Raw genomic sequence first — 45,747 nt, 5'->3', positions numbered from 1 at the left:
TGACCGCAAATAGAAAGCCTCCACGTATGACCATCTGCCAATAGGCACTGAAACTGATGGTGCCCTGACCGTTTTCAAAATTTAGAACGTTGAAGACCAGCCCCAGCAACAACGCACCTGCCACCGTCGCAGGGATCGAACCCATCCCACCCGTCAACAAAGTGCCGCCCACCACGACGGACGCGATGGCCGACAATTCCCAGCCGATGCCCTCAAGGGGTTGTCCGGCTCCGAAGCCCGAGGCCAGAAAGACGCCGGCCAGCCCCGCACAGCCACCTGACAGCAGGTAGACGAAAGCCTTGGCGCGATTGACCTTCAGCCCCATTAGGTTCGAGGCATCCTCGCTGCCACCGATCGCCAAGACAGTCCGCCCGATAGTTGTTCTTTCCAACACTAGCCAAAGTGTCAGCGTCAGTCCGGCGACGATAACGATAGCCCATGGAAACAGGCCGAACGCCTGCCCCATGCCAAGTTTGGTGAAGTTCGACCCCCAATCGACCGAAATTGTCTGGGCGTCCGAAATCACCAATGCCCCGCCTTTGGCGGCCAACATGGTCGCCAGTGTGGCGATGAAGGGCGGGATTCGAAGGATGATTATGCAAAAGGCGTTGATCGCCCCGAAACCAACCCCGGCAAGAACGGCCCCCGGCAACGCAACCTGAATCCCGTATGGGCTGAGATAGGCCGCAACAACCGACGTAAAGGCCGCAACGGATCCTACCGACAGATCAATCCCGCCGGTCATGATCACGAAACACATGCCCAGTGCAATCGCGATGAACATCGCGTTGTAATTCAGGAAAGACGAGAAATTGTAGGCGCTGCCAAAGTTTTCATAGCGCATCAACCCGAACAGGATCAAAGCCAGCAGTGCGAGCCACACCGTCACCGAAGCCGAATTGCGCCGAAGGTACTTTCGCAGGTCAAAAGCCGTTTCATCCAACATCAATCAAGCCCTCCGGAACTGTTGGACCCAAACGGCCAGGATAATGATGGCGGCTTTGGCGATTAGTGCGACTTCGTCTTCTACCCCGTTAGCCAATAGTGTATATTTGACCAATTGGATGATGACAGCACCCAGTATGGCACCAAAGATCGGCGCCCGCCCGCCTTGCAAAAGAGCTCCGCCAACAACCGCGGCTGCGATGGCATCAAGCTCCATCAGATTGCCGTTGCGCGCGGCGTCCGAGGCCGAGTTGATCGCAACCACAATCAGACCGGCCAGCCCCGCAAGCACCGCGCAGACGACATAGGCCCCGATCTTGACCCTTCGTACGGGACCACCCGACAGATAGGCAGCGCGTTCATTGCCACCAATCGCCAGTAAGTAGCGGCCCCATGTGGTTCTAGTGATCACCCAGTACAGAACACAGGCAATGGCCAGCGCCAGCCAACCCTGGAACGGCAAGCCAAGCACCTTGCCGGTTCCAAGATAACTGAATGACGGGTTTGAAAATGTCTGCAGGTTCCCATTCGTCAAAACCTGGGCAATACCGCGACCAGAGATGAAGAGAATGAGCGTTGCCACAATGGGCTGCACGTTCAATATGGCAACCATTACGCCGTTGAACACTCCGCATAACCCCGCGACGAACAGCGGCAGGACAATGGCCAAAGTGACGCCCAGCATCGGATTGGCGGCGCCCAGATCCGACAGAAAGATCAGCGGGGCCAGCGCCCCCGCCAGTGCCATGACCGCACCAACCGACAGATCGATGCCACCCGTGGCGATTACCAGCGTCATGCCGATGGCCACGATGGCGATCGTGGCAACCTGGCTGATATTCACAAACAGGGTCTGCAGTTGCAGGAAATTGGGAGTGAAAAACGCGTTGAACACCAGCAGGGCGACCAATGCGGCGATACCGCCGTGAAAGCGGAAGGGCATCGACGCGACCCGTTGCGGCAACTTCATTGCGCGGTCCATGAACCAATTCCTTCTTCATGATGCGCAAGCGCGCCCACCAGTATGTTCTCGGTAATCCCGGGGTTGGTCAGTTCCTTGACCGAGCGCCCCTCGTGCATGACCACGATGCGGTCGGCGCCTTCTACCAATTCTTCGAATTCCGAACTGATGAGGACAACGCCAAACCCCTTCTCGACATAAGACCGAATGAACGATTGGATCTCTCGTTTGGCGCCGACATCCACGCCTCGGGTCGGCTCGTCGAGTATCAGGATGTCGGGCTGTGTCGCCAGCCAACGGGCAAGAAGCACCTTTTGCTGGTTGCCGCCGGACAACTCACGAATGGGTTGGTCCATATGCGCCGCCTTGATGCCCAGATCGTCGATGAAGGCATGAACGATCTCGCGCTCGCGGTCAAAGTCGATTTGACCACGACTGGCAAGTTTCGGCAGCAGGGCTAGCGTCATATTCTCGCGCACGGACATGTCAGGAATGATCCCTTCGGCCTTGCGATCTTCGGTTAGAAAACCAACCCCGGTTGCGATCGCGTCACCCGGTCCCGACGGTTGCCCGACCGCGCCGTGCAACTCGATCGCGCCGCTGCGGGCACCGTCCACTCCGAACAAGGCGCGCGCCGCCTCGGTCCGACCAGAGCCCAGCAACCCGCCCAGCCCAACGATCTCTCCGCGGTGGAGCGTGAGGTCGAAATGCGTCAGTCGCGGGCCTGTCGAAACAGAGTCAGCCCGCAAAACGATATCTCCTTTCTTGGCCTTGGCACCTGCAAAGTCGGTGAGGCCGTCTGCCGCGATCTCGTCCTTGTTGCGGCCAAGCATGTCCGCGATCATTTCCAGTTTGGTCGTGTCCTGGACGTTGCGCGTGCTGACGGTGCGGCCGTCTCGCATCGTTGTGACCCGATCGCAGATCTGGAACAGCTCATCGAGGAAATGCGAGACATAGAGAACGGACACGCCCTGTTTTTTCAACTCGCGCACCACACCGAACAAAACCTCTACCTCACTGGCATCCAGCGACGATGTGGGTTCGTCCATGATGACCAGCTTTGCGTCCAGCGAAACGGCCCGCGCGATCGCAACCAGCTGCTGGATCGCTGTCGAGAAGTTTCCCAGTGGCTCGGTCACGTCGATATCTATGCCAAAACGCCCAAGAACCTCGCGTGCGCGCCTGTTGCCCTCGCGCCAGTCAACCAGAAAGCCGAGGCGCTTGGGCTCGTAACCCATGATGATGTTCTCGGTCACTGACCGCAGCGGCACCAGGTTGAGCTCTTGATAGATCGTGGCAATTCCAGATTCCTGCGCTTCCCGCGGGGTGGAAATGCGGCTAGGCCCACGCGCCAAATGGACGTCCCCGGCATCCCGATCGTAAACTCCGGTCAGAACTTTGATCATCGTCGATTTGCCGGCACCGTTCTGGCCAATCAGCGCATGAACCTCGCCAGGTGCGATCTCCAGACTGGCCTGGCTCAGTGCCGGTACACCGGCAAAGGACTTTTCAATTCCCGACATCGAGACGAGCGCATTCATGAGATGTCTTCCTCCGATTGCTTGCAGGCGGCGCCGACCGCAGGCCAGCACCACCCACCAGGGAGAATCAATAGGCTTCGTCGATGTGATCGGCCGCATTGTCCTTGGTAAAGATGCGATCTTCGACTTTCACCCATTCCGGGATCGCCTCGCCAGCCGCGTATTTATTCATGACTTCACAAGCCAGAGGGCCGAAGAAGGGTGAGCTTTCCACCGTCACCCCCATCTTGCCATCGATAATAGCCTGAAGTGCATCGCGTGTCCCGTCGATCGAAACGATGGTCACGTCCTCGCCAGGCTTGCGGCCGGCCAGTTCCAGAGCCTGGATCGCACCGATTGCCATCTCGTCATTGTGGGCGTAGACCACGTTCACATCGGGGTGCGCCTGCAGCAGGGTTTCCATCACCTGACGACCCAGGTCGCGCGCAAAGTCACCGGTCTGAGAAGCCACGATCTCAAAGCGGTCATCCGTTGCAATCGCGTCGTCGAAACCTTTTTTGCGGTCATTTGCAGGTGAAGAACCAGTCGTGCCTTCCAACTGGACGATGACGCCATTGTCGCCGTCGAAATTCTCCATCAGCCACTGTGCGGCACGGTTGCCCTGATCAATGAAATCCGACCCAAGGAACGCCACAAAATGCTCGCCCGGCTTGGCAACGGCCGGATCAACCGAGCGGTCCACCAAAAAGGTCGGGATTCCCGCGGCACGGGCCTTCATAACGGCTGGGATCAACGGCTTTTCTTCCCGCGGGGGCAGGAACAGAACGTCGATGCCTTGGGCGATCATGCTGTCCACATCCGCAACCTGCTTTGCTGCAGATCCGGCTGCATCCGTCGCGATAAGGTCCCAGCCGCAGGCCTCGGCCGTGTCATGGAACGATTTTGTCTCGGCAATGCGCCACGGATTGTTCGACTCCATCTGCGCAAAGCCGACCTTGTAGCGATCCTTCTGCTCAAGCGGTGGCAGATCCTGCGCTATCGCAGTCGTGCCCAACAGCGCACCCGCGACAACCGTCGAGATCAAAAGAGTTCTGCGTTTCATTGTTATTCCTCCTCCATTGGTGCGGTCGCCTCCGTTTTGACCGCGAGTTTTAGGTCATGCCCAATTCATGTAAGTCGTCTGTTTCCTCAGATAGCCATCGAAGCCATACGCGCCGTCTTCGCCCCCAACCCCGGACAAACCCCAACCGGTGTGAAATCCCTGTACGGCCTCACCATTGGAGCGGTTCAGGTACAATTCGCCGAACTTCAAACGGCTCGGGGCCTCCATCAATCGCCGGTGCGATGCCGTAAAGAGATAGGCGGACAGCCCGAATGACGTGTCATTCGCAAAACTTATCGCCTGATCAAAATCATCGACTCGCATGGCTGTCGCCACGGGTCCAAAAACCTCCTCCTGCATCGCGGCATTGCCGTTGTCGGAGACCTCGAGAACCGTTGGGGACATCCAGTGCCCTTCGCGGTGCGCGCCGTCCGTCAAAGGCCCGCCTTCCAGATGGACCGTGGCACCTTCGGCGATGCTGCGCTGGATGATTTCGGCGACCTTGGTCATTTCGACCTTGCTGACTTTGGGCCCCAGGTCGCAGTCCTCCATCGGATTCCCGATCGACAAAGCACGGGCGGCAGACACGAATTTTTCAAGAAACTGATCCGCAATCCCGCGATGCAGATACATACGCTCGTTACAGGTGCAAATCTGGCCGCAATTGGCAAACCGGGCTGCAATGGCAGCCGAAACGGCGGCGTCAATATCCGCATCCTCCATCACGATGAATGGCGCCTTACCGCCAAGCTCGAGCCGGACAACCTTGATCCGGTCGGCCGCGGCGCGAAAAATCTCTTTCCCGGCGCGTGTGCTGCCGGTCATCGTTATTAGTGACGTATCGGGGTGTTCGACCAACCGCTTCCCTACCACCGGCCCCTTGCCTGTCAGAACATTCAGCACACCGGGCGGAAACCCAACTCTGTCAGCGAGCTCGGCGATAGCAAGACCGGAAAGCGGCGTGATTTCGTGCCCCAACAGAACAATGGTGTTGCCTGCGACCAGCGCAGGCCCGATTTTCCTGGCGGCCAATGCCAATGGATAGTTCCAGGCCGTCAACGCTACAACAACGCCATAAGGATGACGCCGGATCTGGATTTCCTCAGACTTGTTGTCCGATGCCACTATGTCACCTGAAATCCGCCGGGCCTCTTCAGCCGCATGGCAAAGAAAGGTAACGGCGGCATCCACTTCACCGCGGGCTTGCGAGATCGGCTTGCCTTGCTCGGCTGTGATCAGGGCAGCCAAACGACCGGCGTCCACCCTGATGGCCTCGGCGAGCTTCAGGACCAGCCGCGCTCGCTCGATTGCCGGGCGCGAGGACCAAGGGCCAAAAGCCCGATGGGCCGCCTCGACGGCCGCATCCGCATGAGCGGCGGCGCCATCTAGAACTCGCGCTACGATCTCTTCATTAGCAGGGTTTTCGACGCAAACCTCGGCCGCATCGAAGTCGGTAAAGCGGCCATCGATGAACATCGAGTGACGTACGATTTGACCCAACTCCCCCACTACAGACCGCAATTTCGCCTCCCGCACGTTCCCGGCCAGACCACAATGGCGACCGCACCGCTGATCAAAGCACTAATAGTATTAGTTCGTCAACACTAATATTAACTTGTTGTTGCTAATATTAGTTGCGCGCTGCCCGCTTAATCGATAAAAAGAACGCGCACAAAAAGGTTGAAAGATGAACGATCAAGCGAAAAATGCCGGGCAGCACAGGGGAGTGGGACGAGTCGCGGGCCGGCAGCGCGTAACGATGCACGACATTGCCCGCGTCGCCGGATGCTCGCAAACGACGGTGTCGCTGGTTCTAAACAACAATGATTCCGTCAAAATCTCCGAGGACACAAAACAACGAGTCCTAGATGCCGCCAACACGCTTGGATACGCCATGCCCTCTCAACTTAGGAAACCCCAGGACAGCGCGCGTCGACCCTCGGCACTAGACGGCACCATCGCTTTTGTTGTGGACGATCTAGCGTCGAGCCCCGAAATGGTAAACGCGTTCAACGGCGTGAAACAGGCCGTTCGGGACACCGGAAATCTTGTATTGCTGGCAGAAACCCAAAACGACCCCGAAGTAGAACCAAGAACGCTTAAGTTTTTCCTCGACCAACAGGTTGCAGGCATTATTTACGCGACCGTTTTCACCCGGCGGGTGGTCGTTCCGGAACTCCTAAGGCAGACGGCAACCCCGGTTCTACTGCTGAACTGCTTTTGCGACGACCTCTCCTTGCCTGCGGTGATTCCCGGCGAAGTCGCTGCTGGACATACGGCGACCAACGCCCTGATCAAGGCCGGGCACAAACGAATCGCCACCATCACCGGCGAGCCGTTCATGGAATGCGCCGCAGGACGAACGACAGGGTATAGAAACGCTTTGGCTTCCGCCGACATTCCATTTGACGAGGACTTGGTCATAGAAGGCAATTGGCTGCCTAGCGCCGGATATGCTGCCACGCGTGAATTGATGGATCTGTCCTCTCCGCCAACCGCAATTTTTTGTCAGAATGACCGCATGGCAATCGGCTGCTATGAGGCGCTCAAGGAACTTGGCCTGTCCATTCCCGAGGACATCTCGGTCATCGGATTTGACGACGATGAAACCGCGCGACACCTGTCGCCGCCCCTGACCTCAATGATCCTTCCCACCCGCGCAATGGGACGCTGGGTCGTGGAACAGCTATTCCACGGACCGACGGATGGTCAGAGGCACCCACTCGTCAAGCTTGAATGCGAACTGGTCGAGCGAGACTCGATCAGCGAACCCAAAAGCCGGATCTGAAGGTGAAATCATGACGGAAACCTTCGATCTCATCGTCATCGGCGGCGGCTCTGCCGGTGCCGCTGCTGCAGCGCGACTGGTCAACCAAGGCAAGTGCAGGGTTCTGGTGCTGGAGGCCGGGCATTCGCATCGCCATCCGTTGCTGGACATGCCACCGGGTATTTTCAAGATGATCAACGGGTCCAAGTTCATGACCTACCACCGGACCGAACCGCAAGACCACCTGGACGGCCGCGTGCATGACATTCCGCAGGCCAACGTACTGGGCGGCGGGTCGTCAGTGAATGCGCAGGTCTATATGCGCGGCCGCCCTTCTGACTATGACGCGTGGAACGACCTGCTACGACAGACCAACGACGGAGTCGGCTGGGGATGGGACGATGTGCTGCCCTATTTCCGCAGGATGGAAGACAACAACAGGCTTCACAATGACCTGCATGGCAGCGACGGTCCGGTGCAAGTCTCGGACCCGGGGCATATCGACGACATGTCACGTTGGTTCGTTCAGTCGGTGCAGGCCCTTGGCGAACCATTCAACACGGACTTCAACGGCGCAACGCAGCGCGGTGTCGGGTTCTATCAATTCACCAATCGTGCCGGAAAACGTAGCTCGTCAGCCTATGCTTTCCTCGCCCCACTTGAGACAAACCCAAACTTGACCATCCGGCTTGGCGCAAAGGTCAGAAAAGTCATCATCGAAAACGACAGGGCAGTCGGGGTGCAGTATCGCGACAAACGCGGATCCCACATCGTTCGGTGTGATGGTGAGGTTGTCCTTGCGGCGGGCGCTCTGGTCACGCCGAAAATCCTAATGCTGTCGGGTATCGGACCGGATGCACATCTTGCCGAACACAATATTCCCGTGGTCTGCTCAATGCCTGGGGTCGGCCAGAACTTGATCGACCACCCCGAAGTTCCAATCACCGCCTTTGCCAACGGTCCATACGGATATTTCAAACAAGGTGAAGGCTGGCGGATGCTGCGAAACGGCATCCAGTTCAAACTGTTCGGGAACGGCCCGGTGACTTCGGCCGGGGTCGAAGCAGGCGCCTTTGTCAATCCGTCGAACCCTGACGGAGAGCCGACAATTCAGGCTTTTTGCGTCCCCATCGTCTATCTGGATCGCGACGCGCTGGACGAAGTTCAAGATGACTTTGGCCTGACCATTACGACCGTCGTAGTCAAACCAAAATCACGCGGAGAGGTTCGGCTTCGCTCGGGCGATCCTCACGCGATGCCGGTGGTTTCGCCCAACCTTCTGAAGCATGAAGACGACATGCAGGAGATGATCCGGGGGCAGCGGTTCTTTCGCCAGGCATTCACGTCGGGCCCGCTTGCACAAAGAATCCGCGAAATCGTCATTCCGATAGCGGACGACGACGAGACGCTACGAGCACATTGCAAGAGGTTCGTAAAAACCAACTATCACCCTGCCGGCACAGCCAAAATGGGCCGGGACGGCGACGAAACGGCCGTTCTGGACGCCAGGATGCGCGTACGCGGGATCGAGAGCTTGCGGGTGTGCGACATGTCCGCCGTGCCCGATATAAACGCAGGCAACACAAACGCACCTGCCATGATGCTGGGCGAGCGATGCGCCGACCTGATCCTTGGCATCGGATCAGCCCGCGAGAAATTATCTTAGAGCCCATTTGAATTTAAAGGCAAACGCTTGAAGCTAAGCTTGTGTTCAAGTCTCTGGCTCAATGAAAAAAGCAGCACCCGGACGCATTCTAAGAATCAGATCGACCAGATCGCAGCGTTGATCCGAAAGTTCGGGTTCACAAACCCGGTTCTGGTTGATGGCGACGATGGCACTGTTGCTGGGCATGTCCGCTAAGTGACAGATAGCAGACCGAGCGTTGAAAAAAGCTAACGTCCGCCTTGCGGACTTTGCAGCCATCCGCATTCTTAATTCAAAGGACCGCAGTCAGCCCAAAGCGGACCTTCGCAACCAAGCTTTGCAAATTCCGAAATGCCAACCGAACAGACCTTTGTCCGAGGCTACACCCGATACCAGTTTTCAACTTCTCGGGCGGCTGCTTCGACTGTAAAGGTAGTCTCTACCTCTGCGATTGCGTACTTTACTTCGTCTGAGCTAGCACTGAGTTCTAAGACGTTCGCATCCAGATCATGGGCTGATCCGGCATTTGAATAAATCGTATCGACCCCAATTCTAATGGCGTTTCGATGTTGCAGTAGGTGCTCAAAAAACCGCAAATAAATCATCTCCTCGTACGGAGAATGACTGTCCGCTTCAGAGATCAAACCCAATTCTGCGGCCTTGGTACACGTCAAACGCCAAGCCAGTTCCATTGTCGATGGAGGCGCATCTCTGGCCTCATCAGGGTGTTTTGGGTTCGCAAACGTAGACCTTCGGATGGCTTCGAGATTGGCGCGCAAACTCTTTGTAGGAACAGGATAGATGAAGGTGGTTGCCTCGGATGCTAAGGCTGGTTCAACCTGATCCGGCTGCGCCTGGATGAACTCGGAAAACCTGTTTCCGATGATAGGGACTTCACCGACAATCATGTCAGTGGGATCGGTAGTCTCTGTCAGCCATCGCGCTAGGGCTCTCCGGCCCCACAATCCGGCTGCCTTTCGGATCAACGGATGAGTTCCATCTGAAACATCTGGGTACTTTGCGAGTATGTCTTCGGTCTGAAACGCCGCGAGTCCTGTATCCCACCGCATGATATGTACGCGTCGTCCCAATGAGACCGAAATGGATATTTGCTGGCGCAACAGAAATGACTTTCCAGACGCTGGTAATCCAGTGAAGAAAACCATACGGCAACGACGTGCAGCGTCGGCGAGGTGTTTTCCAATCTCAGTGTCCGCAAAACTGTCGATAGAAATTGCGAATCTCCTAGTTCGGTGTCGGCAATAGGCCGGCGCGGCGAGCGTTCACCACCTCCAAGATTGTTGCCCAAGAAATCCGGCGATTTCACAGACGAATTGTCAACCTAAATTGCCACAAAGTGAATTTTGCCTCTCAGTTATTCTCTTAACCACCTAATAACTCGCCGGTCTCAAAAATTGACCATTCCGCAGCACACGCTTCTTGACGAGCGTGCGTCCTTGACTCTTCACAGACTAGGAACGACAAGAGTGCATTGGTAAAAAATTACTCGCCGCCGCGATGCTGCCGGTTACGATAATCCAATGGCCTTCAGACTAATTGTAGCATGTGCCTCAGCATAGGAACGGGTTTCGCTGGGGTCTTCGCTATGAGCTCGTTCCTCGCAAGCATTCGCAACTGTCACTTGACATGCTCCAGTCATCTCGTGACCCATGAAAGAAGGCGCCGTATGAACAGCACATGGCTCATAAATTGCGTGCTTAATGACCGATAGATCAGGTCTCAGGTTCCGTTTCAATCAGTCGTTCATCGTGTTTACGCGCTGCATTCTTTGTTTGATCCCGACACTTTTGGTATTGCTCACAGGAACGAAGCTTCCTGCTCAAGTCGCCAGCAATGCCGACGGATCTGTTTGTGACGAAAGTTTCGATAACAAGAACGGATCCTGTCAAAGAACGGACGTACCAGAAAACGCATATTTGACCGGCAGTGCCTTTGGTCCAGTTTGGGAATGCAACCATGGATTCCAGCGTGTTGGAGATCTTTGTGAGGAAATAGCAGTTCCCAATAACGGATATCTTGCATCGACCGGAGATCGATGGGAGTGCAATCGGCTGTTCCAGCGTGTCGGAGAAAAATGCGAAGAATTGATTGCGCCTCAAAACGGGTACGTCGAAACCCGGTTTGGCGCGCAGGAGATACACTGTGACTGGGGGTTTCGCAAGGAAGATCAGGATTGTGTTGCGATTAGTGTCCCAAGCAACGGTCGTCTGAGCGACAAAAGAAGCTCAGAAGGATGGGTATGTCTCAGAGGTTATAGGGCAGCGGATAGCGGCTGTGAGCCTGTGGCAGTTCCGCAGCATGCGTACCTTGCACCTGAAACCTATTCCGGATGGAAATGTGAACGTGGTTTTCGCGCAAACCGGGACAGGTGCGTTGCGATCCTTGTGCCTTCAAACGCTCATTTGAATCGAAGAGGTGATGGTTGGGAATGCAATCGGCCGTTCACACGACAGAACGATACGTGCACCGAAAATGTGCCGCGACAATAGGTTAATGGAAATCAATCTCGCCCGACATATCCGGAAGGACCAAGCCGTGAACCACAACTCGATAGACGAAAACTTGGGCAAAATGCTCAAAGCCGAAAAGGCTCATCGCAGGTCCTACATAGTTAAGATGTTTATCGCGTTAGCGGTTTTTGTTGTGGCGATAGTTGTAGTGGTGTTTCTCTGATGCGTAAAAATGCCCCTCAAGTAACCCTTCCGGCTTCAAAGACGTCAGCTCGCGGTCTGGACCAAAGAGCATTTCAGGACCGCAGTGTTCGTAAAACGCAGAACGCTGACGTATCTGGTGTGATTGAAGAAGAGTTCGGGAAGTACTTGATTAAGGCTGGTATTCTGAGCGGTAACAGCGTTGCGCGCGCCTTCCCCAAGCCACCAGCTAAAACGCAGGCAATGATTGCTGATGCAGTTGGTGAAACACCGGCATTGGCCATTGAAGCCTTGAAAGAAATTCTCGAAGAACGAGACAGGACGCGTAGCGGTCAACGCCGATTTGAGGGAAACTCCGGCACCCTTGTTCCCAGTAAAAGAGAATACGTCGAGGCATTGCGCCAGATCAGGCTCACCCCTGCGCAGGTTACAATACTCAAAGCACTTACAATCGCAGGCAAGGAAGGTCTGACCATTGGTCACTTGTCTCAGGCAGCCGGTTACAAATCGCGCGAGGCGTCCATCAAAGTTTTCAAGAAAGTCGGACTATTGATCGCAGAATATCTGGAACTCGAACTTCCCGAAGCTGGATCGGCACAGAATGATGGCGCCGCGCAGGTTTTGGCATTTTCTCACATCGAAAGTGAAGATGAGCCAGCAATCTGGATTATGCATCAGGAACTGCGCGACGCTGTTCGTTCGGTTCTATGACGTACATTCCAGACCCAGCTCTTGTAGCGAACTTTGAACCGGAACAAATGCACGAAAGGTTGCTCACGTAGCTTATGTTGGAGAAAAGACCATATCCGCTCGACCTGATCTATGTACCTGTGAAACGGGCGAAAACGCTTGATCAACAAAAAGTTCTGACGTTGGCCGAAGATATCCTGAAGAACGGCCAGAAGACCCCGATACAGATACGCTCGGACAACAAGAGGTTCGTGCTGATTGAAGGCCTTCACCGACTAGAGGCCATTCGCGCCCTGGGTGGTGATACGGTCGAAGCCTATCTGGTACGCGCCAGACTACACTAAATGCCTATTGGAATTGGCGTTCGACAAAGCCTCGGAAAATGTCAGCAGACGTTGACTTCTTTCATCCCAAAGATGCAATCGTGCACAATGAAAGCTCTCATATAGAGTAATACGCTGGCAGTTTTCCAACTCAGAATGGTCACGCAAAACTTCGTTTAGCCGATAGAACGGTATGCGGCTGGCGAGGTGGTGAACATGGTGCACACCAATGTTGCCAGAGAACCACCGCAAGATGCCAGGCAAGGCATAGTGAGAACTACCATAGAACGCGGCGTTCTGAAGGTTCCAGCCCTCTTCCCGGTCCCAGGTCGTGTGTTCGAACTGGTGTTGAATGTAGAAAAGCCAAATACCAATCGATGATGCGACAATCACGGTTGGCAGGAAAACACACGCCACCACCTCAAAGCCTCCGGCCCATAAAATCAGAGCCAAGAACCCTGCAATTGCGGCGTTTGTTCCCATCGCACTTGCCCAATACAGCCAGCCCGACCGCATGAAGCCAACAGGTAAGCGGTATTGAATAAAGAACGTATAGATCGGCGCAATACCGAACAGGAAGACGGGGTTCCGGGTCAGACGATACGCGGCACGCCCGAACCAATTCCGTTTCAGGTATTCCTCAATGGTCAATGTAGGGATGTCACCCATACCACGCCGATCAAGGTTACCGGTTGAGGCATGGTGAATCGCATGGCTTTGCCGCCAAACGTCATAAGGTGTAACGGTAAGAGCACCCAGAACCCGGCCAGTCCAATTGCATGCGCTGCGGCTTCTAAAGAAAGATCCATGACCACAATCATGCATGATGATGAAGATACGGACCAGAAATGCGGCATTCAGGATGGCCAGCAATATTGCGATCCAGACGCTAAATGACAACGCAAACCACGCTAGGGCCCATAGCGCGAATAAGGGGAAAACAGTGATCGCAAGTTCAAAAACACTGCGCTTCGCATCGGGCACACGGTATTGCGCGAGCACCCGCGTCCAGTCTTTAGGTTGCAACTTACTTGGTCTCCGACGGCCTATTGTCGCCCATTGTTCAAACGGGCACCCTTATGGGGTGCCCGCAAAAGGTCAGGCGAGTGCCAGATTGGCGGCGCTTTCGCGTCCGTCACGGCCAGCCTCGACGTCAAAAGTAACCTTTTGGCCGTCTTTCAATTCGCTAAGGCCGGAACGTTCAACTGCTGAGATATGCACGAACACGTCGCGCTTGCCATCTTCAGGCTCGATAAAGCCAAAACCTTTGGTTGAGTTGAACCATTTTACTGTGCCATTTGCCATGGTGGAAGTCTCCTAATACGTGCCGCCCGCATCATTGCGGCGACTCGGCGTGGTCGGTCTGAATCGAAAGACTGAACGCCGAATTGGGGAGACAGCAGGTCGAAAAAGAAAAACGTAAGCCTCGTGTATATGGACTTCGACTACGCACGATACAAGCCTTGATGCTTTGGCGGACAACAGAGAATTTGAGCCTGTCTGGCTTAGAACTAGGCAAGTCGAGGTGAAACCGTTGCTCTTCGATCCAAACTTGAAGGTGGCTTGGGTCAGCGGCACAGAAGACTAACGATCATTTTTGGGATATTAACCTGCTGCATACGAGACAGCGATAAGCGTCCGTTTTGGTGCCTTAGCGAGACTTTGCAAAGTCCGCTTTCTGCGCATAGCCGCCGTCGATTGATCGCGCAGCATCGGTCACTATGGGCTCGTAGCGGTCATTCGCTGTACTCGGCATGAGCATCCGCTTTGCGGACAGAGTTGCCGTCCGCCTGGATAGCCCGATTGTCCGGTGATGAATGCTGATGATCAAAATGCAACAAAGCACCCATGTTTCCATGGGCGCTTTGGTTAATATGAAGGCTCTTACCGTGCCAGTTGGTAGCGCTTCATCGACATAGAAGATGCATCGATCATGCTCATAAACTTCTCAGCAGCCGGAGCAGAGGCAAAGCTGTCCATGGATGCTTGCGCTGCCTCCGCGCTTTCCCAATTGACGACAACCGCCCATTTGTCGTCTGCGAAGGCGGCTTGCCGGGAGATGAAGCCAGGCTGTTTACTGACGTACTCGTCCTCAATGGCCTTGTCGACCGGTTCGAACGCTTGAGCTGAAACACCCTCGGCAAGGTTCATTGTCACAATCTCGACTACACCAGTTTCTTGAGCCATAGCTGTGCCTCCTAGCATCATCGTGAGGGTGATCAGGAATGCTCTCATGTTCCCCCGATCAAAACTTGCCGTTGTCATGAGCCATTTCCGCAGGGATATCTGCGATCACGTCCCAATGCTCAACGATTTTGCCGTTTTCGACGCGGAACAGGTCATAGAAGGCCGTCGGCTTGTCGGCAAACGTGCCCTCAGAGGCGCTGAAGACAAAGTTGCCCTCGGCCACAACAATGTGGACATCCGAGTAAATCATCTGGATGCCTCGCTCGGCCATGCCAGCGAGTGCCGCACCCAAACCGTCCAGTCCGTCAGCAATGTTGCTGTTGTGCTGGATATAGGTCTCCGCGGACAGGAAATCCGTGATCCGGTCAACATCGCCATTTTTAAGGATCGTGTTCACAAAGTCGGTGACCAAAGCCTTGTTCTCGGACGTCTTTTCCAGATCGGTGATCTCAGTTGGACCATCGGTCTGAGTGTGCCCCGAAGGATTTGGCGGTGTAGTTGGGGTCAGGTTGTCCCAGTGTTCTGCAACCTTTCCGTCTTCGACGCGGAAAACATCGAAGCCCACCAGAGTTTCAGCACCGAACGCCTGAGCGTTGTTGTAGGTGGTGTGCAGGACAACCATGTTGCCTTCCGCGATCACCCGGTGGATATCCACCTCGATCCCGCTTTCTTTCAGACCAGGAATGAAGCCAAGGATCGGCGCAGCCCCCGTGGGGACGGCTGGGTTGTGCTGGATATAGTCCTTTGCCAGCAGCTGTTCGGCGGCAGTTGCGTCGAAGTGGACAAAAATGGCAGCTACGGCCTCCATTACGAGTTCTTTAGGTGTCATTGTTGTAGCCCTCTCTTGGTTTGATTTGACGACATTCACGCGGCGCAAGCCTGCACTGAGGTGATCGTGAATTCTGTGCCCCACGGATCGACCTTCTGGCCGGGCGTGAGACTTGCGGGGTCAGCCAACAGCTCAACACTCGCGAGACCTGTGGTTTCGACAGAGCGCGGGCCTGCCCCCTTCGATTGCCAAGCATTCGCCGCAAGATGGTGATGGTAGCCACCGGACCCGAACCAGCGGGCTGAGGGCAGCTCAAATGTCTGAACCATACTCAGCTCGTCAGTAACGAACTTGGCTGCCTTGCTGACATCACCGACACGTAAATGAACGTGTCCGATGACTGTGCCTTGCGGTGCGCCTTGCCACTGTGTGGCATCTTCCGTTAGTGATTTCAGGTCGAGCGGGTGCGTTGTCATATGGATGGTATCGCCTTGGCGTTTCCACGCTTCGCGAGGCAGATCACGATAGATTTCGATGCCGTTTCCTTCGGGATCGTTCAGATACAGCGCCTCACTGACACCGTGGTGGGATACGCCATCCAGGCGAACACCGCGCTCATCCGCGTAGACCAGCCATGCGCCGAGGTCTTGTTTGGACGGCAACAGAAATGCGGTGTGAAACAGCCCCGCCTCTTTAGGAAAGGGTCTAGCGTTTCGGTCCTGGCGCAACTCGATCAGCGTTCCGGCTTCGGTGCCGAGGAAGGCGCTTTCACCGTTGCGTTCGATCAGGCCGAGGCCAATCACGTCTTCATAGAAGGTGGCGGTCTTATCCAGATCGCGCACCGTCAGGGCGACCTGACCTATTGAGATGGGGGCGTCTGACGTTGCCATGTTCTTTTCTCCTGCGATTCAGCTTGAGAGGAACTTAGCGATGGTCTTTTCTCCATGAAATGGCGATAAGAGCGAGTGTGTATCGCGCAAATGGAGGCAATGCTATGGACCGGATCGACGGGATGCAGAGCTTCGTGGCTGTTGTGGAATCCGGTTCTTTTGCCGCCGCCGGACAACGGCTTGGCATTTCAAACAAGCTGGTCAGCAAACGTGTGGCCCAGCTCGAAAACATGGTTGGGCTGAATCTTCTCCATCGCACCACCAGGTCTATGTCGTTGACCCACGAGGGGGAGCGATATCTGGAAGGAGCGCGACGGGTGCTGGCTGAATTGGAGCAGTTGGAGACTGAGTTTGACGCTTCAGAGGGCTTGAAGGGCATCGTTCGTGTGGCGGCGCCCCTTACCTATGGCGACACGGCGGTGGCTAAAGCAGCAAGCCGTTTCGTAGAGCAACACCCGGACGTCACAGTCGAATTGGACTTGTCGGATCATTATGCTGATCTGGCCAAGGGCGGTTTCGATATCGCAATACGGATCGGCGCGCTCAGTGACTCCAGTTTGGTCGTTCGCAAGCTCGGTGAAACGCATATGAAAGTCGTCGCGACTCCTTGCTACCTTGAAGAACATGGTGCGCCTTCACATCCTGTGGAACTCTCGGACCACATTTGCATTCGAGATGCGAACAACCCCGATCCAAACCGCTGGCCATTCCAGATCGAAGGGCAAACCGTGCAGGTGCCTGTCTCTGGCCCATTTCTGGCAAACAGTCCTCCCGCCTGCCTCGTACCGACGCGTGCCGGGAGCGGCATCTTCATATGCCCAGATGTGTTTTTGGGGGACGACCTTGAAACCGGACGTCTTGTGCAACTCTTTCCGGAGTTCCATTCCCGCACTTTGCCGATCCAAAGCGTGCAGTTACCTTCGGCCTTTCGAAAGCCGCGTGTAAGGGCCTTTGTGGAGTTTATGCGTGAAGAGGTTCGGGCGTAGGTCGGCTCGAAAGTGGCCATTCGTGCAGTGTGCAGCATTTGGTAGGTATGGGCTCAAGTCAGTCATCTGAGTCGTTAAGTCAGATGACGGCTTAGGAACGGATAGCAGTCATTGTTGGTGGTCATTCCGAGAAATTTCGCCTGAACGTCTGCATTGAACGGCGCTGGACGTTCTTTGAAATCTGCTGAACGGCAGAGTTTCGGTCAAAGCAGACACGGGAAATAACAGACCGCGTTGCCTCGTTTGAATATCGCACTCGATCTGGCCACTCACTCGGATAAACCAAAATTCGTTGCTTTCTTGACAACGCCCGCACCAGTTTCGGCGGGCTAACCAAAACCTTGATGCTTGAGGCGAAGAGACAAAAAATGACGAATAAATGACCCCGCAAACTGCGGGGCCACAAAGGGTTTGACGAAAAGGCGACTCAACTTTTTTGAGGTTGAGCAACGGCCTAAGTTAGCTTGCAAGTGCAAGGTTGCATTTACGCCCTTCTTCCATAGCCTTCTTTGTACCGGTTAGGTCCACAATGAAATTTGCGGACTTCTTTGGAAATGCGATCAAAGTCTGTCCTTCGGCCACGGCAGTCGCCATGTTTGCGTCCTTTACAACGATATAGCCACCAGAGTAGTCATCCGCTAGCTTCTTGCTTTTTATGCCTTTTGCGCGACCTTCATACACGAAGTCGTCAATTGCTATTTCTATTTTTTGACGGTTTTTGATGTCTATGTCAGCTTGCGTGAATACTCCCAAGTAACCGTGTTTTTGGTTTTTGGTTAGACCCATTTGCATGACGTTCCCGCTCTCGAAGACTTTTTCTATCAGGCATGTACCAGAGTCGTTGTCAGCATAAACCGTCCAGCCTTCAACCTCACTGTAAATCTCGAAGTTGTCGCTACTTGCCGGAACTGGGTCTTTGGCAGCGGCAACAGTTGCATAAGCGGAGATTGCCACGGCGGCAAAAATGGCAGCATATTTCATGTATTCCTCCCAATTAGATGATGCGTCGCGTAGCTACCTACGACGCAACAAAAGCAAATATTTCGATGTGAATTCATTTCAACGAGTGAAAGCGTCGTTTGCAAACAACTGCTCGAAAAGCACTGCGGAACGTCGGTGAACACCTATAGCCTGAACAACTCGCAAGCTCCTCTTTCAAAATACAAATCTTTTGTGGGAGTTTTGATCCAAACTCATGATGGCTTCGTACCTATCATACCCCTAACTGATACCCACGGTCGTCTCCCATCCCATGAACGACCGTGGGTTTTTTCGCCAATTCCATTGGTTCGTGTCTGGAAATGACTAGGGGCTGCACCCAAAACAGAACTACAAAAGCTCGTCGCTGCATTTACAGAAGTATTTTCCATCTCGTGGATGCTTTTTGAGTAATTGTTTGGAATAGCTCCAAAAAAGTATCAACCAACATAAGCAACCAAACAATTCTAAGAAGGTGCTCGGTTAACTCGCGACCAAAGCTCTCCATCTCGAGGGGTGTGCGCATTGCATGCTCCGACTTTTAAGAAGTTGGATCTATCAAATATCCAAATTGGATACATAAATAGAGCAAGCATCGAAATATCAGAATGTTTCCCGTAGTGAGTGCGGGCGTCATTTGATTACCTAGCACTTTCCTACAGCCCCGCGTTGATCCTATCCCAGGGTAATCGACGCGGGGCAACAGATAGAATCACCTCTACAAGCAAATAGTCTGCAACTTTGTCATTGTTCCAGTTCACTTTGTTTCTTGATCCTAAAAGAAAACGTATAAAGTGATCGAACTAGGTTAGCTTCCCGCCCTACTCGGGTTGGACGCGGTTACTCGTCGCATCCAACCTGAACTTTAATTTGTGAGCAATGCAGACGCCAGCGGCTTGCTTTTGCAGACGACCATTCAAGTATGACCGGAATTCCTTTGGCGATAGTCAGAGGGTGCCAATCCCGTTACCTTCTTAAATGCGCGGCTGAAATTATTTGCGGTTTCATATCCTAGCATGGAGGAGATACTGGAGACTGTCTCGCGCGTATCTGTGAGGAGTTCCTCGGCCCTTGCTACCCTGATATCGTTGACGATTTCGCGAAAACGAACCCCTTCGCTTGCTAACTTCCGTTGTAGTGTGCGAACGCCAAGATCGAGCGAACGCGCGGTGGCATCAATCGACATTTCCTCCCGATGAAGTTGTTGCCAAACCACTTCCTCGACTTGTCCTCTAAGTGTTTGAGGTGGGCCGCCCAATCGTTCGCGTGAAATATCTCCGACAGTTGTCGAGCCTCCGCTAAGTTTTTTGGGCGCGGCTTCGGAGCTCAAAGCCGAAGCTTCAAACTCAACCCCAAGGCGGGTGGCGTTCCAGATTACAGGACAAGCGTAAGTGTCTTCTGCCTCGACAAACCCAGGAACTTTCGGGAAGTCCAAGAGCACGGCCGATGGCTTCCAGTCGTTTCCTAAATACGCGCGGAATATGCTCAGAAAAACCCCAACGGCCGAGAAACCGATGTCCGGATACGCGAAATGCGAGCGAAGTCCAAAACGATAACAGTAGCGCACGCTAGTGCCCGAAGTTTCAAGCCACGCGCGATCCGTGGACGAATGAAATGGCATGACGGCAGAAGCTCGTATTAGCGCTGCCCCCAGCGTTGGAGCAGAAAGAACGTAACTTCCCCAGGCGCCGTAGTCAGCGACAGTGAGATACGGTGACCACAACAATCCGATGTTTTGTTGTCCCGAGGATCGTGCGGATTCGTGCACAAAGGTCGCCAAGGCATGCTCCGAGATGTAACCGCCTCTTTCCTCAATGAAGTGAACAGGAAGATCGGCAGAGTCAAAAGCACGCAACAGGCGTCTTTCCCCAGCGGCCTCAAGCACAAACTGGGGCATCGCGCCCAAGGCCTTGGCCGAAATCATCGGTGGTAGGTTCAATCCGTCAACCCGCTTGTTCGCCCGCGTGTCGTGAAATGATACGCATCGGCTGAACGGATGTGCAAGCTTTCCACAAACAGCAGGGAGCATTGCGCCATGAAAATACTTGGGCCATCACACAGCGGTTTGTCGACGCGTCTTTTTGGCGTGGCGCTTATTGTGGGTATTTCTTCCTCGCCAGTTCTTTCCCAGTCTTTCAATGACACGGGTGACATCCTTGCACGATCAGCCGAAGTCGAGGACATTGATTACAAGATCATGGTGCAGCGCGCCACTCAGACTGCAATCTGGGGAATGCCCGCCGCTGGTATGATCGATTTTCTGAAGGGCATTCGCCGCGACCTCGGTGGCGACTACAACGACATCATTTATCTCAATAAGCCGTTCGATTCCAAACATGGGTTTCTTACGGCTAACGATGTTACGGCCTATGCTTGGGCTTCAATGACCTCGGAACCCGGTCCCCTTGTCATTGAAGTGCCCGCTGCCACCGAAAAGGTGAACTACTTCGGTACAATCGTGAATGCTTGGGATGTTCCTATCGTGGACGTTGGTCCCGATGGTTTCGACGAAGGTGCCGGCGGCAAGTACCTCATGCTACCCCCAGGCTACGAAGGGGATATGTCCCTGGAGGAATTAACTGAGGCGGGATACCTTCCCTTTGAAACAGATACCTACGAATATGGTTTTTCGTTCCGGCCAAAACTGACGAATGGCGGAACGGACGCCGATGCGGCCGAGTACGCTCAGACGATCAAAGTGTACTACCTGTCCGAGGCCGACAATCCGCCACCCAACAACTATCTCGAAGCGTCAGAAGTGCCGTACGACTCGCTTCCATACTACAACGAGACATTCTTTCAGGACCTGAACGATTACGTTCAAAACAACCCGATCCGTCCACAAGACAAGGTTATGGTGAATTTTCTGAAAGATCTAGGGATCGAGAAGGGAAAGCCTTTCGAACCAAGTGAACTTCAAATGCAGGCAATGAACGAGGGATTGTTGCTCGCGTACGCCTCGATGCAGAACTACTTTGTGACGCCCGGGAAAGCCATGATCCCACTTTGGGTCGACGATAGCGGCGAGATGAGGAGCCAGTGGTTGATTTGGGATTTCGCGGATGGTCAACCCGAGGCTGGTTTCCCCTATGAGACTGAGACCGAAGTCCTTGTGGATGCGCGTGCGGGCGGCAGTTATTTCTGGATTACATACCTGCCGAAACAACTGGGCGGAGGTACATTTTATCTGACAGGCCTGCGCGACAGCGACGGGGAAATGTACGATCACAATCAGACCTATAAACTGAACGTCCCAGCGGATACACCTGCCGACGATTTCTGGTCCGTGATTGTTTATTCGATGGAGACCAAGAGCTTCATTCGGAACGTTGATCCTGTCGGTTTGTCCGAGCGCGACACTGATGCGATGCAGTCTAATGAAGACGGTTCTTACGACATCTTTTTTGGACCAGAAGCACCGGAAGGCATGGAAAGCAACTGGATACCAACCACAGAGCCGTACTTCCTTTTGTTTCGTCTATATGGGCCGCAAGAAGGATGGCTGGAGAGTGGCTGGATGCTGGGCGATCTAGAAAAAGTAAACTGATCAAAACAAACAGTAATTCCCAATGGAGCGAACAATGAAAACAAAGTCGTTAGCTGTGCTGACTGCCCTGGTACTCGCATCGCATTCTTCAGCCCAAGAATTCAAAGCCGACGTTCCTGAGAATGTTCTTACACCAGACAAGGTCGAGACCCAGACGCTTGGTGATCTGGAATTCTTCGATGGTATGCCATCACCTGAGACGGTGGAGAAAGTCTTCGACAACCTTGATCTGATCAGAGCAACGACGGCTTTCCTGGATGGCATGAAGATCGCTTCGCTTCGAGCTATGTTTCAGGGATACGAAGACTTGGGCGTCAGTCCCAATGACGTCGTGATTGCAGAAGACCTGCTGGACGCGCGGTCCATCTGGCTGACGCCCAATACAACCACAATCTACATTGGTTCGAATGTCGATATCTCGGATGGCCCGATGGTGATTGAGGTTCCGGCAGGCCTGCTTGGGTTGCTTGATGACGCCGCGTTTGACTATGTGACGGATATCGGGGCGCTTGGCGCGGATAAGGGAGAAGGTGGCAAGTATCTACTTTTGCACAACGACGATGAAACGCCGGTGCCCGAGGGCTACTTCGAACTACGCACAAAGACATATGAGCACTGGTTGTTGCTAAGACGCTCGCCAGACGCAGACGGAGATACGGCTGGCCCTGTTGCCGAGATCAAGGCGGGTCTGAATATCTATCCGCTTAGTGAAGCGGACAATCCTCCCGCGGAAACTTTCCTGAATATCTCCGGTGTTCAACACAACACTGTTCACGCGAACAACGAAGACTTCTTTGAAGAGATCCACGTCGCACTCGAAAACAATCCAATTGGTGCGTTCAGTCCGGAAATTGTAGGAACGTTTGCTTCCATAGGGATCAAGAAGGACGAGCCCTTCGAACCCGATGCCCGTATGCAGGCCATTTTCAAGGAGGCAGCAGCAATTGCAAACGCCACGGCGCGAGCGATCACGTATGCCTCGCGCGATCCAGGAGTGTTCTTTTATGACGACCGGCAATGGAACTCACCGTTCCAACGCCAGAGCTATCTTTTTCTTGAGGACGGCGCGCGCATCCTCGATGATCGGTCGTACTTTTTCTATATGGCAACGGGCATAACGCCTGCGATGACCTCGCCACCGGTCGGGACGGGGTCTGTCTATGCGATGACAGCGCGAGACAGCAACGGACAGTACCTTGACGGCTCAAAAACCTATAAGGTAACGCTACCGGCGCCGGTTCCCGCCAAAAACTTTGCGTCGTTTATGTTGTATAGCGGACAGACTCGGTCAATCCTTGAAACTGACCAGCAATCCGGTGGTATCGACTCTAATAGACCGGGGATAAAACCTAATGAGGATGGGAGTACCAGCATCTATTTTGGTCCAGAAGCCCCAGAAGGTTGGGAGAACAACTGGGCGCAAACCATGCCCGGGCAAAGCTTCAACGTGATGATGCGCCTCTACGGCCCGCTCGAGCCTTGGTTCGACAAGACCTGGCGTCCCGGTGATCTGGAACTGGTAGAATAAAGCGACAACCGCGACTATCGGGCGACGCTACTTTTTGGCGTCGTCTGACATTTTTTCGGTGTCCGCTTCGGGCTCGGTACGGCCATTCGCCGCTTTTCGCATCGGTGGCCGCTCGCAGCCCAAACCGGACATTCGAAACTGGGATTCGCAACTCCCGAGATGCGGGAAGAGGTGGCCATTTCCTTTTTGTACAATTGAATGCGACAAGCCAATGCGAGTTTGTTTCGGGAATCAAACTTGCGGTAAGACAAATGCGTAGAGGCGTGACTTTTTTCCATCATCGGTCAAGATGTATAGAACGCCACCACTTTCATCCAAAGCTATCCCCTCAGGGTTCTTCACTTCCTTTACTTCATCCTTTTTGGAGTAAATTAAGTCGATAGTTTTGACCGTCAGAACTTCAGGATCAAAAACGAATATTCGGCGCCCTTCATCGCTGAGTATCCATAAAGACTTGGTCTCGCCGGACCAGGCGATCCCGCTGATGTCTAATTCGTCATCGTCGGCACGAGATGAAACAAAACCAGCTTCAGCCGTTAATGGAACTACTCCAATAATTTCATCAATTTCCGAGGAAATGACGAGCAGAAGCCTTGGCTGGCCCTCAATGACTACGAATACTTGCCCAGAGTCTTGATCTACAGTGATCCCTTCCGGTCCCTTGTTCAAAGGGTTCTCAGCAAGCATTTCCGCAACTTTGCCGTAGCCCCTGAGTGAAGAAAGTGGAGTAGAATTGACTTTGATTGGGTCCGTAGGTTGGACCGTTACAATAGATCGGTCAGTTTCTTGTAACAGCAATACAGACCCATCATTTCTTCCAGCGACACCTTCCAAGTCTGCACCTAGATGTTCTGGAAGTTTGAACGAATTCTTTAGCTCTCCATCTACTCCCAGAAGGTGCAGCTTCGATGCTTCATCGCTTACTGCCCACAAGAATCCATGAACACTGGAAAGCGACAATCCGGATGGCTCAGAAAAGCCCTCTGATTTGTCTGCCACTTTGTAAGACTCAATAAGTTCCAACATATCAGTCTGCGCTCTCACTGGGCTGGTTAACGCCAAAGTGTTGGCGACCACAGCAAGGCTCGCGCAAATTACCTTCGCTACTCTTCGTTTGTGCCGGTCATTTGACTGGTTCATTCGAGATAAATCTGCGCTTGTGTGGATCTGGTTCATATTCGATCAAAAATCGATGTTGTCCAACCTAACACAGTATTTTGCGGAAGTATGATGTTTGATCCCGCAAGGCTTTACCGAATGTAAATTCATAGGGTTGAATTAGTTTATGGGCGTGCGACTTGGTCGAGAGGTGTGGAGTGTTTGCTTCAAGTTACGCACTTTGGAGCGACTATTCGACGGTACAGCGGGAGGGAAAGACTTTTGAGTAAGCTGTTTTCAATAGCATCGGTCCTTTCGGCCGTGCTTTTGCCTAGTATTGGCTATTCTCAAATTGATCCTGCTTCCTTGCTCGCAGGAACGTCCGAATCAGAGATAGTGATTGAAAGAGGCTGGACTCAGTTCCGCGGCAAGCAGGAACTCTACTTTTTCACGCTAGACGTCATTGTAACGATCATTTTGACCGCTTTGATTGTTTATCATCCCGTTCGACGTAAAGCACGCCGAAGTGTCAGCGATCTGGTTATGCCCAGACTGTTCTTCCTTTACGCGCTAATTGGAATGGCTGTGGGATTCCTGGTAGTCCAGCACGGGTCAATGATTGGGTTCGTTATTTTTGGCATCGGCGCGTTGCTCAGGTTCCGCTCCAATCTGGATGATCCGGTCGATACAGTCGAAATGATAATCGTAACGGTTCTTGGTCTTGCCGTCGGTTTGGGCTTACCGCTGATGGCCACTCTGGTGGCGATTGTGTGTTGGTGCTTCATTTGGCTCGGAGGGCGAAACAAGGGCGTGGAAGTTTCGCTCAAGGCTTCGGATGAAGAACACTCATTGAAAGTCAGCCGAGACATTGAAGCCATGGCCGCAGACGCTGGCTGGAAGCTTGTCAGAAAACACCACGTCCCAGGAAAATCTCGCGTTTCGTTGCTTTTCATCACCTCGGGAGGACTTTCAGAAGCCCGGATAGAAGAGATGGTAAACGATCTGGTCCCAGAAAAAGTCGAACTGAAACTCAACCTCTAGTCATTTCACAAGGTCTAATCGTTTCAAAACAGCATTCGGAGATCTGATCTCTTTCGGGAGCGACTTGAAGTTTACCGACCTTTCGAAATCAGGCCCTCGATATACTGCTATCCCAAACTCTCCGTTCGGCTGGAACTTAACATGAGTGAAGCTGTGAGGTGATCTGGCGCTATCGCCAATAAGCCGACGCGGACCACCTCCCAAACAAGCTTGAGAGACGTAGGCCACACCGTCTTTCCAACCGGGATAGAAGGCATGATGGTGGCCTGACAGGTGCAGAACGACACCGCTTTCCAGGTAGATTTTCTCAAGTGTTGAGTCACCGATGATTTCGCGTTCGCGCTGGATCGCGAAGGGCCAAAGCGGAAGATGACTGAAAGTCACAATCGGGTCTCCATTTGCACCCAGTTCCACAAGTCGGTCCTGTTGATCACCGGATAGCGGCCCTAAGGTCGTAGCATCCAAAGATGCAAACGTTACGCCCTGCATCTCAAACGCGTAGAAGAACGGGTAGTCATCCGAAACCAGGAAGTCGACGTCTGGTTTTCTTGGTTCCCATTCTTCTGCGTATATTTTTCTTTCACGCTCGAACCCACGGTACGCAGAGGCATCATGGTTCCCGGGCGTGACCGCAAATGGAATGCCGGCAGCCTCTAAAGGGTCTGATACGGCCTCGTGAAACGCCTTCCACATCTCCCTGACCTGTTTGTCGGATAAGTTGGGGATGCGCTGTCCCGCAACCATATCTCCGGTCGAAATAACCAAATCGGGATCAATCTCGACTATCCGCTCAATCGCTTTGTCGACGCGGGCATCGTATCTTACCGAACCATAGCTTCCGTTCAGATCCGATATGACGATAACATCCAATGCCACCGCTTTGCAGGCGATCAGAGCGATCCAAATGAACGCCGTAAAAAGGGTGGAAAGCTTACGGGGCATTACAGTCCACTGCCTCTACCTCGGTGTCGTTTCTCAAAAAGAATGTGACAGGATCCAAGTCGAACTTTAAATCACCATTAGAACAATTGTCCTGGAGAATGGACGTTGCCAGCTCGGTGTTTTTCACAACTTGGGCAATCTGACTGTCTGACAACCCAAAGCTTTGCGACAACCAGCCGTAGACGGGACCTTGAGATTGAAGATCATTATTCAAAGCAACCAAGCGCCGGTAGGTGCTTGGAGAGAAGTGCCGCATTTTCTCCAGCATTTGAGTAGATTTCGAGTAGTTGGCATACTCGACCCGCCCCCCAGCATCGTTGTCGTTTAGATTGCTTCGACGGATCAAAAGCGCGTGGGCAGGAACATCTCCATCCTTTGGCTGATGGTGCTTCGCTTTCTTATGCTTCAGCTTTCCGTCTTCGACCCAATACCAATAGGGTGTGAAGTCTATGTTTCCTACGCGGTCCTGCTGGCTAAAGATGAAGTCGAGGAGAACAATTTCGGAGAGTTCTTGCATCCAAAATGCCATCTGTTGGTCGCTGACATCGGGACCGAGATCCTTGTTGATCATCCGGTCTTTTCTGCCTTCTCCGACGCCCTCTGCGATTGCCTCTGACAATGGTTTTGAAGACCGCAAAGCCAAGAAAGCGGGGGTTTCCTGAAAATCGCGGTTCTGACCTTTCCCCCAACCAGATTTACGGGTGCCGTTGATTTCCGAGCCGTATCGATGCCCAGGGCTATCAAGCAGCACACCATATATTTGCGTTCGATCTGCGGTGAACAGATCGTCGGTTGGCTGGTATGAGTTCGGGTCAGCATCCGCAGCTGCGAAGACCCGCCAGCCTTCGTGGTTCATGCGCCCGCCATGAGAGCCACCAGAAATCGCAAGGCCGGGCTCTGCGACTTCGGAGAAATGCGCCTGGGCGTCCATGCTACGCCAAACGGCGACTGGAACTTTGACAGTCGCGTCGAAATATCTGGAGAAATGATAGTAAAGCAGTGAAGACGTGGAAAACGTTCCACTGGTGCCTTTTTGGTTCATGGTGGACTTGAATTTAGCCACCCTGTCCATGGCCAGATCTTTTGCTGCCTTCCCCTCTTTGCAAGCGTTTCTCTCGAATTCAGAACGGTTCCCCATGTAAGGTCCTTCCGAAATATTGTAGACGGCCATTCCTGGGCTGGTGCTCCAGGTTTTCGGGCAAATGGCAATTTCGGAGGCATAGAAATCGATCTCGCAATAGGCAGTTTCTTCTTCAAGATCGCTGTTCTTGTACTCGCCCGTTGGAACTTTTTCGATCCGAATACAGCGTTCCATAACACCATTGGGACTATCAAATGTCGTGGCTTCACCTAGAACATCGTCGTTCGCCCACAAGACAGTGGGTGCAATGAGAGCAAGTGACCCCAGAAGATTGAACTTCATTTGGATAGTCCTCCCGGTATCATTTAGGGCAAATCGCTGCCTGTTGTTCGGTGGAGATTTTCAACTTGGGGTCAACACTAAAGTTGGAGAATTTTGAGTCGATCCACTGGTCGCACCCGCCTGAACATGGGGCCCCATTTCGGGCATCATTCCAATATTCCTTGGCCCTTTCTTCTGTCCAACCGCAAAACTGAACGAGCGCCATCGCCGACAATGCACCTGAGGAATGAACCCCCCACATACAGTGCACCAGAACAGGGCCCTTTCCAGGGTTTTCAATCACCTCGTGTATGGAAGCCATAACAGTACCGGGTCGGGAGGATCTGGCACTTTGATAGTCAAGGGACCCGTTTCCACAACTGGTGCGACCGTATTCGGTGTTTTTGCCAAAGTCGGCATAAAAACCGGTTGAAAACCCTTCATTGCACAGAGTTTCGCGTTGACCTTCACTCAGGCCAGTTCGATCCTTGTCGCCGCCCTTGAAACCGGATCGATACAACACTCCGCTTAAGACTGGGCGAAAGAAAGCGACACCATCAACGCCTCCGTCACCCCCCTTTGAAAGCATTTGACTGTTGGTTGGACCGCCATTTCGACTGGTCACGTCAGAGTTCGCAGCGGTTGCGAGAAAACCAATGAATATGAGGGACGCAAAAAACCGCATGCCAACTCCTTTCTATTCTTGAACCTCTGATGCCCAAACCTTTGCGACCTGATAGTCTCTCGGAAAGGCTAATTCACGACGACCATATCAAGTGGGCAGTTAGCTTTCCGCTGTGGAACTTTAAATAGGCCACACCAGATTGATGATAACGACGACCACGAAGTAGGCTAGAAAAACTTTCCAATTCCATTGGTGCTTGTTTTCTTCGTTGATCACGCCAGCCGATTTCAATGCCAGGTTAGTGATGATCAAGGCGACTACGATGACCGCCGCGTGTGCCAGGTCGAAATGCAAGTTTGAGCTCCTTCTTCAAGATTTGGGATTGATGGAAATTTGTCAGCAGTCACCTGATGGCAGCATAGCTACTTCTGAGTACCTTCCCTCAGACGTCGTAATCCGAGCACATGAACCAGTATCCTTGTTAAACCAGTACGAGGTCAGACCTTCACTTCGGATGAGTTCAAATCCGAGACTTTGGATGCCCATTTCAGCTTGGCCCGCTCTTGCCCCTTCAAATGACGAAAGATCGCTAGCGCTGCCCACAGTTGGTGCACTTGCATCCACCGATCCGTCACTCTCGTCGCATGCTGCAAGCGCAGCAGTACACGCCGTGCCGATCACCAACAGGAACTTGGATTTCATCTGTTTTTCCTAGCTTCTTTGGGAATACATTTCCGGGTTTCTGGTTGATCACCTATTCAATTCCGAAAATTACGTTGTAGTCGACGGAAGAGTTGCTGCGATTGATAACCTCCACAACATGATCACCAGATTGCCAAAGCTGCCCTCGATACTCCTTGTCCGCCGACATCAATCCCAACAGTTCAGAACCATCGGGGTTGCGAATAACGTAGCCCAAGGAGCCATTTCGCGGAGCAACGCGGACGTAAAGAAACTGTTCGTTTTTGGCACCCAGAACGTATTGCTGCGACGCTCCGGGCGCGAGTTCACCGACGAGTTCTGCGCCAGTTGAACCAGCATCAAATTTGACACGTTGGCTACTAGTAGATCCGGCTGCGCCTGCCATGGCTCCTCCTCCATCATCCATCGCCTCGACAACCGACATCTCGCCGATGCTTCCATCCTTGTACGCGATGCAGCGCCAAAGTGTTCCGCCTGCGTCTCGCAGCATTACGAGCGTACCAGCTTCCGAGAACTGAGAGCTTTCAATCGTACCTGATTGACCGTCTGGTCCACCAACCTGACGCAAATGGTCGATACAAGCGTCGTCAGCTTCTGACATCGCAAATGCAGCTGTGCCCGCGATTGCGAACATGGGTGTGAGGAGCTTGAGTAAAATGAGTTTCATCAGATGGTTCCCTATTGGCTTGTCCTTACAGTTTTGTTCCGTGCAAAGCGGAACCTCACTTCGCTTCTCGTAACTTTGACAGAAATTCATCGCATGCCTGCGCGCTGCCGACGATCTCGCCCGTCGTTTCAATTCCTTGCATTGACGCCATCTCGGAATTCACGCGATTCAGGATCTGGTCCGCTTGCTCGGCGGTGATCAGGTTTTCGGCTTGTGCTCCTTTCAATGTGGAGCAGACACCGGCGGACAAGCCTGTCGCAACGCCGACACCTACCGCGGCCCCGCCACCCAAGGTCATCGCCCCGACCACGCCGAGGACGAGCCCGACCACAATGCCCAAGATCACTTTTCCCATGTTTTCCTCCCTTTTGGTGAGACAGAGCTCCGCCTTCACTATTGGCGCAAACTGCGTGCCCATCTGCAAATCAAGACCAGCACTGACAGGTTGAGCACAGGCGCAATCGCCGCAAACCACGGTTTGGCCGACTCCGAGACCAAGTCCGCTACAAGTATCCAAGGTAGTCCCAACGGTAGAAGGAACACTCCGGACAAAGGGTCTCGTTCCTGTCCCAACCAGCCAAATGTGCCCGTCAAGAATGCAACCAACGCCAACAGGTACAGGACCGCGAATACGATGATGGTGGTTCTACAAACCAAGTCGAGCCTCAGCAGATCAAGCCAGTGCTGCGCAGCCGTTTTCAGCTACGCAGCAGACAGGTCACAATGCGCCTTCGTCGCCCAGGAATTCGATACCAGCTGTCGCGCCATCACTGTAAGCAATGCAATTCCAAGGAGCACGATCCTCGCCAACGCCGACTGTAACCTGTGTTCCCGCCTCGCTAAACGCGGATGAGAGCACCACGACTTGCGAATTGTTCGTCGTGTTGGCTACGTCCCGCAAACATGCTTGCTGGGCAGGAGTCAGTTCTGCTGATGCAGTCGAGCTGCCAGTATCTTCACATGCTGCAACTGTCAGCGCTCCTAACACCAAAGCAATGGGCTTCCAAATTTTCTTCATTGTCGTTCCCTCTATGGTTCCAACTAATACTTGGCCAAAGATGCAATACAAAATCAACTATTTGATTGTGTCGAAGTTTCTGCGCAATAGCAGGTGCTAAACGGAAATGATCTCTTTCGATGGCGAGATTCTTTCTGGCGGAAGGTCCATTCAAGCTTCCGTTTTGGGCTCGAACCATACCGTATCTGAAGCACTCTCGAATGACGTTAACGCGGACAATGCTGCCGTCGGATGTCGAAAGATAGATGACCTCTCGCAGCCCAAAACGGACTTGGAATGCAAGAATTTGCAATTCTGGCTTAGCGGACAGAAGCTGGCGTTACCAAACCGAAGAAACAACTGAGACTGACCTGCCCGAAGACAGGCCAGCACCAGCTCCTTAAGCCTGTCTAGAAGCAGTAATTCGTTACTCGGAATTAAAGCTGCTAGAAGTCTAACGTTAACCACAGAGTGGGCATCATCGTCATACTTCCCAAAAAAATTGTGCCGAAGATGGGAAAACCTCGAGAAGGTCGGAAGCATGTTTCGTCAATCTCTAACCCTCTGACGACTTTTTCTCATCGTAGTCCCTAAGAAGGGCATGTGTGAATTGTACAAACAGTGTGATGAAAACTCCGACGCCTACAAAAATATACAACACGGTAAAGAGTTTTCCTGTGTCGGTTACGGGCGTTAGATCGCTGAGGCCGACGGTAGAAATAGTGGTTGCACTGAAATACAGCGCGTCCACCCAAGACCACCCCTCGACGCTGACATAAAACAAAGTTCCAGAGAGCAACAAGAGTATTGCAAGGATGAGCGCGCCTCGGAACCTAGGGCTACTCCACGAGCGGACAATCGCTTTTAAGAGCCTGAAGAAATTCAAATAAAGTGAAAACATTCCGCTTTCCCATCCCTAGTTCTGTTTAGTAGATGGTCGGGGTGACATTCCAATCCGTCAAGGCAACTCTGCTGTGTCGTACCCGCTATTGGTATTCAACGTCCTTCGACAGAACGAAAAAGGCAACTGGTCAAATGGGTGCAAAACACTTAGTTTGCTCTGAAGGTAGAACTCCATAAACACTTTTGTACAGGCTGCCAAATCGTCCCAGATCGGTGAATCCGTGAGCAAGCGCCACTTGCTTCACCATGGGTTTTGGCTTGGACGCCTGTACAAGTTTATCATGGACACTGGCCAATCTTTGAAGGGCAAAAAACCTTGCTGGTGTTTCACCCGTTACATCGCGAAACGCTGAGATTAATGTTGGGGCGCTTACCTCGGTTGCTCGACACAGATCCGCCACTGATGGCTTATTTGACAAGCCGGATGCGTAGTACTCTCTTGCTTTTGAGACCAAACCTTCTTTTTGAGACCAAGTCGCTTTGTTTGCACTCCCACTATTCACAGACATGGCAAAAATAATGGCCATCGTCCTTGTAAGACGCCCCTCCAATTCACTTTGCGTAGATTGACCATCGGTTAGGTTCAATATGCAGTTTAGTGTTCGTACCAATGTTGCGTGGCAATCAGAAGGCATATTCACAATGACCGTTGGTCCGTATAAATCTGATGCGTCTCTGCCGGAAAAAAGTTGAACTTCTTCGAGAAATCGTTGCAGGGGCACGCGACCACAAATAGAAAGTCGATTGCTAGCAATTACCTCGGTTTCTGAAGCAGTAAAATTAAAAAAAACGGATTTATCTTCCAACTGAGCGCCGCCGACCGTCCAAGACTCTGATGAGCAGATTGGAACAGTAAAGTTAGCAAAGTCTTCGTTTTGTAAAGTTCGTACCAGTGCTTTGGGCAGAAAGCGAACCCTAGACAAACGAGAGTGTCCTAACCGAGCGCCGTGAATTTGACCTTCGTCAGATCCCCTTCCCAATTGTATCACGTCACCATTAAAAACCGCACCCGACATAGCTTCTCGTACGGTTGCAGTGAAAAGCTCAGGTTTCCCTTCACCCAACTCCTTAAAAAAGTTCATATCGATTTTCCTCGGTGCATTGGCTCCAATCGGTACATTCAAGAAATCGAAGTCTGTGATATTCCTAAGGTGAGAGATATGCGCAAAATTTTATTTTCAACTTTCAGCGTGATAATCTCGGGTATGCTGGCGCCGCTGGTGAGCGCACAAGAGGATCCTGCAAAGACTCTCATAACCAATGTTCACATATTTGACGGGGTAAACGAAACGCGCATCGAGAATGCTAACGTTTTAATCGAAGATAATTTGATAACGGCTGTTTCCTCCGACCCAATCGAAGCCGAAAACGCGGTTGTGATTGACGGTGGCGGTCGCACGATGATCCCAGGTTTGATCGACGTCCATTGGCATACGACATATGCCTACACTCCTGCATCCGTTCTAATGTTGAATCAAGGCGACATGTCGGAAGTGGCCATTCGCAGTATGAAGGGGGCAGAAGAGACCTTAATGCGTGGGTTCACCACCGTTAGAGACCCCGGCGGAAATCCTTTTACGATCAAGAAACTGATTGACGCTGGTGAATACCCCGGTCATCGCATTTTGCCTTCCGGACCCTTCATGAGCCAAACGTCAGGCCATGCCGACTTTCACACGCTGCTTGAAAACCCAAGAAACTCCAACTCGGAACTGAGCTATTGGGAAAAAAACATGATGGCGATGATTTCTGACGGTGTACCTGAAGTCAGAAAGAGAACCAGAGAAATCCTCAAGTTTGGTGCTACTCAGGTCAAAATCACGACGGGTGGTGGTGTCTCTTCCCAATACGATCCGCTGGATGTGAGCGAGTATTCGGTCGACGAAATTCGTGCGGTAGTCGAAGAGGCAACGAACTTTAACACCTATGTTTTGGCGCATGTGATGACAGACAGAGGTATCCGTACCTCAATAGAAAACGGCGTGATGAGCATTGAGCACGGCTTCTTCGCATCAAGAGAAACACTGGAATTGATGAAGGAAAAAGGCGCTTGGCTCAGTCCTCAAGCGATGTTTGAGGCCGATATGGTTTGGGACAGCCCAGTTAGCGCAAAAAAGTGGAAACAGGTGACTGATGCTGTAGACGCGCTGTACCCAATGGCCGTCGAAATTGGCGTTAATCTCGCCTTTGGCACCGATCAACTCATGGATCCATCAAAGGCGTATCAACAGAGCGAATATCTTGTGAGGTTGGGAACTTGGATGACTCCTTATCAAGCGCTCAAGATAGCGACCTCTGAAAATGCCCGCCTAATGGAAATGAGTGGCCCCCGTCATCCCTACCAAGAAGGTCCACTCGGAGTTATCAAGGATGGCGCATACGCTGATCTGATCCTCGTGGACGGCAACCCGCTTGAAAACTTGGAGCTTGTAGGGGACCCACAAGAAAACTTCGACCTGATTATGAAGGACGGCGTCATCTATAAAAACGAGCTTTGAACTGCGTTTCGCTTGAAGCCCAGGTATCCATTAATGCCTTAAGCTGGCAGTTGATGACGAATTGACCAACATCCAAGTGTCCATACGGTTGAAAGGGACAAGTCATGAAGATTTGGAGAATAGTCTGTGTTGCCTCTTTGATTTCAACGTCGTTGTCCGCAGAAATCGCTGAGTTAGACTGGAACCAATTGATTGATGAAGAATCTCAGGAATACGTAGATCCTTTCAAAGAACTGACACCTGACCAGCTTAGTAATCTTGTTGAAGTCGTCCGACTAAAGCTCAGACTGGATAGTGGAGCCCATTCCGAAGATGTCCGCAAAAGTCTTGAAGCGAAAATTCTGGAAAATGAGACGCCGCTGCAAAAGGCTGGAATCGACATTGATTGGTTGATTGAACAACGATGGGTCGTTGCAGAGCGACGAAAGAAAGCCGCCACGGCTGGTAATCCAGAAATTGACGGAAAAGTCGTAAAGCTGGCGGGTTATGCGATACCCGCACCACCGGACCCTGATGGTACAAACGTCGCTTACTTGGTTCCGGAGAGAGGTATGTGCAGCCATACACCTCCACCGAACCCAAACCAGCTTATTCGTGTTCGATTGCCGGAAGATTGGTATCCAGAACGCTTTCACGAGCCAGTTCGTCTTACAGGGATAGTTTCTATTTCGCCGTCAGAGAGGACGATGAATTTCGTGGATGGGTTCGTTCCAATGAGAGCAACGTATTCATTTGAAGCTCAGTATGTAGAGGCAGGAGATGATCTCCCAGCCTATGGTTGGAAGTTCACTGACGCGGATGAGGTCAACGGTCCAAGCGCCACTGGAAAATTAGGTTCCGGGGCTGCAAAATTTGACGCGTCAAAATTGGCAAACTTTCGAGCCAAAGCTGCGCGTGAAGCAAATTCGAATTAAAAGTCGCCTGTCTTAAGCATATGGAAGCCAGTGTGTTGCGTGCTCAGACTATGGATAAAACAGAATGTCATGCAGCAATACTTAAATGAAATTGCTCAATACGATTACCGATCTGGCGCCCACCAAGCAATGAAGTGCTACTTGAAGTGCAGTCTGTGGCTGTGCAAAGTCAGCTTTCTGCGCACAGCGGTCATTAGAGCTTCGCGCGACGGCGAACTGGAGTTTGGTCCCACAGAGCTGCCTTAGGGGAATGCAAACCCGCAGCGATTTAGTTTCCAATAGGAGAGTAGATTGGAACAAGTGAGCGCCACTACAACGGTGTTCTCCTGATAATTCACATTATGTTAATTATATTTGATTATCTGTTATAACTAGTTTGAAGCCCGGCTTTTTTTGACAACAATATCTTAGGGCTCAATTCGGACGTTGAAAGAATTCCCCTTGATGTCTGTTGTGCGGACTTTGCGGCCATCCACATTCTAACTCCAAAGGACCGCAGTCAGCCCAAACCAGACATTCAAATGAGTGCTTGCAATCCCCAAGTAGTGCAAGAATTCAACAGCTCAGTTTTGAAGTCCCTGTTTACCCTATGTCTATCTTCAGTAGTGAACCTGGTGTCCTATTCCCGAAACTTCAAAGTTGTCCGATTCACCTCGGTTCTTTCTGATACAGACGTTGAATCTCTATCAATAAAGCGATCCAATTGATCGACTTTCTTCACCGATGGATAGACGGGCACCAGTATGAGCATGCGAGATCACCAACTGCTGGCACGCGAATTGGAGCTGCCTTGCGGCGTTGTATTGAAAAACCGAATTGCCAAGTCCGCGATGTCGGACTCCCTTGGAGATGGGCGAGGAGATCCGACAAACCAACAGATCAGCCTGTACAGGCAATGGGCCGAAGGTGGGTTGGCGTTGGCGATCATTGGTGAGGTTCAAGGCAATCCCAGCAAAGCCGAGAAGCCGGGCAACTTGGTGCTGAGACACGATGCAGACCTGCCTCAGTTTCAACGCCTTGCCGAGGCGGGATCAAAAAAGGGTGCACAGCTTTGGCTTCAACTTGGTGATGCTGGGGCGATGGCGCACCCCCCGATCAGTACGCCAAAAGGTCCGAGTGCGCTTGAAGTGGGCCCACTAAAATGTGGTGCCCTTTCTCTGGAAGAGATCAAACGATACCCATCAGACTTCGCACGCACAGCTCTTCTTGCGAAGCAATCAGGGTTTGGCGGTGTTCAAATTCACGCCGCACACGGGTTCCTGCTCAGCCAATTCCTGACCCCGCTTTTCAACAAAAGAGAGGATGAGTATGGCGGTTCCATCGAAAACCGAATGCGTCTGATTATCGAGGTTATCTCCGAAGTTCGCCAGCAAGTTGGCCCAGGTTTTCCTATCGGGATCAAGCTCAACGCCTCAGACCAGTTACAAGGTGGGCTCAGCGAAGAGGACGCTCTAAAGGTCGTCGCTGCGCTGAACGAAACAAGCCTTGATCTCATCGACATCAGTGGCGGTACTTACTTTCCCGGTGCGCGGGCCGCTTCTGATGCCGCCGGAAAAGGCCCTTACTTTGTCGACTTCGCACGCCGCGCTCGCTGTTTGACATCAAAGCCCCTGATGCTCACAGGTGGGTTCAAGGTCTACGAACAGGCCATAGATGCCCTTTCTGTTGGTGTCGATTTAATCGGGCTGGCGCGCGCGCTTGTTCTTGATCCATCACTCCCAACCCGTTGGCTGGAAGGCGACAAACAAGCCCCCGCTTTCCCAAGGTTCCAAGATCCACCGGAAGGCGGTGTGACGGCCTGGTACACCATGCGGTTGACCGAACTTGCCGAAGCTCGGAATTTGTCTGGCCCTGAATGCCTGCCTGAGGCAATGCGCGCCTACCAGGAGCGAGATGCCGCGCGCGTGAAAACCTGGAACGCCCGCTTCAAAGTTTGACTGACACACATCAGTCGTGTTGGGTCTCGAGCTTACGAACAACGATGGCTGGTGCCTTTGACTGACTGAATGAACTTATCGAAGTGATCGCTATGATTGAAACTGAACGCCTGTTCCTTCGCAAACCGCAAACCGATGACCTAGCTGGCTGGACGAGCTTTTTTACCTCAGAACGCGCTCGGTTCGTCGGTGGAGGCAAAGGCAAGACCGATCTTGCCTGGCGTGTCTTTGCAGTTTTTCTTGGGCATTGGGCGCTTCATCAAACGGGTCCCTTTGTAATCTGCCGCAAAGACACTCAAAAAGCGATTGGTATGGCTGGTCCATGGTATCCAAACGGATGGCCCGAGAAGGAGCTCACATGGTCTATTTGGTCGACTGAAGACGAGGGCCAGGGTTTTGCTGCGGAGGCTGTGACCGCGCTTAGCACTCATGCTCATAAAGACCTGAAATGGTCGCGGGCTGTAAGCTACATTGACCCGGACAACACAGCATCAATTCGACTGGCTGAGCGGATCGGATGCGTGTTGGATGCGAGTGCCCCAACGCCCGATGACGATCCAACACTGGTCTATGTTCACCCAATGGAATAGCTAACGCGTCGTGCCGAACCCACCCGTATCCTCGAAAAGCCAGACCATTCGATCCAGGAACCAGAGCTTACCGCCCATCACTGCAATGAGACCTGCAACAACTGGCCAAGGCTCCATGACCCAGAGCCCCCATGTGAGTGGTATCAGACCAAGACCACTAGCAGCTGCAAGAAAATGAGGCATCCGCCTGTGACGTTTTGGGATAGGGTCGGTTTTGCGGGCGATCCATGTGCGTTCGCCCAAGACACCCTTGGACATCCAATTATCGAGACTTTTCGGTTTTGGGAATGCACGCGGGTTCCACCATGTCCAAAAACAAACCAGCGCTAGCGGCAAAAGGGACCACCATTCAAGCCAAGCGCGGCTCCAGATGGCAACAACAAAAAGCGGAGGTATCGTGATGCGGCTCCATCCGCTCCAGGGGTTTGCATGACGCTCCCAAACCTCATCCGACATGGACATAAGGCGTTCTGAAAAAGTGTTCCGGGTCATGTTCATACCTCGAAAAGCGAATGAGCGATGGCGGCAATGATTTCGCGTTCACCGCCAACGCGTCCATCGCTTGCGACTATGCAACAAGCTTGGCCTGAGGCGAAGGCTGATCGCGTACCGGCGTCTCGGCCTCGGACAGAATACCGTTTCCGATCCGTTGGGCACCTTTTGCGGCTGAATAGAAGAAACCTTGGAACTCGGGCCTAAATCCGTTGAACCAAAGCCCCGGCAAGGCGGGAACATGTTCACCCGTCGGATACTTGGGAATGCCGACCTCGTTCAGAACGCCCAGATGACCGAGCATTGGTTCCAATGCAGTTTTGTAGCCCGTGGCGCAAATCACTACATCCGGTTCAAATGTACGGTGGCAATCAAATGAGACACGATCATACCAAAACTCCGTAACTTCGCCGACAACCTTGAACCGACCATTTTTGATCGCCGCCACGAAGCCATCGTCAATTGCGAAGGCGGTGCCGTCGGTGGCCAAACGTGTTCCCCCTCCCATTGAATGCGACGTAAGGCCATACTTCCTCAGATCGCCAAAGAACAAACGCTGCGTCAATGCAAAGGCCGGATCAACCATCCAAAGCGGCATGGCCGCAAAAAGATGGGCCGCGCGGTGCAGCGGGAAGCCAAAGACACGTTGCGGCGCAATGCAAGGGCCATGGCGAACAGAGATACGAACATCTTTGGGCTTGTGCCGCGCGAGATGGTTCAGCAAGTCGCCGCCAGAGTTGCCCGCACCAACAACAAGGACTTTCTTTCCATCATATTGGGAGACGTCGCCAAGGTTGGCGGCATGGATGACTTTTCCTTTGAAACGCTGCAAACCGCGCCAGTTGGGAATATGAGGACTTCGGTCACGTCCAGTGGCAATCACCACGTTTGAGGCATCAAAGATGCGGCTGCCAGCCGTCACTCGCCACCCATTGGATGTCTGATCAACGCCCGACACAAGAACTCCGGTCTCAATGCAATCCCGAAGATCAAACGCATAGTCTTCGAGATATTGAACAAGCGTGTCACGCTTCAAATACGCTCCGTCCGTGCGCGGTGCCGGTTTGCCGGGCAGTGCAGCGAATTTGCGATGAACATTCAGCCGAAGCGCCGGGTGACGCTGCTGCCAGTTCCAGGCAACGCGGTCAGATGCATCCAAGACGGTTACGGGGATACCCCGGTTCCGCAAGACATGCGCCGTGGCGAGGCCGGTCAAACCGGCCCCTATTATGAGTGTGTGTTTGTCCCAATGTTTCATTGCCAATGTCCTATCGAGATCGGTGCAACACCCCATCGGACAGACCGTCGATCAAGCCGATGTCCCGTTGGATGCTTCTTGGAAGATTTGTGACGATGGGTTTCTTGCTCACGTCGAAGAGACGCTGAAAAATGCGCGTAATCATAAGATGTTCCTCAGATGAATCGATCAATCCTAGCGTCGCGCGACGAAGTAGGCGTTGACCTGATCATGAGGAAGCCGGTGCATCTGCACATCCGCAAACCCAGCTTCTGCGAGAAACTCCTGAGCGGTTTCAACACCCCACATCGTCCCAAGGCCCGGACCACCCTGGCCTATTGAAATCGGCGTGCAGTGCATCAGCGAGATGGTGAACAACAGCGGTGCGAGCGGGTTTTCCATGTTAGTGACAAGGTCGCGAGAACCGCCGATGTCCTGCATCAGGAATACGCCGCCTTCGTTTAACGAATTGTGGATTGTCTTCACGAGACCAAGTGGATCTTTTTGATCGTGAACGGCATCAAAGCCGGTTACGAGATCAAACGCTCCAAGCGTTGTAACCGTACTCAGGTCCAGCGTTTTGAAGGACAGGTTTTCCATCCCATCCTTGATTGCCTGAACCCGCGACTCCGCAAATGCATCCTCACAAAGGTCTATCCCAGTGAATGTGCTGTTCGGAAATGTTTCGGCCATTTTGAGGAGAGCACGACCACCGCCACATGCGACATCAACAACATCGATGCCGTCTTGCAAGCGCTCGATCAGACCGGGAACAATGGGCAGGATGTTGTCGGTCAGAGACATGACGGTGGTTTGGAAGCTGTCTTCCGCCATAACTTCGTGGAAGCGTAGAAAGTGGTCGTAATGAAGTCCGTCACCGCTCACAAAACGCTCGATCATCTGCTCTTCAACCGAAGCCGCCACACCGACGAACTGGCTGGTTACCGCTAGGTTGTTTGGAGCGGCAGTGCGCGTCAGGAATGCGGCATGCTCAGAAGGGAGGGAGTAGGTTTGCGCCTTTGGCTGGTAGTCAACGATGCGCGAGGTCACCATGACAGCCAGCCACTCCCGCACGTAGCGCTCGGAAAGACCTGCGGACGCAGCTAGGCCCTCAGAACGGCTCGGAGGTAGAGCCGCCATGGCATCGAATAGGCCGACGCGGTGGCCGAGTGAAATCATGATCGAGGTCGCAGCGTTGGTGATTGTACCGACAAGTTGACCTGCGAAGGCTTCAGCACGCTCAGCGTCAAAGTCGGCGGGCAAGGAAAGATCGTTCATTTGTGTCTCCGTATTTGAATGCGCAAAAGCGCTCAGCTAGAGACCAGTTGCATAATACCAACGAGTCGGTTTAGCCTTCACTTCGACAAAAACGGTTTAAATCGGACACCAGGAATGCCAAAATCATTTGAAACAGTTGTTGTAGGACTTCCTTGGGCAGGAACTTCAACCGTCTACGCTATCCTGGATGTGCTTGCGTCCGTGGGCCGGGATTGGGCCATGTTACATGGTGAGCAGATGCATCCATCCCCATTCCGGGCGCGTCTTTGCACCCCGGATGGCACTGCTTACCGCGATTTGAATGGCCGCTTGATCACCCCGGAGTCCGTGCTGCCCAATCCCTCACAAACTGATCTTGTCATCGTGCCCGACCTGCATCTCGACCCGTGGAAGCCTCTTCCAGTGGAGTTGAAGCCAATAGCGGATTGGGCCGCTCAAGTGCATGAAGCGGGTGGTATTGTGACTTCAGTTTGCTCCGGTGCATTGCTGCTCGGATTGAGTGGGCTACTCAATGGCGTTGATGCGACAACCCACTGGGCTTACTCGGAACGGCTTGCCAAAGAGTTTGAGGGAGTGCGTGTTCGCCGTGAGCGGGTTTTGATACCGGCTGGCGACGGGCATCGGATTGTGACTGCTGGCGGAGCCTCTGCCTGGGCCGACCTTGTCCTTTACCTCATCGCGCATCTTGTTGGGTGCGAAGAAGCCCGTCGCATTGCCAAGCTCTATCTCATCGAACCACATTCCCAGGGTCAGATGGGCTTTGCATCCTTGTCTGCCAGTCGACAACACTCGGACGCCGTGGTCGGTGATCTGCAAAGCTGGATCGCAGTCAACTATGAGCACTCCAACCCGGTACAGGAAATGGCACGCAGGGCCGGTATGACCGAGCGCACATTGCTGCGTCGCTTTCGGACCGCAACAGGTCAGACGCCGAGTGACTACGTGCAAACCGTGCGCGTCGAAGAGGCAAAGCAGGCTCTCGAGACCTCTGATACGTCGATTGACGAGATCGCGGGCGAGGTCGGTTACGCCGAGCCGTCGGCGTTTCGGACAGCGTTCAAGAAACGTGTTGGGTTGAGCGCCAGTGAATACCGCCGAAAGTGGCAGGCAAAACTGAACCATGCTCTTGGGGACGCAATCTGACCTCTGTTCCAGCTTTGTGTAAGGCCGTCCACTGAATTATGCAAAGTTCGCTTTCTGCGCGTTGCCGTAATTGGTGCTTCGCGCAGCATCGGTCAATTTGGGCTCAGGGTTGCCATTCCGTGCAACAAGTTCGATTGATTGGACTCAGCCCTAGGCAGTCACAAAAATTAGACTTCACGGTCTCCTATTTTCCGAACGAAAACGCCGTTGGCGGTCTCAAGGTGAACATCCACCACACCATTTGTTGCAGCTCGATGCAGATATAGCCGCCGCACTTTGCATATGGATTTGGATCTAGTTTTGATGTCCATTCACCTCGTCGTCACGGTGACCTATTCCTCTCCAGAGCAAGTACCGCGTCTGTAACGTCCGCACTTTGACCATCAGGTCCTTTAGCTTCTCGTTGAAAGGGTCCGACAAAGGCCTGACGCCATTCGGTTGGATCAAGGTCTATTTCGGCAAGGCGGTTTTCGGCTGTGATCTCTGGTTCGCTTGGGTTGCTCCATGACCACGGCGCATAGGTTTGGTGCGTAGCGATTAGCAAAAGCCCGGATGGCCGCACCAACGACGCGGCGGCCTGCAAGACTTCCGCGCGCGGAAAGTCGAACGGGGTTTGCAGGAAAAGGGCTGAAACAAGGTCGAAAGAACCCGTCGGTAAGCTTCTGGACAAATCGTGCTGTTCGAACGTGACACGATCCATCACTCCATTTCGAGCGGCGTTTCCTGATGCAATGTCCAGAGCTGCCTTGGAGATGTCGACGCCCAGAACTTGCCAACCTTGCTTCGCCAGCCAAACGACGTCATCTCCTTTGGCGCAGCCCAGATCAAGCGCCTGACCCGGTGCGAGTCCTTCGACGAATTGTTCGAGAATCTTTGACGGAACACCGGATGTTTCAGGTGACGCGTTGCCATAGATCTCCTCCCAAAATTCTACAGGCTTTTTCGATCCGAGATCAGGCAGTTGCATGTCCGTTTTCCTTTGACGTCAGTTTCAATGAGACGAGACTCAGCCCCGCGAAAAGCGCGAACGGCACCCAGAGCGCGACTTTCAAGGCTTCGATGTATGTTGATGCGTCAGGGGTTTTGCCCAACGCGACTACAAATACTTGCCCAACAAGGGCAATGCCCAAGGCTATTCCGATCTGCTGAAAAGCCTGTAGCGCACCAGAACCTGCCCCGGCCTCGGTCTGCGGCACTTCCTTTAGAATCAGTTGGTAGAGAGCCACGGTGGCTGTCCCGACCCCGGCACCGACCAAGACCAAGGGCGCCCAGATCATGAGGAGGGGCACACCGGGGATAACGGCCAGATGCAGCCCAATCATACCGCCAAGCAATGAGACAAGGCCGAGTGTGACACGGCGCTCAAGGAACCGATTGCCTATCGTTGGCGGATGTCAGGCAGCGACTTGCACCACCATCTCCACCTCGATCTGAAGCTCAGGCCCCGCAAGAGCGGTTACTCCAATGCCGGTCAGGCTCGGCATTGCGCCGTTTAGAAAGCGCAGGATGGCGCCCATCGCGATCTCTTGTGTCTCGTGCCGCAGGTCAGTCATGTAGACCCGCATGTGGATGATGTCGTCAGACGTCGCCTGAAGCGCATCGAGCGCTCCTTCCAGGTTCTCGATGACGATAGCAGTCTGCTCAGCTAACGATGTGGGCGTCGGTGTCCCATCAGGTCGCCAAGCCACCTGACCAGATACAAAAGCAAGTGCACCGGTATGCGCGATGGAGATCTGCGAATACCCAACCTTGCTCGCGTCCGGCAACGTCGGAGGGTTCATACGATCAATTGTTGTGGACATGTCTTTCTCCGTTTGTGGTCGGTCTTGGCGAAAGACGTAGGCTTTATAAGTAACGAATGGAGATCGCTTCAGATGCGAATTTTATGCTACAAAAGACCATGATTGGATCGAAAGTGAATGACCTCCTCCTGTTTCTTACGGTCGTCGAGACCGAGAGCTTCGTGGCCGCCGGAAAGATGTTTGGGCTGTCACGATCCACGGCCGGAAAGGCCATCGCGCGACTGGAGGATGGATACGGTGCTCGGCTCTTGAACCGAAGCACGCGCGCAATGGGCCTGACCGAAGAAGGCAAGCGCCTTTATGAACGCGGGCTAGCCATTCGGGAAGCAATCGAGGCCGCCGACGACAGCATCGCTAGTGATAGCGGCGTGCCGCACGGCGTCTTGAGAATAACGGCTCCGGACGCGCTTGGACGAATGCTCTTGCTGCCCACGGTGCGCCGATATCTTGACACCTGGCCTGATACCCAAATCGAAATGTCGCTCTCTGATAGGGTCGACAACATCGTCGAAAAGGGGTTTGACCTTGCAATCCGGATCGGTGTGAGCTCTCCAGATCAAGGCTTCATCACGCGTACGCTTCTCCGGGATGAAGCAGTCTTATGTGCCGCGCCGACCTATTTTAACGAGCGCGATAGACCGCTGAACGTTGAACAGCTTACGCGCCACGATCTGCTTCAGTTCGCAAGCCGGAACGAACGGCAGGGTTGGCATCTGCAAGAAGATGACGGCACTTGGGTTCGCGCTCAGGGGCAAGTCCGTCTCCGTCTCGACAGCGCAGAGGCCCTGCGCGCGACGGCATTGGAAGGCCTTGGCATCGCATTGTTGCCGCAACTTCTGGTCGGCACCGACATTGCAGAGGGTCGTCTTGAGAAGGTCCTGCCACACCTCGACCACGGTCAGCTTCCGATCCTTGCACTTTATCCACACAAACGTCTGCTGGAGCCACGTGTGCGGCGCTTCATCGACATGCTGAGTGAGGATCTCCAGAAGCTTGTTTCCGGCAAAGGGAGTTAGTCCGAGTTTCCAAAGTTCATTGCGATGCGGAACTCTGGAAGAAAGGGCTTCGTGTCGTCGTTCCCTACGTTTTGCGTAAATGAGCGGTCGCAGCCCAAACCTAAGTAACTTAGTATTCGTGCTGCCCATCAAAATCGGCCTTCCCAAGATTGAGTCCGGCGTGGCGTAATCCCGCATACGCCTGGGATAAGTGAAACAGCATGTTTGGAAAGGCAAATACGTGACGATGTCGTGTTGATAGTGGGCATTGTGAAGCTGTTGAGGGCCGAATTTCCGTGTAGCGTCCAGTCATGCTGAAAGTGTCTGATCTATCCCGTCTCCAGAACTTTGAGGAGAGGCGCGGAATCCGATCGGTGCTTACGACGACGATGTATCGGGCCGCTTTGCGAAGCCGGATATCCGTCTGCAATCGTGATCACCGAACCAAGTCAAACCAGACCGTTGCAATCAGGAGGGGTCCATGTCGGTCCACAAATAACGTCGCGCCCACCGGACAAGTTTGAAGGTTTTTACATCGGAGATACAGTCGTCGAGCTGAATCATCATTGTGGATGTGCTGACTTGCAACTGAGAGGAGATGACCATGACGCGTTACTTTGGGCTAGATGTTTCGCACTCACGAACAGCGCCCAAGCCGTACGGGCAGAAAAAGTGGCGTTGGACAATCATCTCCGCGGTATTCTTTTGACCTTTGGCCTGAACATCGGGCGAGTCACGATCGGTCGTTTCGAAGCCCGGTATGCGTCAAATGATCTCTAGCACCGCGGTTCTCACGCTGGCTGCAGAGGCGATTCATCGCCCGCGGCCATTGTTTAGATTGATGTAGTAGCGATCAAATTTGACCAGTCAAATCAATCCGCCCATGTGACCTTGCTAGCCATGGTTTCGTTGCAAAGTTTTAGGTCAGCCAAATAGTTCTGCGATCGCTTCAGTTCAGGTTGCCAACTCGGAGAATTGACGAAACGGGCAGATTCCGGGCGTGAACTGGCCTT

Annotated in this window: 45 protein-coding genes; 14 read left to right on the top strand and 31 right to left on the bottom strand. The window is 53.1% G+C overall.

Annotated elements, in window-relative coordinates:
* The 5 genes from ACR0B5_RS22235 to ACR0B5_RS22215 all read right to left on the bottom strand — a co-directional run.
* Window positions 1–946: ABC transporter permease (locus tag ACR0B5_RS22235; RefSeq protein ID WP_480543507.1), on the bottom strand; the 946-nt coding region annotated here is incomplete at its 3' end.
* A gap of 3 nt (window positions 947–949) precedes the next feature.
* Complete coding sequence (locus ACR0B5_RS22230; protein ID WP_170556657.1) at window positions 950–1,927, bottom strand: ABC transporter permease; 978 nt, start codon at window positions 1,925–1,927, stop codon at window positions 950–952.
* A complete protein-coding gene (locus ACR0B5_RS22225; protein ID WP_480527460.1) occupies window positions 1,912–3,447 on the bottom strand; it encodes a sugar ABC transporter ATP-binding protein in 1,536 nt (511 codons plus the stop codon). Before ACR0B5_RS22225 ends, ACR0B5_RS22230 begins: the two co-directional genes overlap by 16 nt.
* A 67-nt stretch (window positions 3,448–3,514) precedes the next feature.
* Complete coding sequence (locus ACR0B5_RS22220; protein WP_170558391.1) at window positions 3,515–4,489, bottom strand: ABC transporter substrate-binding protein; 975 nt, start codon at window positions 4,487–4,489, stop codon at window positions 3,515–3,517.
* A 54-nt stretch (window positions 4,490–4,543) separates the two neighbouring features.
* Entirely contained in the window at window positions 4,544–6,010 is a 1,467-nt protein-coding gene (locus ACR0B5_RS22215; RefSeq protein WP_480543504.1) for an aldehyde dehydrogenase family protein, read from the bottom strand.
* A gap of 166 nt (window positions 6,011–6,176) precedes the next feature.
* Here ACR0B5_RS22215 and ACR0B5_RS22210 point away from each other — a divergent pair, with 166 nt between their 5' ends.
* The gene (locus ACR0B5_RS22210; protein WP_480543502.1) at window positions 6,177–7,277 is read left to right on the top strand and encodes a LacI family DNA-binding transcriptional regulator; all 1,101 of its coding nucleotides are present in this window, start codon (window positions 6,177–6,179) and stop codon (window positions 7,275–7,277) included.
* Between the two features lie 10 nt (window positions 7,278–7,287).
* Window positions 7,288–8,922, top strand: coding sequence for a GMC family oxidoreductase (locus ACR0B5_RS22205; protein WP_480543501.1), 1,635 nt, complete (start codon window positions 7,288–7,290; stop codon window positions 8,920–8,922).
* 45 nt (window positions 8,923–8,967) lie between these two features.
* Here ACR0B5_RS22205 and ACR0B5_RS22200 read toward each other — a convergent pair whose 3' ends face one another.
* Both ACR0B5_RS22200 and ACR0B5_RS22195 read right to left on the bottom strand, forming a co-directional pair.
* Window positions 8,968–9,108: a hypothetical protein gene (locus tag ACR0B5_RS22200; RefSeq protein WP_170662603.1), complete on the bottom strand. Its 141-nt coding sequence runs from the start codon at window positions 9,106–9,108 to the stop codon at window positions 8,968–8,970.
* Window positions 9,109–9,281: 173 nt separating this feature from the next.
* Window positions 9,282–9,809 carry a hypothetical protein gene (locus ACR0B5_RS22195; RefSeq protein WP_170380624.1) on the bottom strand — a complete coding sequence of 176 codons (528 nt, stop codon included), beginning with the start codon at window positions 9,807–9,809 and terminating at the stop codon, window positions 9,282–9,284.
* Window positions 9,810–11,594: 1,785 nt separating this feature from the next.
* Here ACR0B5_RS22195 and ACR0B5_RS22190 point away from each other — a divergent pair.
* Complete coding sequence (locus ACR0B5_RS22190; protein WP_170644446.1) at window positions 11,595–12,284, top strand: hypothetical protein; 690 nt, start codon at window positions 11,595–11,597, stop codon at window positions 12,282–12,284.
* Window positions 12,285–12,358: 74 nt separating this feature from the next.
* Window positions 12,359–12,607, top strand: coding sequence for a ParB N-terminal domain-containing protein (locus ACR0B5_RS22185; RefSeq protein ID WP_039524390.1), 249 nt, complete (start codon window positions 12,359–12,361; stop codon window positions 12,605–12,607).
* Here ACR0B5_RS22185 and ACR0B5_RS22180 read toward each other — a convergent pair.
* The 5 genes from ACR0B5_RS22180 to ACR0B5_RS22160 all read right to left on the bottom strand — a co-directional run bounded on the left by ACR0B5_RS22180 (window position 12,599) and on the right by ACR0B5_RS22160 (window position 16,432).
* Entirely contained in the window at window positions 12,599–13,612 is a 1,014-nt protein-coding gene (locus tag ACR0B5_RS22180) for a fatty acid desaturase (protein ID WP_480543498.1), read from the bottom strand. The two genes, ACR0B5_RS22185 and ACR0B5_RS22180, sit on opposite strands and share 9 nt — an antisense overlap.
* Before the next feature lie 72 nt (window positions 13,613–13,684).
* The gene (locus tag ACR0B5_RS22175; protein ID WP_170328727.1) at window positions 13,685–13,891 is read right to left on the bottom strand and encodes a cold-shock protein; all 207 of its coding nucleotides are present in this window, start codon (window positions 13,889–13,891) and stop codon (window positions 13,685–13,687) included.
* Window positions 13,892–14,470: 579 nt separating this feature from the next.
* Window positions 14,471–14,773, bottom strand: a complete 303-nt coding sequence (locus ACR0B5_RS22170; protein ID WP_480543496.1) for an antibiotic biosynthesis monooxygenase family protein — start codon at window positions 14,771–14,773, stop codon at window positions 14,471–14,473.
* A gap of 58 nt (window positions 14,774–14,831) precedes the next feature.
* Entirely contained in the window at window positions 14,832–15,602 is a 771-nt protein-coding gene (locus tag ACR0B5_RS22165) for a nuclear transport factor 2 family protein (protein WP_480543494.1), read from the bottom strand.
* 35 nt (window positions 15,603–15,637) lie between these two features.
* Window positions 15,638–16,432, bottom strand: coding sequence for a VOC family protein (locus ACR0B5_RS22160; protein WP_170660763.1), 795 nt, complete (start codon window positions 16,430–16,432; stop codon window positions 15,638–15,640).
* 104 nt (window positions 16,433–16,536) lie between these two features.
* Here ACR0B5_RS22160 and ACR0B5_RS22155 point away from each other — a divergent pair, with 104 nt between their 5' ends.
* Window positions 16,537–17,418 (top strand): LysR family transcriptional regulator, encoded by an 882-nt coding sequence (locus tag ACR0B5_RS22155; RefSeq protein ID WP_480543492.1) that lies wholly within the window; start codon window positions 16,537–16,539, stop codon window positions 17,416–17,418.
* Between the two features lie 459 nt (window positions 17,419–17,877).
* On the opposite strand, the gene ACR0B5_RS22150 is transcribed toward ACR0B5_RS22155, so the two are convergent.
* Together ACR0B5_RS22150 and ACR0B5_RS22145 are read right to left on the bottom strand one after the other, a co-directional pair.
* On the bottom strand, window positions 17,878–18,399 hold the full coding sequence (locus tag ACR0B5_RS22150) for a hypothetical protein (protein ID WP_170660761.1): 522 nt from the start codon (window positions 18,397–18,399) through the stop codon (window positions 17,878–17,880).
* Between the two features lie 913 nt (window positions 18,400–19,312).
* Window positions 19,313–20,320 carry a helix-turn-helix domain-containing protein gene (locus tag ACR0B5_RS22145; RefSeq protein ID WP_480543490.1) on the bottom strand — a complete coding sequence of 336 codons (1,008 nt, stop codon included), beginning with the start codon at window positions 20,318–20,320 and terminating at the stop codon, window positions 19,313–19,315.
* A gap of 111 nt (window positions 20,321–20,431) precedes the next feature.
* Here ACR0B5_RS22145 and ACR0B5_RS22140 point away from each other — a divergent pair, with 111 nt between their 5' ends.
* Together ACR0B5_RS22140 and ACR0B5_RS22135 are read left to right on the top strand one after the other, a co-directional pair.
* On the top strand, window positions 20,432–21,943 hold the full coding sequence (locus ACR0B5_RS22140; protein ID WP_480543488.1) for a DUF1214 domain-containing protein: 1,512 nt from the start codon (window positions 20,432–20,434) through the stop codon (window positions 21,941–21,943).
* A 34-nt stretch (window positions 21,944–21,977) separates the two neighbouring features.
* Entirely contained in the window at window positions 21,978–23,471 is a 1,494-nt protein-coding gene (locus tag ACR0B5_RS22135) for a DUF1254 domain-containing protein (RefSeq protein ID WP_170660758.1), read from the top strand.
* 231 nt (window positions 23,472–23,702) lie between these two features.
* Here the strand turns inward: ACR0B5_RS22135 and ACR0B5_RS22130 are convergent, their stop codons facing one another.
* Window positions 23,703–24,497: an SdiA-regulated domain-containing protein gene (locus tag ACR0B5_RS22130; protein WP_170556650.1), complete on the bottom strand. Its 795-nt coding sequence runs from the start codon at window positions 24,495–24,497 to the stop codon at window positions 23,703–23,705.
* Window positions 24,498–24,851: 354 nt separating this feature from the next.
* Between ACR0B5_RS22130 and ACR0B5_RS22125 the strand changes: the two genes are divergently transcribed.
* A complete protein-coding gene (locus ACR0B5_RS22125) occupies window positions 24,852–25,610 on the top strand; it encodes a DUF4956 domain-containing protein (protein WP_170465773.1) in 759 nt (252 codons plus the stop codon).
* On the opposite strand, the gene ACR0B5_RS22120 is transcribed toward ACR0B5_RS22125, so the two are convergent.
* The 9 genes from ACR0B5_RS22120 to ACR0B5_RS22080 all read right to left on the bottom strand — a co-directional run bounded on the left by ACR0B5_RS22120 (window position 25,611) and on the right by ACR0B5_RS22080 (window position 32,930).
* The gene (locus ACR0B5_RS22120; protein ID WP_170747443.1) at window positions 25,611–26,480 is read right to left on the bottom strand and encodes a metallophosphoesterase; all 870 of its coding nucleotides are present in this window, start codon (window positions 26,478–26,480) and stop codon (window positions 25,611–25,613) included.
* Window positions 26,481–26,541: 61 nt separating this feature from the next.
* On the bottom strand, window positions 26,542–27,975 hold the full coding sequence (locus ACR0B5_RS22115; protein ID WP_480543485.1) for a hypothetical protein: 1,434 nt from the start codon (window positions 27,973–27,975) through the stop codon (window positions 26,542–26,544).
* Window positions 27,976–27,994: 19 nt separating this feature from the next.
* Window positions 27,995–28,639 carry a hypothetical protein gene (locus ACR0B5_RS22110; RefSeq protein ID WP_480543483.1) on the bottom strand — a complete coding sequence of 215 codons (645 nt, stop codon included), beginning with the start codon at window positions 28,637–28,639 and terminating at the stop codon, window positions 27,995–27,997.
* A 120-nt stretch (window positions 28,640–28,759) separates the two neighbouring features.
* Entirely contained in the window at window positions 28,760–28,933 is a 174-nt protein-coding gene (locus ACR0B5_RS22105; protein WP_170355752.1) for a hypothetical protein, read from the bottom strand.
* Window positions 28,934–29,333: 400 nt separating this feature from the next.
* Window positions 29,334–29,948, bottom strand: coding sequence for a hypothetical protein (locus tag ACR0B5_RS22100; RefSeq protein ID WP_170662707.1), 615 nt, complete (start codon window positions 29,946–29,948; stop codon window positions 29,334–29,336).
* 55 nt (window positions 29,949–30,003) lie between these two features.
* Complete coding sequence (locus ACR0B5_RS22095) at window positions 30,004–30,303, bottom strand: hypothetical protein (RefSeq protein WP_170662709.1); 300 nt, start codon at window positions 30,301–30,303, stop codon at window positions 30,004–30,006.
* A 363-nt stretch (window positions 30,304–30,666) separates the two neighbouring features.
* Window positions 30,667–30,966, bottom strand: a complete 300-nt coding sequence (locus tag ACR0B5_RS22090; protein ID WP_170556642.1) for a hypothetical protein — start codon at window positions 30,964–30,966, stop codon at window positions 30,667–30,669.
* 535 nt (window positions 30,967–31,501) lie between these two features.
* Window positions 31,502–31,846 (bottom strand): potassium channel family protein, encoded by a 345-nt coding sequence (locus ACR0B5_RS22085; protein WP_170556641.1) that lies wholly within the window; start codon window positions 31,844–31,846, stop codon window positions 31,502–31,504.
* Between the two features lie 130 nt (window positions 31,847–31,976).
* On the bottom strand, window positions 31,977–32,930 hold the full coding sequence (locus tag ACR0B5_RS22080) for a helix-turn-helix domain-containing protein (protein WP_170556640.1): 954 nt from the start codon (window positions 32,928–32,930) through the stop codon (window positions 31,977–31,979).
* A gap of 78 nt (window positions 32,931–33,008) precedes the next feature.
* Here ACR0B5_RS22080 and ACR0B5_RS22075 point away from each other — a divergent pair, with 78 nt between their 5' ends.
* The 4 genes from ACR0B5_RS22075 to ACR0B5_RS22060 all read left to right on the top strand — a co-directional run bounded on the left by ACR0B5_RS22075 (window position 33,009) and on the right by ACR0B5_RS22060 (window position 37,787).
* Entirely contained in the window at window positions 33,009–34,346 is a 1,338-nt protein-coding gene (locus tag ACR0B5_RS22075; protein WP_170556639.1) for a metal-dependent hydrolase family protein, read from the top strand.
* Window positions 34,347–34,498: 152 nt separating this feature from the next.
* Window positions 34,499–35,260, top strand: a complete 762-nt coding sequence (locus tag ACR0B5_RS22070) for a DUF3299 domain-containing protein (RefSeq protein ID WP_480543481.1) — start codon at window positions 34,499–34,501, stop codon at window positions 35,258–35,260.
* A 743-nt stretch (window positions 35,261–36,003) separates the two neighbouring features.
* Window positions 36,004–37,197 carry an oxidoreductase gene (locus ACR0B5_RS22065; RefSeq protein WP_480543479.1) on the top strand — a complete coding sequence of 398 codons (1,194 nt, stop codon included), beginning with the start codon at window positions 36,004–36,006 and terminating at the stop codon, window positions 37,195–37,197.
* A gap of 92 nt (window positions 37,198–37,289) precedes the next feature.
* Entirely contained in the window at window positions 37,290–37,787 is a 498-nt protein-coding gene (locus ACR0B5_RS22060) for a GNAT family N-acetyltransferase (protein ID WP_170556637.1), read from the top strand.
* Here the strand turns inward: ACR0B5_RS22060 and ACR0B5_RS22055 are convergent, their stop codons facing one another.
* From ACR0B5_RS22055 to ACR0B5_RS22045, 3 genes are all read right to left on the bottom strand, one after another.
* Entirely contained in the window at window positions 37,788–38,279 is a 492-nt protein-coding gene (locus tag ACR0B5_RS22055) for a DUF6653 family protein (protein WP_480543476.1), read from the bottom strand. It lies immediately after the preceding gene.
* Window positions 38,280–38,355: 76 nt separating this feature from the next.
* Complete coding sequence (locus ACR0B5_RS22050; protein ID WP_170662713.1) at window positions 38,356–39,537, bottom strand: flavin-containing monooxygenase; 1,182 nt, start codon at window positions 39,535–39,537, stop codon at window positions 38,356–38,358.
* Between the two features lie 174 nt (window positions 39,538–39,711).
* On the bottom strand, window positions 39,712–40,794 hold the full coding sequence (locus tag ACR0B5_RS22045) for a class I SAM-dependent methyltransferase (protein ID WP_480543474.1): 1,083 nt from the start codon (window positions 40,792–40,794) through the stop codon (window positions 39,712–39,714).
* A gap of 114 nt (window positions 40,795–40,908) precedes the next feature.
* Between ACR0B5_RS22045 and ACR0B5_RS22040 the strand changes: the two genes are divergently transcribed.
* Window positions 40,909–41,937, top strand: a complete 1,029-nt coding sequence (locus ACR0B5_RS22040) for a helix-turn-helix domain-containing protein (RefSeq protein ID WP_170662717.1) — start codon at window positions 40,909–40,911, stop codon at window positions 41,935–41,937.
* Between the two features lie 322 nt (window positions 41,938–42,259).
* Here the strand turns inward: ACR0B5_RS22040 and ACR0B5_RS22035 are convergent, their stop codons facing one another.
* The 3 genes from ACR0B5_RS22035 to ACR0B5_RS22025 all read right to left on the bottom strand — a co-directional run bounded on the left by ACR0B5_RS22035 (window position 42,260) and on the right by ACR0B5_RS22025 (window position 43,739).
* The gene (locus ACR0B5_RS22035; RefSeq protein ID WP_170556632.1) at window positions 42,260–42,904 is read right to left on the bottom strand and encodes a methyltransferase domain-containing protein; all 645 of its coding nucleotides are present in this window, start codon (window positions 42,902–42,904) and stop codon (window positions 42,260–42,262) included.
* Window positions 42,891–43,259: an MFS transporter gene (locus ACR0B5_RS22030; RefSeq protein WP_170662719.1), complete on the bottom strand. Its 369-nt coding sequence runs from the start codon at window positions 43,257–43,259 to the stop codon at window positions 42,891–42,893. Before ACR0B5_RS22030 ends, ACR0B5_RS22035 begins: the two co-directional genes overlap by 14 nt.
* Window positions 43,260–43,331: 72 nt before the next feature.
* Entirely contained in the window at window positions 43,332–43,739 is a 408-nt protein-coding gene (locus ACR0B5_RS22025) for a RidA family protein (RefSeq protein WP_170556630.1), read from the bottom strand.
* Between the two features lie 56 nt (window positions 43,740–43,795).
* Between ACR0B5_RS22025 and ACR0B5_RS22020 the strand changes: the two genes are divergently transcribed.
* On the top strand, window positions 43,796–44,755 hold the full coding sequence (locus tag ACR0B5_RS22020) for a LysR family transcriptional regulator (RefSeq protein ID WP_480543471.1): 960 nt from the start codon (window positions 43,796–43,798) through the stop codon (window positions 44,753–44,755).
* A 109-nt stretch (window positions 44,756–44,864) separates the two neighbouring features.
* On the opposite strand, the gene ACR0B5_RS22015 is transcribed toward ACR0B5_RS22020, so the two are convergent.
* On the bottom strand, window positions 44,865–45,047 hold the full coding sequence (locus tag ACR0B5_RS22015; RefSeq protein ID WP_170662722.1) for a DUF1993 family protein: 183 nt from the start codon (window positions 45,045–45,047) through the stop codon (window positions 44,865–44,867).
* Between the last annotated feature and the right edge of the window lie 700 nt (window positions 45,048–45,747).

Source organism: Ruegeria sp. AG1, from assembly GCF_056541705.1.
The sequence above is the reverse complement of the archived record's forward strand: the minus strand, read 5'-3'. Positions and strand labels throughout refer to the sequence as shown.

What these genes read in the sequence shown, in the direction of transcription:
- ACR0B5_RS22230 (WP_170556657.1), bottom strand. Translation starts at nt 1,927, where the DNA reads ATGGACCGCGCAATGAAGTTGCCGCAACGGGTCGCGTCGATGCCCTTC.
- ACR0B5_RS22225 (WP_480527460.1), bottom strand. Translation starts at nt 3,447, where the DNA reads ATGAATGCGCTCGTCTCGATGTCGGGAATTGAAAAGTCCTTTGCCGGT.
- ACR0B5_RS22220 (WP_170558391.1), bottom strand. Translation starts at nt 4,489, where the DNA reads ATGAAACGCAGAACTCTTTTGATCTCGACGGTTGTCGCGGGTGCGCTG.
- ACR0B5_RS22210 (WP_480543502.1), top strand. Translation starts at nt 6,177, where the DNA reads ATGAACGATCAAGCGAAAAATGCCGGGCAGCACAGGGGAGTGGGACGA.
- ACR0B5_RS22205 (WP_480543501.1), top strand. Translation starts at nt 7,288, where the DNA reads ATGACGGAAACCTTCGATCTCATCGTCATCGGCGGCGGCTCTGCCGGT.
- ACR0B5_RS22200 (WP_170662603.1), bottom strand. Translation starts at nt 9,108, where the DNA reads ATGCCCAGCAACAGTGCCATCGTCGCCATCAACCAGAACCGGGTTTGT.
- ACR0B5_RS22195 (WP_170380624.1), bottom strand. Translation starts at nt 9,809, where the DNA reads ATGATTGTCGGTGAAGTCCCTATCATCGGAAACAGGTTTTCCGAGTTC.
- ACR0B5_RS22190 (WP_170644446.1), top strand. Translation starts at nt 11,595, where the DNA reads ATGCGTAAAAATGCCCCTCAAGTAACCCTTCCGGCTTCAAAGACGTCA.
- ACR0B5_RS22185 (WP_039524390.1), top strand. Translation starts at nt 12,359, where the DNA reads ATGTTGGAGAAAAGACCATATCCGCTCGACCTGATCTATGTACCTGTG.
- ACR0B5_RS22175 (WP_170328727.1), bottom strand. Translation starts at nt 13,891, where the DNA reads ATGGCAAATGGCACAGTAAAATGGTTCAACTCAACCAAAGGTTTTGGC.
- ACR0B5_RS22170 (WP_480543496.1), bottom strand. Translation starts at nt 14,773, where the DNA reads ATGGCTCAAGAAACTGGTGTAGTCGAGATTGTGACAATGAACCTTGCC.
- ACR0B5_RS22165 (WP_480543494.1), bottom strand. Translation starts at nt 15,602, where the DNA reads ATGACACCTAAAGAACTCGTAATGGAGGCCGTAGCTGCCATTTTTGTC.
- ACR0B5_RS22160 (WP_170660763.1), bottom strand. Translation starts at nt 16,432, where the DNA reads ATGGCAACGTCAGACGCCCCCATCTCAATAGGTCAGGTCGCCCTGACG.
- ACR0B5_RS22155 (WP_480543492.1), top strand. Translation starts at nt 16,537, where the DNA reads ATGGACCGGATCGACGGGATGCAGAGCTTCGTGGCTGTTGTGGAATCC.
- ACR0B5_RS22150 (WP_170660761.1), bottom strand. Translation starts at nt 18,399, where the DNA reads ATGAAATATGCTGCCATTTTTGCCGCCGTGGCAATCTCCGCTTATGCA.
- ACR0B5_RS22145 (WP_480543490.1), bottom strand. Translation starts at nt 20,320, where the DNA reads ATGATTTCGGCCAAGGCCTTGGGCGCGATGCCCCAGTTTGTGCTTGAG.
- ACR0B5_RS22140 (WP_480543488.1), top strand. Translation starts at nt 20,432, where the DNA reads ATGAAAATACTTGGGCCATCACACAGCGGTTTGTCGACGCGTCTTTTT.
- ACR0B5_RS22135 (WP_170660758.1), top strand. Translation starts at nt 21,978, where the DNA reads ATGAAAACAAAGTCGTTAGCTGTGCTGACTGCCCTGGTACTCGCATCG.
- ACR0B5_RS22130 (WP_170556650.1), bottom strand. Translation starts at nt 24,497, where the DNA reads ATGTTGGAACTTATTGAGTCTTACAAAGTGGCAGACAAATCAGAGGGC.
- ACR0B5_RS22115 (WP_480543485.1), bottom strand. Translation starts at nt 27,975, where the DNA reads ATGAAGTTCAATCTTCTGGGGTCACTTGCTCTCATTGCACCCACTGTC.
- ACR0B5_RS22110 (WP_480543483.1), bottom strand. Translation starts at nt 28,639, where the DNA reads ATGCGGTTTTTTGCGTCCCTCATATTCATTGGTTTTCTCGCAACCGCT.
- ACR0B5_RS22100 (WP_170662707.1), bottom strand. Translation starts at nt 29,948, where the DNA reads ATGAAACTCATTTTACTCAAGCTCCTCACACCCATGTTCGCAATCGCG.
- ACR0B5_RS22095 (WP_170662709.1), bottom strand. Translation starts at nt 30,303, where the DNA reads ATGGGAAAAGTGATCTTGGGCATTGTGGTCGGGCTCGTCCTCGGCGTG.
- ACR0B5_RS22090 (WP_170556642.1), bottom strand. Translation starts at nt 30,966, where the DNA reads ATGAAGAAAATTTGGAAGCCCATTGCTTTGGTGTTAGGAGCGCTGACA.
- ACR0B5_RS22085 (WP_170556641.1), bottom strand. Translation starts at nt 31,846, where the DNA reads ATGTTTTCACTTTATTTGAATTTCTTCAGGCTCTTAAAAGCGATTGTC.
- ACR0B5_RS22080 (WP_170556640.1), bottom strand. Translation starts at nt 32,930, where the DNA reads ATGAACTTTTTTAAGGAGTTGGGTGAAGGGAAACCTGAGCTTTTCACT.
- ACR0B5_RS22075 (WP_170556639.1), top strand. Translation starts at nt 33,009, where the DNA reads ATGCGCAAAATTTTATTTTCAACTTTCAGCGTGATAATCTCGGGTATG.
- ACR0B5_RS22065 (WP_480543479.1), top strand. Translation starts at nt 36,004, where the DNA reads ATGAGCATGCGAGATCACCAACTGCTGGCACGCGAATTGGAGCTGCCT.
- ACR0B5_RS22060 (WP_170556637.1), top strand. Translation starts at nt 37,290, where the DNA reads ATGATTGAAACTGAACGCCTGTTCCTTCGCAAACCGCAAACCGATGAC.
- ACR0B5_RS22055 (WP_480543476.1), bottom strand. Translation starts at nt 38,279, where the DNA reads ATGACCCGGAACACTTTTTCAGAACGCCTTATGTCCATGTCGGATGAG.
- ACR0B5_RS22050 (WP_170662713.1), bottom strand. Translation starts at nt 39,537, where the DNA reads ATGAAACATTGGGACAAACACACACTCATAATAGGGGCCGGTTTGACC.
- ACR0B5_RS22045 (WP_480543474.1), bottom strand. Translation starts at nt 40,794, where the DNA reads ATGAACGATCTTTCCTTGCCCGCCGACTTTGACGCTGAGCGTGCTGAA.
- ACR0B5_RS22040 (WP_170662717.1), top strand. Translation starts at nt 40,909, where the DNA reads ATGCCAAAATCATTTGAAACAGTTGTTGTAGGACTTCCTTGGGCAGGA.
- ACR0B5_RS22035 (WP_170556632.1), bottom strand. Translation starts at nt 42,904, where the DNA reads ATGCAACTGCCTGATCTCGGATCGAAAAAGCCTGTAGAATTTTGGGAG.
- ACR0B5_RS22030 (WP_170662719.1), bottom strand. Translation starts at nt 43,259, where the DNA reads ATGATTGGGCTGCATCTGGCCGTTATCCCCGGTGTGCCCCTCCTCATG.
- ACR0B5_RS22025 (WP_170556630.1), bottom strand. Translation starts at nt 43,739, where the DNA reads ATGTCCACAACAATTGATCGTATGAACCCTCCGACGTTGCCGGACGCG.
- ACR0B5_RS22020 (WP_480543471.1), top strand. Translation starts at nt 43,796, where the DNA reads ATGGAGATCGCTTCAGATGCGAATTTTATGCTACAAAAGACCATGATT.
- ACR0B5_RS22015 (WP_170662722.1), bottom strand. Translation starts at nt 45,047, where the DNA reads ATGACTGGACGCTACACGGAAATTCGGCCCTCAACAGCTTCACAATGC.